Origin of the sequence: Pseudomonas sp. YuFO8 (genome assembly GCF_035065025.1) — a bacterium.
GTDB classification, from domain to species: domain Bacteria; phylum Pseudomonadota; class Gammaproteobacteria; order Pseudomonadales; family Pseudomonadaceae; genus Aquipseudomonas; species Aquipseudomonas putida_AE.
Genome location: NZ_JAXDEQ010000015.1, coordinates 1 through 55,947, shown reverse-complemented (window position 1 = coordinate 55,947; position 55,947 = coordinate 1). Strand labels below are relative to the sequence as shown.

54 protein-coding genes are annotated in these 55,947 nt (G+C 62.1%); 39 read left to right on the top strand and 15 right to left on the bottom strand.

What is annotated here, in order from left to right; all coding sequences use genetic code 11:
- Positions 1-110 precede the first annotated feature (110 nt).
- A complete protein-coding gene (locus SOP95_RS15445; RefSeq protein ID WP_323607503.1) occupies positions 111-314 on the bottom strand; it encodes a hypothetical protein in 204 nt (67 codons plus the stop codon).
- 185 nt (positions 315-499) lie between these two features.
- Here SOP95_RS15445 and SOP95_RS15440 point away from each other — a divergent pair, with 185 nt between their 5' ends.
- The gene (locus SOP95_RS15440; RefSeq protein ID WP_323607502.1) at positions 500-712 is read left to right on the top strand and encodes a hypothetical protein; all 213 of its coding nucleotides are present in this window, start codon (positions 500-502) and stop codon (positions 710-712) included.
- Between the two features lie 31 nt (positions 713-743).
- Here the strand turns inward: SOP95_RS15440 and mhpT are convergent, their stop codons facing one another.
- Positions 744-1,961 (bottom strand): 3-(3-hydroxy-phenyl)propionate transporter MhpT, encoded by a 1,218-nt coding sequence (mhpT, locus tag SOP95_RS15435; protein ID WP_274077377.1) that lies wholly within the window; start codon positions 1,959-1,961, stop codon positions 744-746.
- Positions 1,962-2,291: 330 nt separating this feature from the next.
- Between mhpT and SOP95_RS15430 the strand changes: the two genes are divergently transcribed.
- On the top strand, positions 2,292-3,614 hold the full coding sequence (locus tag SOP95_RS15430; RefSeq protein WP_274077378.1) for an OprD family porin: 1,323 nt from the start codon (positions 2,292-2,294) through the stop codon (positions 3,612-3,614).
- A 44-nt stretch (positions 3,615-3,658) separates the two neighbouring features.
- On the opposite strand, the gene SOP95_RS15425 is transcribed toward SOP95_RS15430, so the two are convergent.
- Complete coding sequence (locus SOP95_RS15425) at positions 3,659-4,147, bottom strand: MarR family winged helix-turn-helix transcriptional regulator (protein ID WP_323607501.1); 489 nt, start codon at positions 4,145-4,147, stop codon at positions 3,659-3,661.
- Positions 4,148-4,356: 209 nt separating this feature from the next.
- Here SOP95_RS15425 and SOP95_RS15420 point away from each other — a divergent pair, with 209 nt between their 5' ends.
- The 5 genes from SOP95_RS15420 (at position 4,357) to SOP95_RS15400 (ending at position 11,774) form a co-directional block, all read left to right on the top strand.
- Positions 4,357-5,187: a p-hydroxycinnamoyl CoA hydratase/lyase gene (locus SOP95_RS15420; RefSeq protein ID WP_138965462.1), complete on the top strand. Its 831-nt coding sequence runs from the start codon at positions 4,357-4,359 to the stop codon at positions 5,185-5,187.
- Between the two features lie 96 nt (positions 5,188-5,283).
- A complete protein-coding gene (locus tag SOP95_RS15415) occupies positions 5,284-6,732 on the top strand; it encodes an aldehyde dehydrogenase (protein WP_323607500.1) in 1,449 nt (482 codons plus the stop codon).
- A 114-nt stretch (positions 6,733-6,846) separates the two neighbouring features.
- Positions 6,847-8,736 (top strand): feruloyl-CoA synthase, encoded by a 1,890-nt coding sequence (locus SOP95_RS15410; RefSeq protein ID WP_323607499.1) that lies wholly within the window; start codon positions 6,847-6,849, stop codon positions 8,734-8,736.
- Positions 8,733-9,974 carry a thiolase family protein gene (locus SOP95_RS15405; protein WP_323607498.1) on the top strand — a complete coding sequence of 414 codons (1,242 nt, stop codon included), beginning with the start codon at positions 8,733-8,735 and terminating at the stop codon, positions 9,972-9,974. The genes SOP95_RS15410 and SOP95_RS15405 overlap by 4 nt, the downstream gene beginning before the upstream one ends.
- A 42-nt stretch (positions 9,975-10,016) precedes the next feature.
- Complete coding sequence (locus SOP95_RS15400; protein ID WP_323607497.1) at positions 10,017-11,774, top strand: acyl-CoA dehydrogenase; 1,758 nt, start codon at positions 10,017-10,019, stop codon at positions 11,772-11,774.
- A gap of 23 nt (positions 11,775-11,797) precedes the next feature.
- Here the strand turns inward: SOP95_RS15400 and SOP95_RS15395 are convergent, their stop codons facing one another.
- The gene (locus tag SOP95_RS15395; protein WP_323607496.1) at positions 11,798-12,106 is read right to left on the bottom strand and encodes a hypothetical protein; all 309 of its coding nucleotides are present in this window, start codon (positions 12,104-12,106) and stop codon (positions 11,798-11,800) included.
- A gap of 113 nt (positions 12,107-12,219) precedes the next feature.
- Entirely contained in the window at positions 12,220-12,954 is a 735-nt protein-coding gene (locus SOP95_RS15390) for a metallophosphoesterase (protein WP_323607495.1), read from the bottom strand.
- A 135-nt stretch (positions 12,955-13,089) separates the two neighbouring features.
- On the opposite strand from SOP95_RS15390, the gene SOP95_RS15385 reads away from it, so the two are divergent.
- From SOP95_RS15385 to SOP95_RS15370, 4 genes are all read left to right on the top strand, one after another.
- Complete coding sequence (locus SOP95_RS15385; protein ID WP_274077387.1) at positions 13,090-13,551, top strand: anti-virulence regulator CigR family protein; 462 nt, start codon at positions 13,090-13,092, stop codon at positions 13,549-13,551.
- Positions 13,552-13,645: 94 nt separating this feature from the next.
- The gene (locus tag SOP95_RS15380; protein WP_323607494.1) at positions 13,646-14,158 is read left to right on the top strand and encodes a hypothetical protein; all 513 of its coding nucleotides are present in this window, start codon (positions 13,646-13,648) and stop codon (positions 14,156-14,158) included.
- Positions 14,159-14,368: 210 nt separating this feature from the next.
- The gene (locus tag SOP95_RS15375) at positions 14,369-15,043 is read left to right on the top strand and encodes an NADPH-dependent F420 reductase (protein WP_323607493.1); all 675 of its coding nucleotides are present in this window, start codon (positions 14,369-14,371) and stop codon (positions 15,041-15,043) included.
- 12 nt (positions 15,044-15,055) lie between these two features.
- Positions 15,056-15,535, top strand: coding sequence for a DUF6130 family protein (locus tag SOP95_RS15370; protein WP_323607492.1), 480 nt, complete (start codon positions 15,056-15,058; stop codon positions 15,533-15,535).
- Positions 15,536-15,557: 22 nt separating this feature from the next.
- Here SOP95_RS15370 and SOP95_RS15365 read toward each other — a convergent pair whose 3' ends face one another.
- The 3 genes from SOP95_RS15365 to SOP95_RS15355 are packed head-to-tail and all read right to left on the bottom strand — an operon-like array spanning position 15,558 to position 19,512.
- Complete coding sequence (locus tag SOP95_RS15365; RefSeq protein WP_323607491.1) at positions 15,558-17,591, bottom strand: LTA synthase family protein; 2,034 nt, start codon at positions 17,589-17,591, stop codon at positions 15,558-15,560.
- A 32-nt stretch (positions 17,592-17,623) separates the two neighbouring features.
- Positions 17,624-18,217 carry a hypothetical protein gene (locus tag SOP95_RS15360; RefSeq protein WP_274077392.1) on the bottom strand — a complete coding sequence of 198 codons (594 nt, stop codon included), beginning with the start codon at positions 18,215-18,217 and terminating at the stop codon, positions 17,624-17,626.
- Complete coding sequence (locus SOP95_RS15355; protein WP_274077393.1) at positions 18,214-19,512, bottom strand: sialidase family protein; 1,299 nt, start codon at positions 19,510-19,512, stop codon at positions 18,214-18,216. Before SOP95_RS15355 ends, SOP95_RS15360 begins: the two co-directional genes overlap by 4 nt.
- A gap of 249 nt (positions 19,513-19,761) precedes the next feature.
- Here SOP95_RS15355 and SOP95_RS15350 point away from each other — a divergent pair, with 249 nt between their 5' ends.
- Entirely contained in the window at positions 19,762-19,992 is a 231-nt protein-coding gene (locus tag SOP95_RS15350; RefSeq protein ID WP_274077394.1) for a hypothetical protein, read from the top strand.
- Positions 19,993-20,018: 26 nt separating this feature from the next.
- On the opposite strand, the gene SOP95_RS15345 is transcribed toward SOP95_RS15350, so the two are convergent.
- Positions 20,019-20,291 (bottom strand): hypothetical protein, encoded by a 273-nt coding sequence (locus SOP95_RS15345; RefSeq protein ID WP_323607490.1) that lies wholly within the window; start codon positions 20,289-20,291, stop codon positions 20,019-20,021.
- A gap of 511 nt (positions 20,292-20,802) precedes the next feature.
- Here SOP95_RS15345 and SOP95_RS15340 point away from each other — a divergent pair.
- From SOP95_RS15340 to SOP95_RS15305, 8 genes are all read left to right on the top strand, one after another.
- Positions 20,803-21,393 (top strand): amino acid synthesis family protein, encoded by a 591-nt coding sequence (locus SOP95_RS15340; protein ID WP_323607489.1) that lies wholly within the window; start codon positions 20,803-20,805, stop codon positions 21,391-21,393.
- Between the two features lie 42 nt (positions 21,394-21,435).
- Entirely contained in the window at positions 21,436-22,269 is an 834-nt protein-coding gene (locus SOP95_RS15335; protein WP_274077877.1) for an alpha/beta fold hydrolase, read from the top strand.
- Positions 22,266-23,747, top strand: a complete 1,482-nt coding sequence (locus SOP95_RS15330; RefSeq protein ID WP_323607488.1) for an aldehyde dehydrogenase — start codon at positions 22,266-22,268, stop codon at positions 23,745-23,747. Before SOP95_RS15335 ends, SOP95_RS15330 begins: the two co-directional genes overlap by 4 nt.
- Positions 23,748-23,759: 12 nt before the next feature.
- Positions 23,760-24,245 carry a flavin reductase family protein gene (locus SOP95_RS15325; RefSeq protein ID WP_046817508.1) on the top strand — a complete coding sequence of 162 codons (486 nt, stop codon included), beginning with the start codon at positions 23,760-23,762 and terminating at the stop codon, positions 24,243-24,245.
- 148 nt (positions 24,246-24,393) lie between these two features.
- Entirely contained in the window at positions 24,394-25,845 is a 1,452-nt protein-coding gene (locus tag SOP95_RS15320) for an NAD-dependent succinate-semialdehyde dehydrogenase (RefSeq protein ID WP_323607487.1), read from the top strand.
- Positions 25,846-25,943: 98 nt separating this feature from the next.
- Complete coding sequence (locus SOP95_RS15315; protein WP_008059553.1) at positions 25,944-26,333, top strand: carboxymuconolactone decarboxylase family protein; 390 nt, start codon at positions 25,944-25,946, stop codon at positions 26,331-26,333.
- A gap of 76 nt (positions 26,334-26,409) precedes the next feature.
- Positions 26,410-27,162, top strand: a complete 753-nt coding sequence (locus tag SOP95_RS15310) for a GntR family transcriptional regulator (RefSeq protein ID WP_046817510.1) — start codon at positions 26,410-26,412, stop codon at positions 27,160-27,162.
- A gap of 2 nt (positions 27,163-27,164) precedes the next feature.
- On the top strand, positions 27,165-27,728 hold the full coding sequence (locus tag SOP95_RS15305) for an NUDIX hydrolase (protein ID WP_274077873.1): 564 nt from the start codon (positions 27,165-27,167) through the stop codon (positions 27,726-27,728).
- Between the two features lie 129 nt (positions 27,729-27,857).
- Here SOP95_RS15305 and SOP95_RS15300 read toward each other — a convergent pair whose 3' ends face one another.
- Positions 27,858-28,154: a DUF1330 domain-containing protein gene (locus SOP95_RS15300; RefSeq protein WP_323607485.1), complete on the bottom strand. Its 297-nt coding sequence runs from the start codon at positions 28,152-28,154 to the stop codon at positions 27,858-27,860.
- Positions 28,155-28,225: 71 nt separating this feature from the next.
- Between SOP95_RS15300 and ribBA the strand changes: the two genes are divergently transcribed.
- The 5 genes from ribBA to SOP95_RS15275 all read left to right on the top strand — a co-directional run bounded on the left by ribBA (position 28,226) and on the right by SOP95_RS15275 (position 33,656).
- On the top strand, positions 28,226-29,335 hold the full coding sequence (gene ribBA, locus SOP95_RS15295; protein WP_323607484.1) for a bifunctional 3,4-dihydroxy-2-butanone-4-phosphate synthase/GTP cyclohydrolase II: 1,110 nt from the start codon (positions 28,226-28,228) through the stop codon (positions 29,333-29,335).
- 380 nt (positions 29,336-29,715) lie between these two features.
- On the top strand, positions 29,716-30,741 hold the full coding sequence (locus SOP95_RS15290) for an ABC transporter substrate-binding protein (RefSeq protein WP_274077870.1): 1,026 nt from the start codon (positions 29,716-29,718) through the stop codon (positions 30,739-30,741).
- Entirely contained in the window at positions 30,738-31,670 is a 933-nt protein-coding gene (locus SOP95_RS15285) for an ABC transporter permease (RefSeq protein ID WP_323607483.1), read from the top strand. Before SOP95_RS15290 ends, SOP95_RS15285 begins: the two co-directional genes overlap by 4 nt.
- Before the next feature lie 6 nt (positions 31,671-31,676).
- Positions 31,677-32,486: an ABC transporter permease gene (locus SOP95_RS15280; RefSeq protein ID WP_007976227.1), complete on the top strand. Its 810-nt coding sequence runs from the start codon at positions 31,677-31,679 to the stop codon at positions 32,484-32,486.
- A 15-nt stretch (positions 32,487-32,501) separates the two neighbouring features.
- Positions 32,502-33,656: an ABC transporter ATP-binding protein gene (locus SOP95_RS15275; protein ID WP_274077868.1), complete on the top strand. Its 1,155-nt coding sequence runs from the start codon at positions 32,502-32,504 to the stop codon at positions 33,654-33,656.
- Positions 33,657-34,512: 856 nt separating this feature from the next.
- Here SOP95_RS15275 and SOP95_RS15270 read toward each other — a convergent pair.
- Positions 34,513-35,919, bottom strand: a complete 1,407-nt coding sequence (locus tag SOP95_RS15270; protein ID WP_323607480.1) for a purine-cytosine permease family protein — start codon at positions 35,917-35,919, stop codon at positions 34,513-34,515.
- Positions 35,920-36,242: 323 nt separating this feature from the next.
- Here SOP95_RS15270 and SOP95_RS15265 point away from each other — a divergent pair, with 323 nt between their 5' ends.
- The 5 genes from SOP95_RS15265 (at position 36,243) to SOP95_RS15245 (ending at position 40,399) form a co-directional block, all read left to right on the top strand.
- Positions 36,243-36,728 (top strand): flavin reductase family protein, encoded by a 486-nt coding sequence (locus SOP95_RS15265; RefSeq protein WP_274077866.1) that lies wholly within the window; start codon positions 36,243-36,245, stop codon positions 36,726-36,728.
- A 154-nt stretch (positions 36,729-36,882) separates the two neighbouring features.
- Positions 36,883-37,926, top strand: coding sequence for an LLM class flavin-dependent oxidoreductase (locus SOP95_RS15260; RefSeq protein WP_274077865.1), 1,044 nt, complete (start codon positions 36,883-36,885; stop codon positions 37,924-37,926).
- Positions 37,927-38,092: 166 nt separating this feature from the next.
- Positions 38,093-38,245, top strand: a complete 153-nt coding sequence (locus SOP95_RS15255) for a hypothetical protein (protein WP_162837834.1) — start codon at positions 38,093-38,095, stop codon at positions 38,243-38,245.
- A gap of 109 nt (positions 38,246-38,354) precedes the next feature.
- Positions 38,355-39,032 (top strand): isochorismatase family cysteine hydrolase, encoded by a 678-nt coding sequence (locus tag SOP95_RS15250; protein ID WP_274077863.1) that lies wholly within the window; start codon positions 38,355-38,357, stop codon positions 39,030-39,032.
- Positions 39,033-39,037: 5 nt separating this feature from the next.
- On the top strand, positions 39,038-40,399 hold the full coding sequence (locus SOP95_RS15245; RefSeq protein ID WP_323607477.1) for a purine-cytosine permease family protein: 1,362 nt from the start codon (positions 39,038-39,040) through the stop codon (positions 40,397-40,399).
- A 28-nt stretch (positions 40,400-40,427) separates the two neighbouring features.
- Here SOP95_RS15245 and SOP95_RS15240 read toward each other — a convergent pair whose 3' ends face one another.
- Genes SOP95_RS15240 through SOP95_RS15230 form a run of 3 tightly spaced genes read right to left on the bottom strand, consistent with a single transcriptional unit; the run spans position 40,428 to position 42,966 of the window.
- Positions 40,428-41,177 (bottom strand): PAS domain-containing protein, encoded by a 750-nt coding sequence (locus tag SOP95_RS15240; RefSeq protein ID WP_274077861.1) that lies wholly within the window; start codon positions 41,175-41,177, stop codon positions 40,428-40,430.
- Complete coding sequence (locus SOP95_RS15235; RefSeq protein ID WP_274077860.1) at positions 41,178-41,849, bottom strand: response regulator; 672 nt, start codon at positions 41,847-41,849, stop codon at positions 41,178-41,180.
- A complete protein-coding gene (locus SOP95_RS15230) occupies positions 41,818-42,966 on the bottom strand; it encodes an ATP-binding protein (protein ID WP_323607475.1) in 1,149 nt (382 codons plus the stop codon). The genes SOP95_RS15235 and SOP95_RS15230 overlap by 32 nt, the downstream gene beginning before the upstream one ends.
- Positions 42,967-43,190: 224 nt before the next feature.
- Between SOP95_RS15230 and SOP95_RS15225 the strand changes: the two genes are divergently transcribed.
- From SOP95_RS15225 to SOP95_RS15185, 9 genes are all read left to right on the top strand, one after another.
- Positions 43,191-43,703, top strand: coding sequence for a dimethylamine monooxygenase subunit DmmA family protein (locus tag SOP95_RS15225; protein WP_274077858.1), 513 nt, complete (start codon positions 43,191-43,193; stop codon positions 43,701-43,703).
- On the top strand, positions 43,700-44,629 hold the full coding sequence (locus SOP95_RS15220; protein ID WP_323607474.1) for a PDR/VanB family oxidoreductase: 930 nt from the start codon (positions 43,700-43,702) through the stop codon (positions 44,627-44,629). Before SOP95_RS15225 ends, SOP95_RS15220 begins: the two co-directional genes overlap by 4 nt.
- Positions 44,630-44,638: 9 nt before the next feature.
- A complete protein-coding gene (locus SOP95_RS15215; RefSeq protein WP_323607473.1) occupies positions 44,639-45,655 on the top strand; it encodes a heme-dependent oxidative N-demethylase family protein in 1,017 nt (338 codons plus the stop codon).
- Between the two features lie 34 nt (positions 45,656-45,689).
- A complete protein-coding gene (locus SOP95_RS15210) occupies positions 45,690-46,820 on the top strand; it encodes an aminomethyltransferase family protein (protein WP_274077855.1) in 1,131 nt (376 codons plus the stop codon).
- A gap of 29 nt (positions 46,821-46,849) precedes the next feature.
- Entirely contained in the window at positions 46,850-47,716 is an 867-nt protein-coding gene (gene purU, locus SOP95_RS15205) for a formyltetrahydrofolate deformylase (RefSeq protein WP_323607472.1), read from the top strand.
- 43 nt (positions 47,717-47,759) lie between these two features.
- The gene (locus SOP95_RS15200) at positions 47,760-49,127 is read left to right on the top strand and encodes an NAD(P)-binding domain-containing protein (RefSeq protein WP_274077853.1); all 1,368 of its coding nucleotides are present in this window, start codon (positions 47,760-47,762) and stop codon (positions 49,125-49,127) included.
- A 14-nt stretch (positions 49,128-49,141) separates the two neighbouring features.
- Entirely contained in the window at positions 49,142-51,484 is a 2,343-nt protein-coding gene (locus tag SOP95_RS15195) for a DUF1989 domain-containing protein (protein WP_323607471.1), read from the top strand.
- Positions 51,485-51,655: 171 nt separating this feature from the next.
- Positions 51,656-53,335: an APC family permease gene (locus SOP95_RS15190; protein ID WP_274077851.1), complete on the top strand. Its 1,680-nt coding sequence runs from the start codon at positions 51,656-51,658 to the stop codon at positions 53,333-53,335.
- A gap of 87 nt (positions 53,336-53,422) precedes the next feature.
- Complete coding sequence (locus SOP95_RS15185; protein ID WP_442967741.1) at positions 53,423-54,343, top strand: bifunctional 5,10-methylenetetrahydrofolate dehydrogenase/5,10-methenyltetrahydrofolate cyclohydrolase; 921 nt, start codon at positions 53,423-53,425, stop codon at positions 54,341-54,343.
- Positions 54,344-54,476: 133 nt separating this feature from the next.
- On the opposite strand, the gene SOP95_RS15180 is transcribed toward SOP95_RS15185, so the two are convergent.
- Positions 54,477-55,802, bottom strand: a complete 1,326-nt coding sequence (locus tag SOP95_RS15180; RefSeq protein WP_274077850.1) for an ammonium transporter — start codon at positions 55,800-55,802, stop codon at positions 54,477-54,479.
- Between the last annotated feature and the right edge of the window lie 145 nt (positions 55,803-55,947).

The following is a 55,947-nucleotide window of genomic DNA, read 5'->3' as shown; positions in this document are numbered from 1 at the left end:
ATTCCCTTTGGCTGACTGCATTGTGCCGGGCAAATATGACGTTGCCGTGACGGGAGTGCGCATATCAGGTGCAGGCCAGATTTTCGACGACGCAAGGTAAACGCAGATTCTCAATGGAGAACTCGGCGACTCTCGCCAATCCTGATCCGGTCAAGCGCCCGGTTCAATGCATCCAAGGCATCAAGAAGGGCTTTCGCCTCAGCTTCCCGGCCATCTCCCCACAGTCTTTCCGCCATCTTGTTCAGGGCCTGGATAGACCTTTCAATGTCTGCAGCGGTTGCTGCGGGTGAGTCTGTCTGCCGATTCTTTGGCATTGTTAAAAGTGCTCAAGTGCTCGAGCGACAATGCCGACGATCCGGCATTGTCGGCGCTCATCTCAGTGGGAAAAATAGTGGAAACAGGATATCAAGCGACGGCCTAGTGCGTCTGAATATTGACTGAGGAGCAGGGCACGCCTATACAGGTGCCCTTTACAGTTTAGCCAACGCAGGAAATGTAAATGAGTGACGAGATCGATATTCCTGAGCCCGAGCACGACCATCTGCTCGATCATGAATTCCACGATGAAGAACCTTGGGTGGAAGAAGACGCCCAAGGCATTCTTGACGATGACGACGAGGAGCAGGATGACCTCGACTATCTTGATTCTATTGATCAAGAGGACCAGGACGACCTCCATCACCCAAAGGCTGATGAAGATCGAGGGCTCTGAGCAGAACCCTCGCTTCAAATCCCTCAACCGCTTAGTTGGCGGTCTTCAGCTGCCCTTGCGCGCTCGATCCGGTGCGCGCAATCACGGTCAGGATCGACAGGGCAGCAATCACCAACCCTGGTGAGGTCGCCAGCAGCACGCCAGTGGTGCCTGCACCGGCTGCGAGGATCTGCCCGGCGGCCAAGGGGCCTGCCACCGAGCCCAGGCGGCCGATGGCCACGGCGGCGCCGACACCGGTGGCGCGCACTGCGGTTGGGTAGGACGGTGGCGCCAGGGCGTAGAGCACCAGTTGCGCAGCCATGACGAACAACCCGGCGGCAAACCCGGCGATCGCCATCGGTACGATACCCACCGCGAGGCCGACCCCGGCCAGCGCCGTCAGCAACCCGGCATACACGAACAGCACTACCTTGACGCCGTTGCAACGGTCCAGGAGCAGGCCGCCGAGCAGCGAGCCGAGGGCGCCGCCGATGTTGAACAGCATTTGCACCATGCCCGCCTGGGGTTTGCTGAAGCCCTGTTCCAGCAGTAACGAAGGCAGCCAGTTGAGCAGCATGTACATCACGGTCAGGGTGAAGAAGTAGCTCAGCCACAAGGCCAGTGTGTTGCGTGTGCGACCTTCGCCGAACAGTGCCTGTGCGCTGGAGGGGCGCAGGTTGCCAGTGGCTGAATGTTGCTGGCGGAAGGCGCTGGATTCGGGCAGCAGCAGGGCCATCAGCGGTACGACCAACAAGGGGGCCAGACCGCCGATGATGAAGGTGGTCTGCCAGTGTTCACTGGAAAACATCGCCACCACCGCCGCGAGTGCACCGCCCAGGGGAACTCCGCAATACATGACGCTGATGGCGGTGCCGCGGTTGCGTTCGCTGACGGCTTCGGCGCACAGGGCGATCAGGTTGGGCAGGGCGGCGCCCAGGCCCAGGCCGGTCATGAAGCGCACCAGCAACAGGCTGGAGTAGCTCTCGACGTAGGCTGTGCAAAGGGAAAACACGCCAAACAGCAGCACGGCACTGACGAGGATTTTCTTGCGGCCGATGCGATCGGCGATCCAGCCGCCAAAAAATGCTCCGGGCAGCAGGCCGATGATCCCGGCGCTGAACACCCAACCCATCATCTTCGGGTCCAGGGCAAAACTCTGGCGCAGCCCGGCGGCAGCGGTGCCGGCGGCCTGCAGATCGAAACCCTCGATCAGCGCAACGATAAAGCACAAAGCGATTGTCAGCGTCGAACGACGCGATGGGCTGTCCATGGGTGAAACCTCATTGTTGTTTTTGTTGTGCAATCGTGTCGTCCATCGCACGGGGGCGCGGAAGATGACTGCCGATGAATAAGATAACAAAGATAACTAAAAAATGAACTGCCTCATGAAAATCCGAAAAATCAGCCGATAAGGCTTATAAATCAATTACTAAGATCAAGATGAAGCGGCTCACTTGAAAATAGATAATAATATTAATGTTCGATTATCGGTCATTTGCCGTTGACAGCTGTCATCGGCTGTTTCCATTCTCTGTTCGCGAAGCCGGCTGCAATGCGCTCCCCCGGCAGCACAAACAACAATAAAAAATGGAAATCGAACATGCCAAATCTCCCCACGCACGACGTTGCGACGGCGTCAGCCACCTGTGTGCCCGGTATCAACCGAGGGTTGGTCCTGGCGCTGCTCGGCTTGAGCGTCCTGCCCACCCAGCTTCGCGCCGCTGGTTTTATCGAAGACAGTCACGGCACCTTGACCCTGCGAAATTACTACCTGGACCGTCAATACAAGGACGATGGCGCCAAGACCGCCGCGCAGGAGTGGGCCCAGGGTTTCATCATGAACATGGAGTCTGGGTTTACCGAAGGGCCGCTGGGTTTCGGCCTGGACGTTCGCGGGCTGCTGGGGGTCAAGCTCGACTCCGCGCCGGATCGCAGCGGCACCGAGTTGCTGCCGGTGTCGGCCAGTGACAATCGTGCGGCGGATGAGTACTCGCGCCTGGCCCCGACCGCCAAGCTGCGTTTTGCCCAGACCACGGTGAAGTCCGGGGACGTGTCAATCTTCCTGCCGTTTGCCTTTGCCAGCCCCTCGCGATTGCTGCCACAGACCTTTCGCGGCACCACCCTCAGTTCCAGGGACTTCGATGGCCTGACGCTGAACACCGGGTACATCGATCGCATCGACAAGCGCAATTCCACCAACTATGAGGCGATGACCATCGCTTCGCCCAACCGGCGCTTCAACGCCACTGCCACGACTTCGCACATGGCCTACCTGGGGGGCGATTATCAGGTCAGCAAGACGCTGAGCCTGCGGGCCTACCACGCGGAAGTGGCCGACTTGTACCAACAGGACACCTTTGCCTTGCTGCATGACCTGCCCCTGGGCGGCGGGACATTGACCAGCGACCTGCGCAGTTTCTTCAGTCGCGAGGATGGCAGCGCCAAGGGCGGTGAAGTGGATAACCGCAACGTCTCGGGGCTGTTCAGCTACCGTTACGGCGGACACAAGTTGGGCATCGGCTATATGCATTCCAGTGGCGACTCGGCGACGCCCTACATCTCCGGGACAGAGTTGATGGGGATGAGTGAGCTGACCATGGCGTCGGACTTTCTCAACGCCAAGGAGCGCACGTGGCAGGCCATCTATGACTACGACTTCGTCGCGTCCGGAGTGCCCGGGCTGAGGGGGCGGTTGCGTTATTTGCGTGGTGACAATATCGAGCTGGCAGCCTTCAACGCCGAGGACCGCAAGGAGCGCGAGTTCCAGATGGAACTGGGTTACGTGGTGCAGAGCGGTCCGCTGAAAAACGTCGCACTGGTGGCGCGCAAGGCGATCTACCGCAACGATTTCCCGAGTGGCGCGGCATTTCGCGATGAAAACCAGACCCGCTTCCTGGTGACCTACACCTTGCCGATCTGGTAACCGCCTGCAAGCTTCTCACCGGCACGCCCCTTGGGGGGCGTGCGTCACTCCTGATAAATCTTCTTCAGCAGTCGCAGCAGCTCTTCGCGTTCCTGGGTGTCCAGCGCCGCGGTGGCGTCCAGGTCGCTTTGCGCGGCGATCTGGTTCAGTTCCTTGAGCAGGGTCTCGCCGGTCTTGCTGAGGAAGATCCCATAAGAGCGCTTGTCCGGCTTGCAGCGCACGCGCACCGCCAGCGCCCGGCTTTCCAGTTTGTTGAGCAGCGGCACCACCTGGGGCGGCTCGATGGTCAGTGCCCGGGCCAGATCGGCCTGCATCAGGCCGGGGTTCTGATTGATGATCGCCAGGGCGGAGAACTGGGCGGGTCGCAGATCGTGGGCCGAGAGGCGGCCAATCAGGTTCTGGAACAGCTTGAGTTGTGCGCGGCGCATGGCGTAGCCGATCAGGTCGTTCAAGGCCGAATCGAGTGGTGTCTGCATCTCGGCGTTGTTCGACGGTGCCTCGATCGACTCGGCGAGGGGGGAGGGCTTGGCCATTGCGGGTGAGTCCTGGGGATTTTGGGTTAACAAGACTATCTATTTTGCCGGCGTTGACCGGTGATTGCTATGGCCAAAATCGCTGGCGTTCGGACAGCAGGGCGCTGCGCAGCGGGAAACTGGTTAATTTTATTAATAGTTAATTGACATAACTAATTCGCCGGTTTAATTTCCAGTCATCTTCAAACCAAGAACAAGAGAGCATCGTCATGAGCAATTACGAAGGTCGCTGGACAACGGTCAAAGTGGAAATCGAGGAAGGCATCGCGTGGGTCATCCTCAACCGCCCGGAAAAACGCAACGCCATGAGCCCGACCCTGAATCGCGAGATGATCGATGTCCTGGAAACCCTCGAGCAGGATCCGGACGCCGGTGTCCTGGTGCTGACCGGTGCGGGCGAAGCCTGGACGGCGGGCATGGATCTCAAGGAGTACTTCCGCGAAGTGGACGCCGGCCCGGAGATCCTTCAGGAAAAAATCCGTCGCGAAGCCTCGCAATGGCAGTGGAAACTGTTGCGCATGTACGCCAAGCCGACCATTGCCATGGTCAACGGCTGGTGCTTCGGCGGCGGCTTCAGCCCCCTGGTGGCCTGTGACCTGGCGATCTGCGCCGACGAAGCGACGTTTGGCCTGTCGGAAATCAACTGGGGTATCCCGCCGGGCAACCTGGTCAGCAAGGCCATGGCCGACACCGTGGGCCATCGCCAGTCGCTGTACTACATCATGACCGGCAAGACCTTTGGCGGGCAGAAAGCCGCCGAGATGGGCCTGGTCAATGAAAGCGTCCCGTTGGCGCAACTGCGTGAAGTCACCGTGGAGCTGGCGCGTAACCTGCTGGAGAAAAACCCGGTGGTGCTGCGTGCGGCCAAGCATGGTTTCAAACGTTGCCGCGAACTGACGTGGGAGCAGAACGAGGACTACCTGTACGCCAAGCTCGATCAGTCGCGCCTGCTCGACACCGAAGGCGGCCGTGAGCAGGGCATGAAACAATTCCTCGACGACAAGAGCATCAAGCCCGGCCTGCAAGCGTACAAACGCTGAGGTTCTGCGGTAGGTAGCCGGGCGCGGTTGCGTCCCGGTACTGCGGTTACATCGTTCTTAATGTATTCCCGACAAAGACTATAAAGAGGAATCACCATGCTGGACGTGCCCCTGCTGATTGGCGGCCAGTCGTGCCCCGCCCGCGACGGTCGAACCTTCGAGCGCCGCAACCCGGTGACCGGCGAGTTGGTGTCGCGGGTTGCCGCCGCCACCCTGGAAGATGCCGACGCCGCGGTGGCCGCTGCGCAGAAGGCGTTTCCCGTCTGGGCTGCCCTGGCCCCCAATGAACGTCGCACCCGTTTGCTCAAGGCAGCCGAACAATTGCAGGCGCGCAGTGCCGAGTTCATCGAGGCGGCTGGGGAGACCGGCGCCATGGCCAACTGGTACGGGTTCAACGTGCGGCTGGCGGCCAACATGCTGCGTGAAGCGGCGTCGATGACCACGCAGATCAATGGCGAAGTCATCCCCTCGGATGTGCCTGGCAGTTTCGCCATGGCCCTGCGCCAACCCTGCGGCGTGGTGTTGGGCATCGCGCCCTGGAACGCCCCGGTGATTCTTGCCACCCGCGCTATCGCCATGCCATTGGCCTGCGGCAACACCGTGGTGCTCAAGGCCTCCGAGCTCAGTCCTGCGGTGCACCGCTTGATCGGTCAGGTGCTGCAGGACGCCGGCCTGGGCGATGGCGTGGTCAATGTCATCAGCAACGCACCTGAGGATGCCCCGGCGATTGTCGAGCGATTGATCGCCAATCCGGCGGTGCGCCGGGTCAATTTCACCGGCTCGACCCATGTCGGACGAATCGTCGGCGAGCTCTCGGCGCGCCACCTCAAGCCGGCGTTGCTGGAACTGGGCGGCAAGGCGCCGCTGCTGGTGCTCGACGATGCCGACCTGGATGCTGCGGTAGAGGCGGCCGCCTTTGGCGCCTATTTCAATCAAGGGCAGATCTGCATGTCCACCGAGCGCCTGATCGTCGATGCCAAGGTGGCCGATGCCTTTGTCGCCAAGTTGGCGGCCAAGGTCGCCACCCTGCGCGCGGGCGACCCCGCAGATGCGCAATCGGTGCTCGGTTCGCTGGTGGACGCCAGCGCCGGCACGCGCATCAAGGGCTTGATCGACGATGCATTGGCCAAGGGCGCGCGCCTGGTGGTCGGCGGGCAACTGGACGGCAGCATCTTGCAGCCGACCCTGCTCGACGGTGTCGACGCGAGCATGCGCCTGTACCGCGAGGAGTCCTTCGGGCCGGTGGCCGTGCTGCTGCGCGGCGAGGGAGATGAAGCGCTGCTGCAGCTGGCCAATGACTCCGAGTTCGGTTTGTCGGCGGCGATTTTCAGTCGCGATACCGGGCGTGCCCTGGCCCTGGCCCAACGGGTCGAGTCGGGCATCTGCCATATCAACGGCCCGACCGTGCACGACGAGGCGCAAATGCCTTTTGGCGGGGTCAAGTCCAGCGGCTACGGCAGTTTCGGCGGCAAGGCGTCCATCGAACATTTCACCCAGCTGCGTTGGGTCACCTTGCAGAACAGACCGCGGCACTACCCGATCTGAAGAGGCGGGCAAGGCCGAAATAACAATAACAAGGCTGCAGCCAACGGCTGCCACGCTATCGCTGAGTCACCTGTGGGTGACTTGGTTTAGCGTGCCTCGACGGAGTACATGCACTTGAGTTCCGAATTCAGCTTACAAGCCCAAGCCCAAGCCCAGGCCAGCGCACCGCGCTATCGCCCCGTGTCCATCGGTTGCGCGGCGGTCGAGGTGACCGAGCAGCAGGGCGAACTGCACATGCGCTCCCTGGAACCCTTGGCCGAGATGCCCAGGCGCTTGCTCGACCGTCTGGTACATTGGGCCCGGGTGCGTCCCGAGCAGACCTTTATCGCCGCCCGCCAGGACGACGGTGAATGGCGTCGGGTGAGTTACGCGCAAATGCTCGACAGCGTCCGGGCGATCGCCCAAAGCCTGCTGGGCTATGGACTGTCGGCCGACAGGCCCCTGGTGTTGCTCTCGGGCAATGACATCGAGCATTTACAAGTCGCCTTCGGCGCGCTGTATGCGGGCATTCCCTACTGCCCGGTGTCGCCGGCCTATTCGCTGCTGTCCCAGGATTTCTCCAAGCTGCGCCACGTGTGCGACCTGCTGCAACCTGGCCTGGTGTTCGTCAGTGATGCCCCGGCGTACCAGCGCGCCATTGACGCCGTGCTGCCGGCCGATACGCCACTGATTATCGTCCGTGGCCAGGTCGCGGGGCGCCGGCAGGTGAGCTTTGCCAGCCTGCTCGAACAATCGGGCGGCGCCGAGGCCGAAGCCGCTTTCGCCGCCACCGGCCCGGACAGCATCGCCAAGTTTCTGTTCACCTCCGGCTCGACCCGGCTGCCCAAGGCCGTGATCACCACCCAACGCATGCTCTGCGCCAATCAGCAGATGTTGTTGCAGACCTTTCCGGTGTTCGGTGAAGAACCTCCGGTGCTGGTGGACTGGCTGCCGTGGAACCACACGTTCGGCGGCAGCCACAACCTCGGCATCGTGCTCTACAACGGCGGCAGTTTTTACCTGGACGACGGCAAGCCGACCGCCCAGGGATTTGCCCAGACCCTGCGCAACCTCAAGGAAGTGTCGCCCACCGCCTACCTGACCGTGCCCAAGGGCTGGGAAGAACTGGTCTCGGCCCTGGAACAGGACGCGCAATTACGGGAGTGTTTTTTCAAGCGCGTCAGCCTGTTCTTCTTCGCCGCTGCCGGGCTGTCGCAAAGTGTCTGGGATCGGCTTGACCGGGTCGCCGAACAGCACTGTGGCGAACGTATCCGGATGATGGCGGGGCTGGGCATGACCGAGGCCGCGCCCTCCTGCACCTTTACCACCGGGCCCTTGTCCATGGCCGGTTACATCGGCCTGCCGGCACCGGGTTGTGAGGTCCGCTTGGTGCCCAAGGAGGGCAAGCTGGAAGGGCGCTTCCGTGGGCCGCACATCATGCCCGGTTACTGGCGCTCACCAAATCAGACCGCCGAGGTGTTCGACGAACAAGGCTATTACTGTTCCGGTGACGCGCTCAAGCTGGCTGACCCCGATGACGCGCAACTGGGGCTGATGTTCGATGGGCGCATTGCCGAAGACTTCAAGCTGTCTTCCGGGGTCTTCGTCAGTGTCGGGCCGCTGCGTAATCGTGCGGTACTGGAGGGCTCGCCCTACGTCCAGGATCTGGTCGTGACCGCGCCGGATCGTGAATGCCTGGGCGCGCTGGTGTTCCCGCGAATGTACGAATGCCGCCGCCTGGCGGGGCTCGGTGCCAGTGCCAACGATGCCCAGGTGCTGGCCAGCGCGCCGGTGCGGCAGTGGTTCGCCGACTGGTTGCAGCGGCTCAATCGCGACGCCAGCGGCAACGCCAGTCGCCTGGAATGGATCGCGTTGCTCGACGATGCCCCGTCCATCGATCGCGGTGAAATCACCGACAAAGGCTCGATCAACCAGCGTGCGGTGTTGCAATGCCGTGCGGCCCAGGTCGAGGCGTTGTATCGCGGTGAAGACCCGTCGATCCTGCGTGCAGGGCCACGGTCATGAGTGGCCCGGGGCAATACTCGTCCTTCAGCGATGTGGCGATTCTTGAAGCCGTGCGAACGCCTTGGATTGATGTCGGCGGCGCGTTGGCCCAGGTATCGCCCATTGATCTGGGCATCAAGGTCGGTCGCGAAGCGTTGGCCCGTGCCGGGCTCGATCCGCAGGCAGTTGACACGGTGCTGGCCGGCTCCATGGCCCAGGCCAGCTTCGACGCCTACATGCTGCCACGCCATATCGGTCTGTACAGCGGTGTGCCGCAACAGGTGCCGGCCTTGGCGGTGCAGCGCATTTGCGCGACCGGCTTTGAGCTGTTGCGCCAGGCCGGCGAGCAGCTTCAAGGGGGCGCACAACTGGCACTGTGCGTGGGTGCCGAATCCATGTCGCGCAACCCGATTGCCGCCTACACCCATCGGGGCGGGTTTCGCCTCGGGGCGCCGGTGGAGTTCAAGGATTTCCTTTGGGAAGCGCTGTACGACCCGGCGCCGGGCCTGGACATGATCGCCACGGCGGAAAACCTCGCCAGGCGTCACGGCCTGAGCCGCGAGGCGGTGGATGCCTATGCCTTCGACAGTCACCAAAGGGCGCTGCACGCGCAGACCAGCGGCTGGTTCAGCGATGAAATCGTCCCGGTGGATAATGAGGTGTTTGAACTGGAGGGCTATCAGCCACGGGGGATTACCCTGCCGCGTCGATGTGAAGCGGTGACCCAGGACAGCCATCCGCGGCCCACCGATTTATCCGCGCTGGCCAGGCTGCAGGCGATTCATGCTGATGGCGTGCAAACCGCCGGCAACAGCTGTGCGGTGGTGGACGGCGCAGCGGCCGCACTGGTCGGCCGAGCCTCGATGAGTGCGCGTCCGGTACTGGCGCACCTGTTGGCGACTGCGGTGGTCGGTGTGGCGCCGGAGTTCATGGGGATCGGCCCGGTGCCGGCGATCCAGTTGTTGCTGCAACGCAGCGGCCTGGCCCAGGACGATATCGCCCTGTTCGAAATCAACGAGGCGCAAGGTGCGCAGGTGCTTGCAGTGGCTCAGGCGCTGGAGCTGGATAGCCAGCGGCTTAACCGCCGTGGTGGTTCGATCGCCCTGGGGCATCCATTGGCCGCCACCGGCCTGCGTTTGGTGATGACCCTGGCGCGGCAATTGCGCGAACAACATCTGCGCTACGGAATCGCCGCTGCCTGTGTCGGCGGCGGGCAGGGCATGGCCGTGCTGATCGAGAACCCGGATTTTCGTGGCTGAACCCTGGCGGTATTTTTTCCTTTAATCGACACGAGGTTTGCCATGTGGCACTACCAGGCGCCATTGCGCGACATGCATTTCATCCTTGAACACTGGCTGCAGGCGCCCCAGGCCTGGAGCCAGATGCCCGCATTCGAGGCCCTGGACTTGCCGTTGGCACTCCAGGTGCTGGGCGAGGCCGGGCGTTTCAGCGCGGATGTACTGGCGCCGCTCAACAGCAGTGGCGATCGCCAGGGTTGCCGCTTCGACAATGGCCGGGTCAGCACCCCGGACGGTTTTGTCCAGGCTTACCGGGCATTCGCCGAAGGTGGCTGGCCGGCATTGGCCTGTGATGAAGCCTTCGGTGGCCAGGGACTGCCGCAACTGCTCGATGCCGCCTTGCAGGAAATGCTCTACGCCAGCAACCACGCCTGGGCCATGTACACGGGAATCGCCCATGGCGCCTACCTGTGCCTCAAGACCCATGCGCCGCAGTGGATCAAGGAGCGTTATCTGCCGCAGATCGTCAGTGGCGAGGCGCTGCCCACCATGTGCCTGACCGAACCCCAGGCCGGCAGCGACGTCGGCCTGCTGCGCTGCCGTGCCGAACCCCAGGGCGACGGCAGTTATCGGTTGAGCGGCAGCAAGCTGTTCATTTCCGGAGGCGAACATGACCTGACCGAAAATATCCTGCACCTGGTGCTGGCACGCTTGCCCGGGGCGCCCACTGGTAGTCGTGGTATTTCGCTGTTTTTGGTGCCCAAGCGCCTGGATGACGGCCAAACCAATGCGCTGCGCTGCGACGGTATCGAACACAAGATGGGCATCAAGGGCAGTGCCACGTGCTCGCTGGTCTTCGACGGCGCCCAGGGTTGGCTGATCGGCGAGGCGAACCGTGGTTTGGCCGCGATGTTCGTGATGATGAACTCGGCGCGACTGCATGTCGGTCTCCAGGGCTTGGGACATGCCGAGGCTGCATGGCAGAACGCCTATACGTACGCGCTGGAGCGCAGACAAATGCGTGCGCCCAAGCGTCCTGTCGGCGTTGCCGCCGAAGCGGTCGACCCGATTCATTATCATCCGGCCATGCGCCGGGTTTTGCTGGAATTACAGGCCTGCGCCGAGGGCATGCGCGCCGTTGGTTACTGGGCTGCGCATTTGCTCGATCAGGCCGAGCATGCCCCGGACCTGGCCACTCGGCAGAGTGCCTTGCAACTGGCGGAGCTTTTGACGCCGGTGATCAAGGCTTTTTTCACTGAGCAGGGTTTTCGCCTGGCCAGCAATGCCTTGCAGGTCTTCGGTGGCTACGGCTACGTCGCCGAGTTCGCCATTGAACAGACCCTGCGCGACAGCCGAATCGCGATGATTTACGAGGGCAGTAACGAAATCCAGGCCAATGACCTGCTGCTGCGCAAAGTGCTGGGCGATGAAGGTCGGGCCCTCGCTCAATTGTTGGCGGTGATGCGCGAAGAAGCCGGGCAGGATTGCGAAACAGCAGGCTGCACCGGTTTTGGCGCTGAGCTGGCGTTGCTGTGCGATAAGCTCGATAGTTTGCACCTGGATATACGTGATCAGGCCGTCGAGGACGACGAATATCCCTATCGGGCTGCAGGTGATTTTTTGCGCCTGTGTGGCGTGGCCCTCCTGGCTTTTGCCTGGACCCGGGCGGCGCGTGTCTCTCGCTTGTTACCCGACAGCGATCCTCTGCGCGCCAGTAAACTGCAAACCGCGAGCTTTTTCTTTGCCTACCTGCTGCCGGAAGCGGATCAGCGGATCGCTGCCATTCGTGCGGCCAAGGCACCGCTGCCGTTTCTCAAGTGAGTTCAGGAGGCAGGTCGCGGGCATCAGGCACCTGATTCCGGGTCGCTCGCAGGCAAGCCGCGAGCCTCCTTGTCGTTTTCGTCCTGATCGTTCATGTGCGGGGCGGCGTCGGAATCTTCGAGGCGAGCACCTTTTCCATGGTCCGGATGCTCACTCGAGACCGGGTTATTTGCCTCCACGCCTCTCATATCTTCATCGACAGGCGCTTCATCGTTCGGCGGCAATGGAACCTCAGGCGCATCCTTCATGGGGTCATGGCCGGTTTCGTTGTCCGTGGTTCGCGTCACGTCCTGCTGCGACCTGTTACCCACTGCATTCTCGTCAATGTCCATGCTGGTTCTCCGTTTTGATGCGCGCAATGTCCGCGCTTATACATGAGAGATAGCGGCGCGGCTCGAGTGCCGAGCTTTGGACGAGCGGCAAACCCGAGAGCCCTCAGGAAAGCTCAGTCCCAGTCGAAACCGAGTTCCGGATCGATCGGCGGGATGCACTGCAGGGTCGCCAGATCCAGCAGGGTGAAATAACCGTCCAGCCAGCCCGCTGTGTCGATGTGGTACACGTTGCCAAGCACTGCAGGCTGCCTGAGTGGTGTATGCCCGACCACCAGGGCACGAAGTCCCTCAATGCAGTCGGTATCGCCGTCCTGAATCCGGGTTCGCGACCACAGGCAACTGTGCTGCACAAGTTCCAGCCGCTTGGTGCTTTCAGGTGATTGCAGTTCGGTGCACAGTTGATCCCACGACGGCACCGGGCAATCGGCGTGAACGATCCCGACCAATCCGCCAGGCGTTTCGACCTCGATGGCGATCGGCAGCTCGGCGAACTGCAGCGCGAACGCTATCTGCTCGACCAGCGACAGCCCGGCGAACCATTCCCCGCCGTTGCAGATCCAGCTGTCGACGTCGCAGGTGTCGAAGTGCGCCACGTAGTCGTCATGGTTGCCGCGCACCGGGTGAAACCATGGTTTGGCAAGCCAGTCGAGCGCGTCGCGGCTCTCGGGTCCACGATCAACCAGGTCACCGACGCTGAACAGGCGGTCGACGACAGGATCGAAATCGACCGCCTCCAGCGCAGGCTGCAATCGGCTGAAGTGACCGTGAATGTCACCCACCGCAAAGTCCCGGCCGGCGGTGTTTGCGGCGAAGCGCTTGATGCGTGACGACTCGATGGTTTCGATCATGGCGCACTCCGGTACGACAGAAGGCGATCCTTTGAATATTGGCATAGCTTGGCCTTGCCCGTCCTTCACCGTCGGAACCAAAACAGTCCAGAGTGTCTACATTACAGGGAGTCTTCCCTTTCTGAGAGAACGGATATGATCAGACATCGCTCGTTGATTGCAGCTATCACATGTGTCGCATTGGTCTGCGGCCCGGCCACGGCATGGGCCGATCCAGGTAATGGCAAGGGGCAAGGAAACGCCAAGGGCAATTCGCAACACAGCCAGGAGCATGGCAACCAGGGCAATAAGGGGAATAAGTCCGGGGGCGATGATTGGGACCATGGTCCAAGCATCAATCGAGGAAGCATTATTGGCATTGTCGATGGGTATCGGGACTACTGGAGCCCCGGACCTGCCTTGCCACCCGGCATTCAAAAGAACCTCGCCCGGGGTAAACCGCTGCCACCCGGGATTGCGAAAAAGCTCGATGGTCGACTGATCGGCCATTTGCCTCGTTATGAAGGTTACGAATGGCAGCAGGCGGGCACCGACCTGATACTGGTTGCGCTTGCTACCGGCCTTATCTATGAGGTCCTCAATGGCGCTTTCGATTGACGATAGACTGATGTATCCGTCCGTCGCGGAACTTGAACTGTCGGGGATTTAACGCGTCTTAAACAACGCGCAATCAACCCTCACGGAAGCAATCATGCTTTTAAAAAACAAGAGTTTCGTTGCTGTAATGTCATTCGCCATGATGCTTGCAGCCGCTCCGTTACTGCCTGCTGACCTGTCCATCATGAACTCCGCCTATGCCAAAGAAGGTGGTGGTGGTGGTGGTGGTGGTGGTGGTGGCGGCGGCAGCGGCGGTGGTGGCGGTGGCCACGGCGGTGGAAATGGCGGCGGTAATGGTGGTGGCCATGGCGGCGGTAACGCTGGCGGTCACAGCGGTTCGGGTCACTCCGGCAGTAACGGCCGCGGTGAGGGATTGAGCAGTGATCATGCGGGCAAATCGGTTCGCGACCATGGCATCAGCGGCAACCGTTACGGCAGTGATCGCAACAGTGACAAGGGTCACGGCACCACCACTTCGGGCATCGCACAATCCAAAGATACCCGCGGCCTGACTAAAGCCTCTGCAATCTCGGCCACGACGCCGGGAGATCACAACGCCAAGGGATTGAGTAATGCCGGCTCGTCAACTTCGAAAAAGTCCGATTGAGCAGAATCGGGATGAGTTGACCGCTACAGGGTGAGCTCATCGTTATTGCGATGTGGTTCTGTGAGCAAAAAATCCCGGAGACCTTCTGTCTCCGGGATTTTTCGTTGTAAGGCCGGGGGAAATCCTGCCGTACGTCGTGATCCACCAGCTGGTTCCCTGGCTCGACTACGGTTGGATGTAAGACTGCTTTCCAACCCAGGAGCGTTAGGCATGCGCAGAATCCTCTTCCTGATGTTCGCCGCCCTGGTCATGTGCGCCAGCCAGGTCATGGCGGACACCCTCAAGATCAGCGTCATCGGCGCTGGCAACGTCGGCGGTACGCTGGGTACGCTTTGGACAAAGGCCGGGCACTCGGTGATGTTTTCGTCACGCCATCCCGAGGAGCTGGCGGACCTGGTCAAGCGCGCCGGCGCCAACGCCCGGGCGGGCTCGGTGACCGATGCCGCGGCCTGGGGCGATGTGATCGTGTTGAGCGTTCCCTACGGCGCGATGCCGGTGCTGTCCGAACAGCTGAAGGGCAAGCTCGGTGGCAAGGTGGTGTTCAGCACCAGCAACCCGTTCAGCGGCCGTGATGGAGATGTCGGGAGCAAGGCGCTGGAGATGGGAGCAGCCCTGGCGGACCAGCAATACCTGCCCGGCGTACACTTGGTGCGGGCATTCAACGCCGTAGGCTACGCTTCCATGAAGGACGAGTCTGGCAAGGGCAAGGCGATTCCCGTTTTCGCCGACGACGCCCAGGCCAAGGATGTGGGGGCGCGGCTGGTGCGCGACGCCGGATTCCTGCCCGTCATTTTCCCGCTGGCGCGAGCCAATGAAGGTTTACCCCGCGGTCCGCTCAGCGGCCTGTGGAACGAAGCCGAACTCAAGGGCAGGCTGGCTCCCTAGGAGAAAAACAGCATGGCTCCCGCAAACCTGTTGGTCCTGGCCTGGGGTGTGTTCTTCTGCACGGCAGCGTTTGGTCAAGGCGCGCCAGACACTGATCACCCACCGGCGATACTTCCACTGGAATCCGAGACGACGCCAAGCCTCATTGCCTGGCCGCCGCTCGCCGAACCGCTCGCCCGTGGGGTCGTCATCATCCAGTATCGAACAGAGCACGCCAGGATCATGCCGATCTTTGGCAAAGCGGCCGCTGATGTTTCACCACGCCTCGGTCACCTTCACGTGACCGTCGACGACTGGAAAGGTACATGGGCGCACACCAGTGAAGACCCGATCATCCTGGTCGGGCTGACCCCCGGCACGCACAAGGTTCTGCTGGAAGTGGCCGACCCGACGCACAAGATCCTCACCCGTACGACAGTGAGTTTTGTCGTTCCGCAGAAGAACCCCACGGACGCCCCGCACGTTGACGAGGGTCACGCCGCAAAACACTGACGATGAGCATCAGACAAAGCCGTTACTTGCGCACGTTCTGGTACAGCATCAACCGTGAGGTTTCATGCATGGCGCGGGTCAATTGTGACAGGCGTTTGAACTCCTCGGGATTTTGCTCGGCGACGTTGTCCAGCGGCGTCGGCGAGGCCAGGTCATGCAGGCTTGGCGAGCTGCCGTCGTGCTCCATCTGCACCATGTAGTGTTGCGTCACGCCGGCAATCAGCGGGAAGGTGCCTTCACGCAATACCAGTGGCACCACGCGTTCGCCTTCGGGGGCGGGCTGCTGGATATCACGGCCCATGCCGCCGTTGCGAAACTCAAGGCCGGCCATACCCGCCACGGTGGGCAGCAGGTCCACCAGGCCGACCGCTTCCTCGACTTTGCGGGTACCGATCATGCCGGGTGCGTGGATGATCATCGGCACCGCGTTGCTTTCCAGGCCCAGTTGCTCGTAGGCCGGCGCCAGGAACGGGATCTGCGCGATACGGGTGTTGTGGTCGCCAAACATCACGAAAATGGTGTTGTCGTACCAGCCGCCGGCCTTGGCGATTTCCATCAGGCGTCCGAGGTTGAAGTCCAGCAGGCGCACGGCGTTGTATTGCTCGACACTGCGCGAGCCGGCGGCCTGGACTTGCTCCAGGGTAGGGTGCTTGATCTCGAAGCCGTCATTGTCCTTTGGAATCGTGAAGGGCCGATGGTTGCCGGCCGTTTGCACATAGGCGAAGAACGGCTTGTCCTTGGGCAGCGCTTGCAGGATCTGGTCGGTTTCCTTGAACAGGTCCAGGTCCGAGATGCCCCAGACATCCACCACCGGGGATTTCCAGTCGCGCTCGTCGAACAGGCGCACGCCGTCGATACTTTGCCTGATCAAGGCATTCATGTTGGCCCAGCCGGAGTTGCCACCGATGGTGTAGATCTTCTCGTAGCCGGTGAAGGCATTGACGAGCGTGTTCTGCCGGGTGATCAGGGGATTGCGCGTCGCGGTTTCGTGGCGGGTGACGTCAGGCACTCCGGTGATGCTGGCCCAGACGGTTTTCGCGGTGCCCGTGACCGGCACGTAGAAGTGTTTGAAGAACCAGCTCTGGGTGGCCAGGCGATCGATATTGGGCGTCGGATCGATCGGGTTGCCATAGGCTCCGACGGCACTGGTGCCCAGCGACTCAAGCATGATGAACATCACGTTCGGTGGCCGCGAGCCTGGAATCTTGTAGGGCTGTGGCGCCTGGTGGCGGACAAAGTTGAGGGTCTGCGGGTCGGGTTGGTCGACACTCAGGTAGTGGGCCATGACCGCGTAGTGTTCGCGCACTTGGGCTTCGTCATAACGCGACTGGCCGACCTTGACCGTGTCGTAGAGGAAAATCACCGGGTTCAGGCCCAAGGCGGCGACCTGGTTGTTGCCCGAAAAGAACGCATCGCTCCAGCGCAGCGGCACGGGGTTTTCAAGGTTCAGGTTTTCGACACGACCCAAAATACCCAGCAGCACCAGTACCACCATCACCGCACCGCCCCATGTCGCGGAAAGTGGGTGAATGGTTGTGCGCGGGCGGTCCAGCGTGACCCGTTCCAGACGCACCAGGGCCAGTGTCACGAAGGCGACTGTCGCCAGCCAGCCCAGGGTAATCCAGATGACCGGGTAGGTTTGCCAGACCATGTCACGGGATATCTGCGCATCCTCGATGAAGCGCAAGACCGTGGCGTTGATCCTCACGCCAAGGTAGGCGTAATGGCCAAAATCGATGATGTAGATCAGCAGCACAGCGCTGAGGATGGCGACCAGGTACAGACGGTTGATGATGCGCAGGAGGCGGCTGCCGACAAGGTTCCAGCGCGGGATCCAGGCCAGCAACGCCACCGGCAGCATGACCAGGATGGCCAGGCGCAAGTCGAAGCGAAAGCCGATGCCCAGGGTTGTCAGGACGTCCTCGTTGCCCAGGGCTTTGGCGTCAAAACCGGAATAGCCGAAAAAGAACAGCACCCGCAGCAGTGCAAACAGCACGAACAGGATTGCTGTTGCGCCCAGCCAGTAATGCAGTCGTCTCGATTTCAGCCAGCCCATGCGTCTTTCCTTATTGAGAATTTCGTTGAATTTCAAACGCCGCGCAGGGTCATGAGCCGGCGATACGTCCAGCGCGCCGCCAGCACCAGCAGTGCCAGGCAGCAATACAGGCCCAGCAGCGGATCGACCAGGTAATCCCAATAGTTGTGGGAAGGTTTGAGCCCGGCGATGAAGGCCAGGGTCGCACAGGTCAACATCACCACGGCCAGGTAATGGCGCAGGTAAAACAGGCTGAACGTCACCAGCGCGACGAACAACAACAGGGCGCGCGGGCTGTAACCACGCCGGTACGGGTCCAGGTCACTCAAGCCCAGGGTGGCCGGGTACAGCACCAGGGCCAACGCGGCGAAGAGGATCAATACGCTCGTGTGCCCCTGCTGCGCAGGCGGCAACACATCCAGCCGACGCAAACACCCCCAGGCCATGAACACCAATGAGGTGATCGCAAGGTCGTCGATATGGCTGCGCAAGTAAGCGGCCAGCGACAACCCGCCCAGGGGTATGAAGCTGGCGGCCAGCAGTGCGAGCAGCAGCGCGATGCGCCAGACCCTGCCCAGGCCAAAAGACGGCAGTAACAGGAAGATGATCATCGCGAAGCTGACATGGGCTTGCCACAGGTTAATCATTTCAGGCGCTCGGACAGCCAGGCATCGTTGAAGGAGACGTGTTTGATGAAGGTGTTGTTCCAGGAGTAAACCAGGTGATACATCCCGTCGGGACTGCGGATGAAGTAGGGGTATTCATATTCGAATTCACAGCCCTGGCTTTTACACACACGTTTGTCGAGGTTGGCGAGGAATGCCGCCTCCAGCGCCTGGCGCAGCTTGCCACTGGAACCGCGGAACTCTTTGCCGATGATTTCCTTGTAAACCAGGGGTGAATACGGATCGCCCTCGGGATCCGGTGATTTGTCCAGGTCGTGCAACAGGCGCCAATCGTCCATTTTTGCATCGGTGATATACAGGCTCAGCTTGAAGCGCCCCTCTTGCAGGTCGTTGAGCGCTACCAGCAACCGGTGTTCGGGCGTCGCCACGGCCGCCAGCGAGGAATTGGGGTTCGAAGGCACCAGCGGAAAAGGTTCGCTCCAGCTTTGCCCGGCATCTTCCGTGCGGCTCGCCAGGACTCGGTGGTAGGTGCTGCCGGCATAACGCAACAGGGCAATGCCGCGTTGGCCATCCAGCGGAACGATCGCCGGTTGCAATGAATTGCTGCCATGGCTGATGCGGAATTTATCGATCACCTCACCGTCCGCGCTCAAGTACAGGTACTCGGCAAATTTGCCGAGGAATTCGTGATAGACCGGCAAGCCGATGGAGCCGTCGACATGAAACACCGGTGCCGAGCGGACCAGGGTGCTGATGTTCAGGAAAGGTGAAGTGATCAATTGCCGCGGCGCCGACCAATGCCCGCCAAAGTCGTCTGAAACCATCACGTTGACCGCGCTACCGGCCCAGCCGCCCATGGAGACGGAAACGTAGAACAGCCACAGGCGATTGTCCGGCGCGAGGGCGATGACCGGATTGCCCAGTTTGCGGATGTATTTGCGCGTGCTCTGCTGGGTCGAATCCCGGGTGGCCATGACCTGCTCCTCCCCCCACTCGCCGGTGCTCAGATTGAAACGGGCGGAGCGCACCTGCACATCGGCGGCGCCTTCGCGGGTGCCGGCGAACCAGACTGCCATCAGGCTACCGTCAGGCAAGGCTGTGACCGACGCGGAATGCACGAAGTCCACCAGCCCGGAGGAGGCGAAACGGCTGGTATAGATGGGTTTGGCCTCTTTATCAGCCACCGACATGAGCGGACTGATTTGGGCAAAGGACGAATGCCTGGGAGCGGGGTGGGTGATCCATGCGACTGCAAAGAGGCAGGCCAAGGCAAGGTAAATACAGAGTGCAGGAATGCCGGGAAGTTTGCTGCGCATGATTGGACCTATGGCATTTTGTGGGCCATTAGAACACTCAAGTGAAGACTTTAGTACAGGATCGCATCCCGCGAGTTTCAATTCTGCGAGCTGTTGTTTGTTCCTGGCAGTACGGACACCGCGATCATCACGCCCCGCTGGAAATCCAACGGAATCATTGAGTTACTTAATGGTCATAACCAGGGTTCAACGCCGTGCGGGTTATCCGCCGGGCAAAACCCTCACAGCCCCGACCTTCAGGATGTTTAAATGAATCGCGCAGTAATGATGACCCTGGCCATTTCCAGTTTGCTCCTGCTGGGCGGCTGCGGACCTCACTGGGAAGACGGAGAAAGGTACGGCCGCTATCACGATCATGATCATCGCCGTGGCTATGACCAGCGCGATGACGACGACCGAGGGTATGATCATCGATATGATCGGCGTGACGATGATCGCGACAACCGTCGCTATCGCGATCGTGATGACCGCGACGACTGATAATGAAAAAGAGGGGTAGGGAGTGATCAGCTTCCCGAGTCACTGCCTTTCTGATTGTCCCCGTCGTCTTCCGACGCCGCGTCTTTTTTCAACGAATGGGCATCGGCGCCGGAGTTCGAGCCTGACGCTTCCTCGCCCTTTTTATCAGCCTTTTCCTCGTTGGATTCAGCGCCCTGGTTGAGCGCGGGAGCGGAGGGTGGAATGGTTGCATCCTCGGTGGTTTTTTCGGTGGCCAGCACGCAAAGCGGAGAGGCCGACAGCAAGCCCGTGAACATGAGCGCGGCAAGGGTGGTGTTCATCGTTTGAGTCTTCCGTGCGAGGGGTGTGTACTGCATTGGAAGAGCGGCGCACAGGAAGGTGCGCAGTGGCGGACGAATGGCTGTACCCGATCTACTGTGGGAGCTGGCCTGCCGGCGATGGCGGCTTGCTGGCGATGCAATGGTGAAGCTGATGCCGCCATCGCTGGCAAGCCAGCTCCTACAGGTTTTGCGCAGGTAAGTTGAATTGGTGGCGTCACGCAAATCCGTAGGAGCCGGCTTGCTGGCGATGCGATGGTGGCCGTGATGCCGCCTTCGCTGGCAAGCCAGCTCCTACAGGTTTTGCGCAGGTAAGTTGAATTGGTGGCGTCACGCACATCCGTAGGAGCCGGCTTGCTGGCGATGCGATGGTGGCCGTGATGCCGCCTTCGCTACACCCCTCCCCTCTTTTCATCGCCTTCCGACCAGAAACTCCCATGAGGCTATTGCGCATCCGGTATTATGGTATACCATCATACGCACAGATACCTTCCACCCTGATACGGAGCAGCTCATGAGTTTCGAAATCCGCAAGATCGTCAGCTATGTCGAAGAAACCTTCATCGAAGGCGGCAAAGCCACCGACAAGCCTGTGACCATGGTCGGGCTGGCCGTGGTGATGAAGAACCCCTGGCTGGGCAACGGTTTCGTTGAAGACCTCAAGCCGCAGATCCGCGCCAACTGCTCCGACCTCGGCGCAATGATGGTCGAGCGCCTGGTGGGCATCATCGGCGGTGCCGAGAAGATCGAAGCCTATGGCAAGGCTGCCGTGGTCGGTGCCGACGGTGAAATCGAACACGCCTCCGCGGTGATCCACACCCTGCGCTTTGGCAACCATTACCGCGAAGCGGTGAAAGCCAAGAGCTACCTGAGCTTTACCAACAAGCGCGGCGGCCCGGGCACTTCGATCCAGATCCCGATGATGCACAAGGACGATGAAGGCCTGCGCTCGCACTACATCACCCTGGAAATGAAGATCGAAGACGCGCCGCGTGCCGACGAAATCGTCGTGGTCCTGGGTTGCGCCGATGGCGGCCGCCTGCACCCACGCATCGGTAACCGCTACATCGACCTTGAAGAACTGGCTGCCGAAAAAGCCCAGTAAGACGGTCGGTCACTACAACAAAAAGGTATGCAGGAGCGCTCCATGATTCGGCTCACCGCTGAACGCACCCCGGCTGGCACCAGTTACCTGGCGACCGGCCAAGGCCAGCCCGTAGTCTTGATCCACGGCGTGGGCCTGAACAAAGAAATGTGGGGCGGCCAGATCGTTGGCCTGGCCACGCAATACCGCGTCATCGCCTACGACATGCTCGGCCATGGCGCCAGCCCGCGCCCTGAAAGCGGCACGCCGCTGCTCGGTTATGCAGACCAGTTGCTCGAGCTGCTCGATCATCTGCAATTGCCCAAGGCGGCCGTGATCGGTTTCTCCATGGGTGGGCTGGTGGCGCGGGCTTTCGCCCTGCATTACCCGCAACGCCTGCAAAGCCTGGTGGTGCTCAACAGCGTGTTCAATCGCACCGCTGAGCAACGTGCCGGCGTGATCGCCCGCACCAGCCAGGCCGCCGAGCACGGTCCGGACGCCAACGCCGAAGCCGCGCTGTCACGCTGGTTCAGCCGTGAATACCAGGCGGCCAATCCGGCGCAGATCGCCGCGATTCGCCAGACGCTGGCGGGCAATGACCCCCAGGGTTACCTGACCACCTACGAATTGTTTGCCACCCAGGACATGTACCGCGCCGAGGACCTGGGCAACATCCAGGTACCGGCGTTGATCGCCACCGGCGAACTCGACCCGGGATCGACCCCGGAAATGGCCGAGCAACTGGCCCAGCGCATTCCCGGCGCGAAGGTTGCCGTGCTCGCCGAGCAGCGGCATATGATGCCCGTAGAATCGCCGCGCCTGGTCAACCAGCTGTTGCTGGAGTTTCTCGACACGGCGCACTCCCGACAAAACCAGATCAAGGGGATCGTTGCATGACACTCACACGCTTCCAGATGTGCATCGGCGGTGAATGGGTCGATGCCCTCTCCGGCAAGACTTTCGAAAGCCTCAACCCGGCCCTGGCCGAACCCTGGGCCGAACTGCCCGATGCCGACGAAGCCGACGTCGAGCGCGCCGTACAGGCTGCGCAGACCGCCTTCGACAGCCCGGCCTGGCGTGGCCTGACCGCCACCGCCCGGGGCAAGTTGCTGCGCCGCCTGGGCGACCTGATCGCCGAAAACAAGGAACAACTGGCGCAGCTGGAAAGCCGCGACAATGGCAAGCTGATCCGCGAGACCCGCGGCCAGGTCGGCTACCTGCCGGAGTTCTTCCACTACACCGCAGGCCTGGCCGACAAGCTCGAAGGCGGCACCCTGCCGCTGGACAAGCCCGACCTGTTTGCCTACACCGTGCACGAAGCCATGGGCGTGGTCGCCGCGATCATTCCGTGGAACAGCCCGCTGTACCTGACCGCGATCAAACTGGCGCCGGCCCTGGCGGCGGGCAATACCATCGTGATCAAGCCGTCCGAGCACGCCTCGGCGACCATTCTCGAACTGGCGCGTTTGGCGCTGGAAGCCGGCATCCCGCCGGGCGTGGTCAACGTCGTCACCGGTTACGGCCCGAGCACCGGTGCCGCCCTCACCCGCCATCCGCTGGTGCGCAAGATCGCCTTCACCGGTGGCGCGGCCACGGCCCGGCATGTGGTGCGCAGCAGCGCCGAGAACTTCGCGAAATTGTCCCTGGAACTGGGCGGCAAATCGCCGAACATCATCTTCGCCGACGCCGACCTCGACAGCGCGATCAACGGCGCCATCGCCGGGATCTACGCCGCCTCCGGGCAAAGCTGTGTGTCGGGTTCGCGCCTGCTGGTGCAGGACGAAATCTACGACGAATTCGTCGCTCGCCTGGTGGAACGCGCCCAGCGCATCCGCATCGGCAACCCGCAAGAAGACAGCAGCGAAATGGGCCCGATGGCCACCGCGCAGCAGCTGGCCGTGGTGGAAGGACTGGTGGCCGATGCCATTGCCGAAGGGGCAACACTGCGCCTGGGTGGCAAGCGTGCGCAGAACCTGGGCGAAGGCTGGTTCTATGAGCCGACCCTGTTCGAATGCGACCGCAATTCGATGAAGATCATGCAGGAAGAAGTGTTCGGCCCGGTGGCTTCGGTCATCCGTTTCAAGGACGAAGCCGAAGCCCTGGCGATCGCCAACGACTCGCAGTTCGGCCTCGCCGCCGGCATCTGGACCCGCGACCTGGGCCGCGCCCATCGCCTGGCCCGGGACGTGCGTTCGGGGATCATCTGGGTCAATACCTACCGCGCGGTGTCGGCCATGGCGCCGATCGGCGGTTTCAAGAACAGTGGCTATGGACGCGAAAGCGGCATCGATTCCGTGCTGGCCTACACCGAGCTGAAAACGGTGTGGATCAATCTGTCCCAAGCACCGATGCCTGATCCATTCGTGATGCGCTAGGAGTCCTGAGAAATGATCGAACCCGGCATTTACAAAGACGTCATGAGCTCGTTCCCTTCCGGAGTCACGGTGGTCACCACCCTGGACCCGGCGGGCGGCATCGTCGGCATCACCGCCAGCGCCTTCAGTGCGCTGTCGATCGATCCGGCACTGGTGCTGTTCTGCCCCAACTACGCCTCTGACACCTACCCGATCCTGCGCGACAGCAAGCAGTTCGCGATTCACCTGCTGTCCGCCGACCAGACCGCCGAAGCCTATGCGTTTGCCGGCAAAGGCAAGGACAAGGCCAACGGCATCGAGTGGCACTTGAGCGAACTGGGCAACCCGTTGCTGCGCAAGGCCACGGCGATCATCGAGTGCGAACTGTGGCGCGAATACGATGGCGGCGACCACGCCATCATCGTCGGTGCGGTGAAGAACCTGATCCTGCCCGAGCAACCGGTGACGCCGATGATCTACCACAAAGGCAAGCTGGGCCCCCTGCCCACCCTGGCCTGATCGGTTCCACACACACCCCTGTAGGAGCGAGCTTGCTCGCGAAAAACGTCCAGACAACGCGGGCACTCAGACAGCCCGCGTCATCGTTAACGTCCATCGCGAGCAAGCTCGCTCCTACAGGTCATCACCCTCTTCTCCAGGAGCCGGCATGAGCCCAGCAGCCTCGTTACTGTTCCGCCAGCAGGCCTACATCAACGGCCAATGGCTGGGTGCGCCCGACGGTGCGCAACAGGACATCTTCAACCCGGCCACCGGCGAGTTGATCGGCCAAGTGCCGAACCTCGGCGCTGAACACGCACGCCAGGCCATCGACGCCGCCAACAAGGCCTGGCCGGCCTGGCGCGCACTCACCGCCAAGGAACGCAGCAACACGCTAAAGCGCTGGCACGCGCTGATGCTGGAAAACGCCGATGCCCTGGCCGAAATCCTCACCCTCGAACAAGGCAAGCCGTTGGCCGAAGCCAAGGGTGAAATCCTCTACGCCGCCAGCTTCATCGAGTGGTTCGCCGAAGAAGCCAAGCGCATCTACGGCGACACCATTCCCAGCCACAAGGGCGATGCGCGCATTGTCGTGAGCAAGGAGCCGATCGGTGTCGTCGCGGCGATCACCCCCTGGAACTTCCCCGCGGCGATGATCACCCGCAAGGCCGGCCCGGCACTGGCCGCCGGTTGCCCGTGTATCGTCAAGCCGGCGCCGGAGACGCCGTTCTCGGCTCTGGCCATGGCCGCGCTGGCCGAGCAGGCCGGCATTCCCGCCGGTATTTTCAACGTGATCACCGGCGATGCCATCGCCATCGGCGCCGAACTGACCGCTAGTCCGCTGGTGCGCAAACTGTCGTTCACCGGCTCCACGGCCATTGGCAAGTTGCTGATGGCGCAGTGCGCGCCGACGCTGAAAAAGGTGTCGCTGGAACTGGGCGGCAACGCGCCGTTTATCGTCTTCAATGACGCCGATCTGGAACGTGCAGTGGAAGGCGCGCTGATCGCCAAGTTCCGCAACGCCGGCCAGACCTGTGTCTGTGTCAATCGCTTCCTGGTGCAGGACGGTATTCACGACGCTTTCGTCGCGCGGTTGGCCGAACGGGTCTCGCAACTCAAGGTTGGCAGCGGTTTCGCCGACGGCGTCACCCAGGGTCCGCTGATCAACGAGCGCGCCGTGGCCAAGGTTGAAGACCATGTGCAGGATGCACTGGCGCAAGGTGCACAGCTGTTGTGCGGCGGCGAACGCCACGCCCTGGGCCATGGCTTCTTCCAGCCCACGGTATTGGCCGGCATCACCACGCAGATGAAAGTCGCTCGGGAAGAAACCTTCGGCCCGCTCGCCGCGGTGTTCCGCTTCGCCAGCGAATCCGAGGCCGTGCAGATGGCCAACGACACCGAATTCGGCCTGGCTGCCTATTGCTACACCCGCGACCTGGGCCGCGCCTGGCGCATGAGCGAAGCGCTGGAATACGGCATGGTCGGGATCAACGAAGGTTTGATCTCCACCGAAGTCGCGCCGTTTGGCGGGATCAAATCCTCGGGGCTGGGGCGCGAAGGCTCCAAATACGGCATCGAGGATTACCTGGAACTCAAATACACCTTGATGGGTGGGCTGTGAATCAATACCTGTAGGAGCCCGGCTTGCCGGCGAAGGCGCCCTCAAGTACGCCTTCGCCGGCAAGCCGGCTCCTACAGGGGTCTAAGGAGATCATCGAAATGAGCAACGAAAAATACGAAAAAGGCCTCAAGATACGTACCCAGGTGCTGGGCGAGGCCTATGTGAATCGCTCCATCGAGAACGCCGACGACTTCACCCGTCCCCTGCAGGAGATGGTCACCGAGTACTGCTGGGGCCACGTCTGGGGCCGCGAGGGTTTGTCGCTCAAGGAGCGCAGCATGATCAACCTGGCCATGATCTCGGCCCTCAACCGCCCACACGAACTCAAGCTGCATGTGCGCGGCGCCTTGCGTAACGGCCTGAGTCGTGAGCAAATACGCGAAATTCTGCTTCAGGTCGGCATATATTGCGGTGTTCCCGCTGCCGTCGACAGTTTCCGGCTCGCCCGGGAAGCATTCGCCGAAGCCGATGCCGAGGCCTCAAGTTAACCCCTCGGCTGTTTGAACTGAACGAGCACGGACGGTGCCCGTTTTGCATGGACAGCCACATTCTAGAGCGGACCCCATGAAACGCCTGCCACTCGACGACAGCTTCAAGGTCAATCGCAACCCCGTTACCCTGCGCGAAATCGTGCTGGATAAACTGCGAAGCGCCATCATGAACTTCCAGCTCCTGCCGGGAGATCGACTGGTCGAACGCGATCTGTGCGATCGCCTGGGCGTGAGCCGCACCTCGGTGCGCGAAGCCTTGCGTCACCTGGAATCCGAAGGCCTGGTGGAGTTCGCCGACGCCAAGGGCCCGCGGGTGGCGATCATCACCCTGGCCGATGCCGTCGATATCTATGAGCTGCGTTGCGTACTCGAGGGCCTGATCGTCCAGCTGTTCACCCTGCGGGCCAAGGCCAAGGACATCAAGGCCCTGGAAAAGGCCCTGGAAGAAAACCGCCAAGCCTTGAAGGAAGGTGAACTGCAGCAGGTCATCGACTCCGTCCAGGGCTTCTACGACGTACTGCTCGAAGGCTCCGGCAACCATGTCGCCGCGACACAGTTGCGTCAGTTGCAGGCGCGCATCAGCTATCTGCGGGCGACTTCGGTGTCGCAGCAGAACCGTCGCGGCGCCAGCAACCAGGAAATGGAACGCATGGTCGAGGCGATCAAGAGCGGTGATCCCCTGGCCGCTCACCAGGCGTGCGTCGACCACGTGCGCGCCGCCGCCACCGTCGCCCTTGATTACCTCAAGCGCAAGCAGGAAGAGACCGGGGCGATCCCCGAGATCACCCAGCCCATCGCACTCAAAGAACCTCGCATAGGTCGTTGATCATGTTCAGCCCGAGCTATTGTCCAAAGTGCGGCAGCAATGACCTCAAGTCACAACTGCCCCCGGGCGATACGCACGAGCGCCTGATGTGCCGCGTCTGCGGCTATATCCACTACGTTAATCCGAAAATCATCGCCGGCTGCATCATCGAACAGGACGGCAAGTACCTGCTGTGCCAACGCGCCATCCCCCCGCGCCCCGGCACCTGGACCTTGCCGGCGGGCTTCATGGAAGGTGGCGAAACCACCGAGCAGGCGGCGCTGCGCGAAGTCTGGGAAGAGAGCGGCGTGCGCGCGGAGATCCTCTCGCCCTACTCGATCTTCAGCGTGCCTACAATCTGCGAGGTGTACATCATCTTCCGCGCCATCGCGCTGGAGATCACCGGGCAATACGGGCCGGAAACCCTCGACTACAAATTCTTCGCGCCTGAGGACATTCCCTGGGACAGCATCTATTACCCGGCGATCCGGCAGATCCTCGAACGTTATATCGAGGAGCGCCAGGCCGGGGTCTACGGCATCTACATCGGTAACGACGACACCGGCAAGATCCATTTCATCCGCTAGCGAAACCCTCCAATATTCCGCCATCCCTTGTAGGAGCCGGCTTGCCGGCGAAGGCGTCCTTGAGTATTGCGCAGGCCTCGCGGACGCCTTCGCTGGCAAGCCAGCTCCTACAGGGTGATGTGGTGTTTGTCAGGTTGGTGACACACCTTCGACGATGATCACCTCGGCCCGCGCCACGCCTTCGCGGTGCCCTTTCGCCTCCTGATACAGCTCGGATCGATAACAGGCCAACGCCTGCTCGTACGAGTCAAACTCGATCACCACGCTGCGTTGCGGCGTCGGCCGACCTTCCATCGCTTCGCTGCGTCCGCCGCGCGCCAATATCCGACCCCCGTATTCGGCAAACGCCTTCGGTGCCCGCTGGGTGTATTGGCTGTATTGATCGGGGTCGTTGATATCCACGTGAGCAATCCAGTACGCCTTCATAGTGACCTCTGTGGTTGTTGTGTATTATGGTATACCACAATATATCTCCATCAAACACCGAGAATCCTTACATGGCCTTCAACAGCATCGAAGAAATCATCGAAGACTACCGCCAGGGCAAGATGGTGCTCCTGGTGGACGACGAGGACCGGGAAAACGAAGGCGACCTGTTGCTGGCCGCCGACCGTTGCAGCGCCGAAGCCATCAGCTTCATGGCCCGTGAAGCGCGCGGCCTGATCTGCCTGACCCTGACCGACGAGCATTGCCAGCGCCTTGGCCTTGAACAGATGGTGCCGAGCAATGGCAGCGTGTTCAGCACCGCGTTCACCGTGTCGATCGAAGCGGCGGTGGGCGTCACCACCGGCATCTCCGCTGCCGACCGGGCGCGCACCGTGGCCGCCGCCGTCGCCCAGGGTGCGAGCGCCGCCGATATCGTCCAGCCCGGGCACATCTTCCCGTTGCGCGCCCGGGAAGGCGGCGTGCTGACCCGCGCCGGCCACACCGAGGCCGGTTGCGACCTGGCTCGCCTGGCCGGCTTCACCCCCGCCTCGGTGATCGTCGAAGTGATGAACGATGACGGCACCATGGCGCGCCGCCCGGACCTGGAAGTGTTCGCGCGCAAGCACGGGATCAAGATCGGCACCATCGCCGACCTGATCCACTATCGTTTAAGTACCGAGCATACGGTGGTGCGCATCGGCGAGCGCGAGCTGCCAACGGTGCATGGCACCTTTCGTCTGATCACCTTTGAGGATCGCATCGAAGGCGGTGTCCACATGGCAATGGTCATGGGTGATCTGCGCCGCGATGAAGCGACGCTGGTGCGCGTGCACGTAATCGACCCGTTGCGCGATCTGGTGGGCGCCGAGTACAGCGGGCCTTCCAACTGGACGTTATGGGCTGCATTGCAGCGCGTGGCGCAGGAAGGTCGCGGCGTGGTGGTGGTGCTGACCAACCACGAATCCTCGCAAGCGTTGCTGGAGCGGGTGCCGCAATTGACCCAGGCGCCGCGGCAATTCAGCCGTTCGCAGTCACGGATCTATTCGGAAGTCGGTACCGGGGCACAGATCCTGCAGAACCTTGGCGTCGGCAAGCTGCGGCATCTTGGGCCACCGTTGAAATATGCAGGGCTGACCGGGTATGACCTGGAAGTCGTCGAGAGCATCCCGTTCATTGAATGAATGATGCCCCCCTGTAATTGGATGGACTCGCCCCAGCCGAGGCGTCAACGATAACCGGTGTTTTCTGGATAAACGCGGTGTATGTGAGTCCTTCGCTGGCAAGCCAGCTCCTACAGGGGGTGCGTCGTTCTACAGATTCGAGTTCTGCAATAAAAAAGCATTTTTGGCTGATAGCCGGTAAGGCAAAGTGCTTGCACAAAGTTTGGAATACCATAATATGATATTCCATAGACCGGGCGATTCAGCCAAGCGCACCCGACAGGGAAAGCACCCACAACAGCCCTTGGCCCGGTCGCCTTTCAAGGCCAGATGGACCTACTGCTCCCGATAGGCGGGCACTACCAAGCCCGCTCAAAAACACAACAAATGAGGGCGTGAAAATGGTGTTGAACAAACGTGCAACCGCAGTACTGTTCGCCGGCTTGCTGGCCACGGCCAGTCATGTGGTTATGGCGGCCGAAAGCGTCAACTTCGTCAGCTGGGGCGGTAGCACTCAGGATGCACAGAAGCAGGCCTGGGCCGATCCGTTCAGCAAGTCCACCGGTATCACCGTGGTCCAGGATGGCCCTACCGACTACGGCAAGCTCAAGGCCATGGTCGAAAGCGGCAACGTGCAGTGGGACGTGGTCGACGTCGAAGCCGACTTCGCCTTGCGCGCCGCCGCCGAAGGCCTGCTCGAACCCCTCGATTTCAAAGTCATCGATCGCGCCAAGATCGACCCGCGGTTCGTTTCCGACCACGGCGTCGGCTCGTTCTTCTTCTCCTTCGTGCTCGGCTACAACGAAGGCAAGCTGGGTGCCAACAAACCCCAGGACTGGTCCTCGCTGTTCGATACCAAGACCTTCCCCGGCAAACGCGCCCTCTACAAATGGCCAAGCCCTGGCGTGCTCGAACTGGCGCTGCTGGCCGATGGCGTCGCCGCCGACAAGCTCTACCCGCTGGACCTGGACCGCGCCTTCAAGAAACTCGACACCATCAAGAAAGACATTGTCTGGTGGGGCGGCGGCGCGCAGTCGCAACAGCTGTTGGCCTCCGGTGAAGCGAGCATGGGCCAGTTCTGGAACGGTCGCATTCATGCCCTGCAGGAAGACGGTGCACCGGTAGGCGTGAGCTGGAAACAGAACCTGGTCATGGCCGACATCCTGGTCATTCCAAAAGGTTCGAAGAACAAGGACGCGGCGATGAAGTTCCTGGCCAATGCCAGCAGTGCCAAGGGCCAGGCCGACTTCTCCAACCTGACCGCCTACGCTCCGGTCAACGTCGACAGCGTGGCGCGCCTGGACTCGGAACTGGCCCCGAACCTGCCGACGGCCTACGCCAAGGATCAAATCACTCTTGATTTCGCCTACTGGGCCAAGAACGGTCCTGCTATCGCGACACGGTGGAACGAATGGCTGGTCAAATGAAAATGACGGCAACTGCGTCCCGTCCATCCTCGCCCGTCGGGAGCGCCCTTGGCGCTGCCGGCAAGGCCGCTGCGATGACGCAAACCCCGACCCTGGCGCAACGCTGGCGCGGATCGAGCAACCTGATCCCCGCCCTGCTGTTCCTCGGCCTGTTCTTCCTGGCACCCCTGATCGGCCTGCTGCTGCGCGGCGTGCTGGAGCCTGTGCCTGGGCTGGGCAACTACGAGCAACTGTTCGCCAACTCGGCCTATGCCCGGGTCTTGCTCAACACCTTCTCGGTGGCCGGCCTGGTGACGCTGTTCAGCCTGCTGCTGGGTTTCCCGCTGGCCTGGGCGATCACCCTGGTGCCCCGCGGCTGGGGTCGCTGGATCCTCAACATCGTGCTGTTGTCGATGTGGACCAGCCTCCTCGCCCGCACCTATTCCTGGCTGGTGTTGCTGCAAGCCTCCGGGGTGATCAACAAGGCGCTGATGGCCATGGGCATCATCGATCAACCCCTGGAGATGGTGCATAACCTCACCGGCGTGGTGATCGGCATGAGCTACATCATGATCCCGTTCATCGTGCTGCCGCTGCAGGCGACCATGCAGGCCATCGACCCGATGATCCTGCAGGCCGGCTCGATCTGCGGCGCGAGTCCCTGGACCAACTTTTTCCGGGTGTTCCTGCCGCTGTGTCGGCCGGGGCTGTTCTCCGGTGGCTTGATGGTGTTCGTGATGTCCCTTGGTTACTACGTGACGCCAGCGTTGCTGGGCGGTGCGCAGAACATGATGCTGCCCGAGTTCATCATCCAGCAGGTGCAGTCGTTCCTCAATTGGGGCCTGGCCAGCGCCGGTGCCGCGTTGCTGATCGTGATCACGCTGGTGCTGTTCTACTTCTACCTGAAGCTTCAGCCGGAATCCCCGGTTGGCGCCAGCAACGCGAGGTAAGCCGTCATGCTCCTGACCCCCAATGCCATGAGCCGCCGGATGCGCTTTGGCCTGTATGCCACCACCGGGCTGATCGGTCTGTTCCTGTTGTTGCCGATCGTGTTCATCGTCCTGCTGTCGTTCGGCTCGTCGCAATGGCTGGTGTTCCCGCCACCGGGCTGGACGCTGAAATGGTACGGCCAGTTTTTCTCCAACGCCGACTGGATGAACGCGGCCATGGCCAGCCTCAAGGTCGCGGTACTGACCACGTTCTTTGCCGTTGCCCTGGGCCTGCCGACCGCCTTCGCCCTGGTGCGCGGGCGCTTCCCGGGCCGGGAAATGCTCTACGGCCTGTTCACCCTGCCGATGATCGTGCCGCTGGTGATCATTGCCGTGGCGGTGTACGCGCTGTTCCTGAAACTGGGCTACACCGGGACCATGTTCGCGTTCGTGGTCAGCCACGTGATCGTCGCGTTGCCGTTCACCATCATTTCGATCATCAACTCGCTGAAGCTGTTCGACCAGTCGATCGAAGATGCCGCGGTGATCTGCGGTGCCTCGCGCCTGCAGGCGGTGTTCAAGGTGACCTTTCCGGCGATCCGTCCGGGCATGGTAGCCGGCGCCCTCTTCGCCTTCCTCGTCTCGTGGGATGAAGTGGTGCTGAGCGTGATGATGGCCAGCCCGACCCTGCAAACCCTTCCCGTGAAAATGTGGACCACCCTGCGCCAGGACCTGACGCCCGTGATCGCCGTCGCCTCGACGCTGCTGATCGGCCTCTCGGTATTGGTCATGGTGATCGCCGCCGCACTGCGCCGGCGCAACGAAATCAGCGCCTAAGCGCAGGAGTACGACATGAGTGCAGTGATCAAAGATTCCGCGCAGCAAAATGACAAGCCCCTGGTGAGCCTGCGCAACCTGAACAAATACTACGGCGACTTTGCCGCCGTGGACGACATCTCGCTGGACATCAAGGACGGTGAATTCCTCACCTTCCTCGGCTCCAGCGGCTCGGGCAAAAGTACCACCCTGTCGATGCTCGCCGGTTTTGAAACCCCGAGCAGCGGCGAGATCCTGGTCAATGGCCAGTCGCTGGTGAACGTGCCGCCGCACAAGCGTGACATCGGCATGGTGTTCCAGCGCTACTCGCTGTTCCCGCACCTGTCGGTGCGCGACAACATCGCCTTCCCGTTGGCGATCCGCAAACTGGCCACCGCCGAGCGTGAACGTCGGGTCGATGCCATGCTCAAGCTGGTGCAGCTCGAGCAATTCGCCCATCGCCGCCCTTCGCAACTCTCCGGCGGCCAGCAGCAACGTGTCGCCATCGCCCGGGCGCTGGTCTACGAACCACGCATCCTGCTGATGGATGAACCGCTGGGCGCACTGGACAAGAAACTGCGTGAAGACTTGCAGGACGAACTGCGCCAGCTGCATCGGCGCCTGGGCATCACCATCGTCTACGTGACCCACGACCAGGAAGAAGCCATGCGCCTGTCCCAGCGCATCGCCATCTTCAGCCACGGCAAGATCGTCGGCCTGGGCAGCGGTTATGACCTGTACCAGAACCCGCCGAACGCCTTTGTCGCCTCGTTCCTCGGCAACTCGAACTTCCTCAAGCTCAAGGCCCAGGGCAACGCGGTGGCTTCGTTCGAAGGGCAGCCGCTGTCGATCCGCCTGACGGCCGGGCTGCAAACCGATCAGGATGTGTTGCTGATGGTGCGGCCGGAAAAGGCCTTGGCCTTGAGTATCGAACAAGCCGCCCAGGAACCGCTGGCCGCGGGCTGGAATGAAGTGACGGCCAAGGTGGTGGAGGTGTTGTTCCTGGGTGAAAGCCAGACGTGCAGCGTGGTGACTTCGGGCGGTACCTCGATGACCGTCAAGGCGCTTTCCGCAGCGGGCATGCCGATGCAGGCGGGGGATCCGGTGCGGGTGCGTTGGGCGACTGCGGATGCTTGTGTTTATACCGAGTGGGCGGAGAGTGATTTGAACAAGGCTGCAGGGGCGCATTGATGCCTTGAGGTTCCCCTGGGCCGTTAATTGAGTATCACCCTCGGGTCGCCGCAACGTCGGGTTGCGGTGGCCCTTTTTTTTGGCGTACATATCCATTGCTGCAGTACCGCAAAACCTTGTGTGAGCCGGCCTGCCAGCGATGGCGTCCTGACAGCCACCCCATCTCTCGCGGCCGTACCCGATCTATTGTAGGAGCTGGCCTGCCGGCGATGGCGGCCTGACAGCCACCCCCATCTCTCGCGGCCGTACCCGATCTACTGTGGGAGCTGGCCTGCCGGCGATGGCGGCCTGACAGCCGACCTGATCTCAAGTGAACGCCCCTGTAGGAGCTGGCTTGTCGGTCGCCGCAGCGCAGCGATGGTCGTCAACGATGACGCGAGCTGTCTGTGGGACCGCGTATTTCGGACGTTTTTCGCGAGCAAGCTCGCTCCTACAGGTAGGAGGTGCGCCATAGGTGGCCGTTACCGCAGGAATGGATATGTACTCCAACACCAAACAATAGGTCGGCTGTCAGGCCGCCATCGCCGGCAGGCCAGCTCCCACAGTAGATCGGGTAGGGCCGCGAGAGATGGGTCGGTTGTGAGGCCGCCTTCGCTGGCAAGCCAGCTCCTACAGTAGATTGGGGACGGCCGCGAGAGATGGGTCGGTTGTGAGGCCGCCTTCGCTGGCAAGCCAGCTCCTACAGTAGATTGGGGACGGCCGTGGGAGATGGGTCGGTTGTCAGGCCGCCATCGCCGGCAAGCCGGCTCCTACAGTAGATCGTGTATAGCCGCGATCAGGTAGCAATCCGGATATGTTTACGAGCAAAACAAAAATGCCCGGCCAAAAGCCGGGCATTCCAGACAAACAAAAACCATCAATCGGTATAACCCAACTTAGAAGCCCGACTCCGCTCAGCCCGCCCACGGGTAGCCAGGCAATAGTAGAGCGGACAAGTCACCACCAACCCCACCAGCCACGACAAGTCCGCCCCTTCCACCAGATTGGCATAAGGCCCGACATACAACGAAGTATTGGCAAACGGTAGCTGCACAATGATCCCGATGAAATACGCGACGATCGCATGCAGATTGTAGCGCCCATAAATCCCGCCATCCGCACGGAAGATCGAGGTTATGTCATAGGACCCGCGCTTGATCACATAGAAGTCGATCAGGTTGATCGAAGCCCAGGGCACCAGCACCAGCAGCAACGCCAGGATCAGCCCGATGAACTGCGAGATGAAGTCCGCCGAAGCGCCCAGCGCCACCACACAGCAGCCCACCAGCACCACGGTCGACAACACCACACGCACCTTGATGCTCGGCGTCCACTGACTGGCGAAGGTCTGGATCGAGGTGATGATCGACAGCACCGCGCCATACAGATTCAAGGCGTTGTGGCTGATGATGTTGAGCAGGAACAGCACCATCAGGATCGGCCCCAGCCAGCCGGTGGATTGCTTCACCGCAGCCATTGCTTCGGTGCCTTCCGGGGTCGCCAGTACAGCCACCGCGCCGAAGGTGAAGGACAGGATCGTGCCCAGGGTTGCCCCCAGGTAGGTGGCCCAGAACGGCTTGGCGATGCCGATGTCGGCCGGCAGGTAGCGCGAGTAGTCCGACACGTAGGGCGAAAAGCTGATCTGCCAGATGATCCCCAGGGACACCGTGGCCAACCAGCCGGACAAGTTGAAACCGCCGCGGGTGAAAAAGTCCGCCGGCAGGTCATGGGCGAAGATGTAGAGGAAGCCGGCGAGCAAGGCGCTGCCCATGACCCAGGTGCCGATGCGGTTGAGTGAGTGGATGAAGCGGTAACCGATCACACCGATCGCCGTGGCGCTCAGGGCGCCGATCAGGATGCTCGCCGGCACTGGCACCGACGGTGCGATGCCGACAATCGACTTGCCCGCCAGCACGATGTTGGAGATGAAGAAACCGACGTAGATCAGTGCGGCGAAGAACACGATCAGCAAAGCGCCATAGCGCCCAAACTGACCCCGGCTCTGGACCATTTGCGGAATACCCATGCGCGGCCCCTGGGCCGATGCCAGGGCAATCACCAGCCCGCCGACCATATGCCCGAGGGCAATCGCCAGCAACCCCCAGAACAGGTCGAGGTGGAACACCTGGACCACCATGGCACCCGTCACGATGGGCAGCGGCGCGATGTTGGTGCTGAACCATAGAGTGAAAAGATCGCGGGCCTTCCCGTGGCGCTCTGCGAGTGGAACGTAATCGACCGTGTGATTCTCGATCAACGGGTCTTGCCGGGACATCTGGGACATATGCATGAACTCGAGTTTGTCTGTTCTTATCTTTGTATGAAGCCAAACCGGGGGGACTCTGTGGTCGCCCCTCAGATGCGCACCATATTATGGTATTCCAACATTTTCACAAGACTGATCCGGTCTTCGAATGCCCATCTGATCCGCCATCCTGCCCGCCAGTCAGCGTTCATGACCCGCTTGAAGCCCCGTAAACATTGAGGTTCCGACGACGACCCTACGTTTATCGGTTCACCGAAAAAGACCTTGCAAACGATGTATTACGGTATACCATCAGACCTACAAACTCATAAAAACCACGCTTCACTCCCGAGGACAGTCCAATGATCGATGCCGCCATCTACAAACAAGTCATGGGCTCGTTCCCGTCCGGCGTTTGCGTGATCACCACACTCGATGACGACGGCCAGATCGTCGGCCTGACCGCCAGCGCCTTCAGCTCGCTGTCGATGGACCCGGCCCTGGTGTTGTTCTGCCCCAACTACAGCTCCGACTCCTACCCTGTCCTGATCAGGAACAAGCGCTTTGCCATTCACGTACTGTCCGGCGGCCAGCAGAGCGAAGCCTATGCCTTCGCCCGCAAGGGCAAGGACAAGGCGCAGGGCATCGAGTGGACGTTGAGCGAGCTGGGCAACCCGATCCTGGCCAACGCCACGGCGGTCATCGAATGCGAGTTGTGGCGCGAATATGAAGGGGGCGATCACGCGATCATGGTCGGCGCGGTGAAGAACCTGATCGTGCCCCGGCAGAACGCCGGGCCGCTGGTGTATTGCCACGGCAAGATGGGTGCCTTGCCCGTTCTGGCCTGACACTTACAGGCAAAAGATCACCGCCTGTGTAGGAGCTGCCGCAGGCTGCGATCTTCTGATCTTAAAATTGTTGCATCAATATCGTATTATGGTATACCAATAATCAACAGCCCCGCAGTCGACGGGTCGACCACAAGAGATTCGAGGTAGCGTCATGAAATTTTCCCTGTTCGTACACATGGAACGTTGGGACGAAAGCGTCAGCCACCGCCAGTTGTTCGAAGACTTGACCGAACTGACGCTGATGGCCGAGGCCGGTGGTTTCAGCACCGTATGGATCGGTGAACACCACGCCATGGAATACACCATTTCGCCAAGCCCGATGCCGCTGCTGGCCTACCTGGCCGGCAAGACCACCACCATTCACCTGGGCGCCGGCACCATCATCGCGCCGTTCTGGCACCCGATCCGGGTCGCCGGTGAATGCGCGCTGCTGGACGTCATCAGCAACGGGCGCATGGAAGTGGGCCTGGCCCGTGGCGCTTACCAGGTTGAATTCGACCGCATGGCCGGCGGCATGCCCGCCTCCTCTGGCGGCCAGGCATTGCGGGAAATGGTTCCGGTGGTGCGTGCCCTGTGGCAAGGCGACTACGCCCATGACGGCGACATCTGGAAATTCCCGACGTCCACCAGCGTGCCCAAGCCGATCCAGAAGCCGAACCCGCCGATGTGGATCGCCGCCCGTGACCCGGACTCGCACAACTTCGCCGTCGCCAATGGCTGCAACGTGATGGTCACGCCGCTGATGAAAGGCGACGAAGAAGTCCTCGACCTGAAGAACAAATTCCAGGCCGCCCTGGACAACAACCCGGACGTGCCGCGCCCGCAATTGATGGTGCTGCGTCATACCCACGTGCACTCGGCCGACAATCCCGAAGGCTGGAAAGTCGGGGCCAAGGCCATCGCCAGGTTCTACCGCACTTTCGATGCCTGGTTCGGCAACAAGGTAACCCCGGTCAACGGCTTCCTGGAGCCCAGCCCGGAAGAGAAATTCGCCGGCCGCCCGGAGTTCGAACTGGAGAGCCTGCACAAGACCGCCATGATCGGCACCCCGGAAGAAATCATCCCGCGCATCAAGTACTATCAGGAACTGGGCGTCGACGAGTTCAGTTTCTGGTGCGACAACAGCCTGCCGCACGCCGAGAAGAAAAAGTCCCTGGAGCTGTTTATCAAGCACGTGGTTCCGGCGTTCCGGTAGGAGCAAGCTTGCTCGCGTTGGACGCCAACGATAACGCGCGCCATCTGAATGACCGCGTTGTCCTGTGGGAGCGGGCTTGCTCGCGAAAGCGTCAGGTCCGTCGCCATCGATGTTGAATGAGCTGCCCTCTTCGCGAGCAAGCTCGCTCCTACAAGGGTCGATTCCCATGTCCAATGGTCGTCTCCAATCACTCGCCCTTCCCTCCAGCGCCGCGCGGGCTTACCTGCGCGGTGGCTGGACGTCTTCGCACCTGCATTTCAAGCGCCTGCGCGCCAGCGTTACCGCCAAGCAGAACGGCTTCTGGCAAATAGTTCACTGAGCCCACCCGAACAGGAATCCACGTAGCCGAACGTCAGGCGATAGCCTCGCGCTTGCGCTGCATTGTGCTTCGGGACGCTACCGCGTCCGGCCATGATCAGGTTTGCTCCATGAACAATAAAAACGCACTGTTGATCATCGACATGCAACAGGAGGACGGCTTCGTCCTCGAACACTTCGACTCGGTGGTGGCCAACACGGCCTTCCTTCTCGAAACCGCCCGCCAGCAGCGGGTCCCGATCCTCTATACCCGTCATGTCAATCCAGCCGATGGCAGCGACCTGCCGCCCGGCGAACCCCGCGCGCCCGACGGCGGCCCCAGCGGTTATCGCGCCGGCACCCGCCAGGTGGAGATCATCGAGAGCCTGGCCCCGCAGCCCGCTGAAACGGTGATCGATAAAGGCCGCTACAGCGCCTTCCACCGTACCGACCTGGATGCCCGGCTCAAGGCGCTGGACGTTCACACGCTGACCATCTGCGGCGTACTCACCGATGTCTGCGTGCTGACCACGGTGTTCGACGCCTTCGCCCTGGGTTACCACATTCGCCTGGTCAGCGACGCCTGCACCACGACCACCCTCGCCGGCCACTACTCGGCCCTGTTGATCATGGCCAACTGGGTCTACTCCCTGGAAATCCTCACCCGCAGCGAATGCCAACGCGCCCTGGAAAACCGCGACTACCTGAGCCTCAATCCCGAGCACCCGGACCTGTTCGCCCACCAGCCCCATGAGCTGCCAGGCACCATCGCCCGTTTGCACGCCCACCTCGCCCGGACTCAGGAGTAATCGCCATGCAAGTCGAAAAAAGAAGCATCGATTTCATCCCCGAAGGCGAACGCCATGGCCGGCCGGGGTCGCTGTTCTTCATCTGGTTCGGCGCCAACATGAACATCACCACCATCGCCTCCGGTGTGCTGCCGGTGGTGATGGGGCTCAACCTGTTCTGGAGCGCCCTGGCAATCGTCGTCGGCTCGTTGCTGGGGGCGATTTTCATGGCCTCCCATTCCGCCCAGGGGCCCAAATTGGGCATTCCGCAGATGATCCAGAGCCGCGCGCAATTCGGCGTGCTCGGGGCGGTGTTGCCGCTGCTGTTCGTAATGCTGATCTACCTCGGGTTCTTCGTCAGCAATACCCTGCTGGCGGCCCAGGCGCTGGAGTCGGTCAGCCCGCTGCCGGCCAGCGGCAACATCTACCTGATCGGCGCCCTGTGCTTCGTGGTAGCGCTGTTTGGCTACCGGCTGATTCACCGCTTGCAGAAGCTGCTGTCGATCCTCTCCCTGCTGGTCTTCGCCGCCGCCACGCTGTTCGCCCTGCAGCTGTCGATCCCGGCCGAGCAATGGCTGCCGACGGGGTTCTCGCTGTCGAAGTTCCTGGTGGCGGTGAGCATCGCCGTGACCTGGCAGCTGTCCTATGCGCCCTATGTCGCCGACTATTCGCGTTATCTGCCGAGCAATACCTCGAGCGCCCAAGTGTTCTGGTACAGCTACGCCGGCACGGTCAGCGGCGGTGCCTGGATGATGATCCTAGGGGCGATCCTGAGCGTCGGCATCGGCGACTTTTCCAGCAACGTCGGCGGCCATGTCGCCGGGCTGTTCGGCAGCGGCGCGATCCTGCTGTTCGCGTTCATCGTCTATGGCCAGGTGTCGATCAACGTGTTCAACCTGTACGGTGCGTTCATGTCGACCATCACCGTGATCGAACCCTTCGCAAGATTGAAAGTGACGCCGCGGGTGCGCGGCCTGTTCATGCTGGTGATCAGCGTGGTGGCGACCGGCCTGTGCACCATCAGTCAGGACGATTTCATCACCTTCTTCCTCAACTTCATTTTCTTCATGAGCTACTTCCTGATCCCCTGGACGGCGATCAACCTGGTGGACTTCTATTGCCTGCGCAAAGGTGAATACCGGATCGACGACATCTTCGACCTCAACGGGATTTACGGGCGGGTCAACTGGATCGCCTGCGGCAGTTTTGTCCTGGCGATTGCCCTGGAGATTCCGTTCATGAATACCACGCTCTATGTCGGTCCAGTGGCCACGGCGCTCGATGGCGTCGACCTGGCCTGGCTGGTCGGCTTGCTGGTGCCGGCCTTGAGTTATTACTGGCTGATGAAGCTCGGCAAGCGCGGCGAACGCATCGCTGAACTGTCCTGATCCATCCCTCAAGAACACAACGCCGGACTCAGTGCCCGGCGTTGCGCTCGAAAATGGCCCCTTCGATACCCAGCACTTCTCGGGTATCGGCGTAGATCCCCACCCCCTTCTCCCAGACGTGCTTGATCGATTGATCGGCGCAGCGAATCCGGTAGTTGAGTTCGAACGGCTCGCGCCGTGACAGGGCATATTGCACTTCGCGCCAGACATAATCGGCGTCCTGCGCCAGGATCAGGCTGTTGTAGGTGAATTCGTGATTGTCCACCAGCCGCTCCGCGGGATAGCCGGTCAGTTGCAGGCACCCGGCACTGACGAACTCCATGGTCCAGTCCCGGTTGTTGCGGCCGCGGTAGATCAGCCCCGGCATGCTGTCGAGCAAACTCATGCAACTGCGCTGGCTGGCCAGCAAGGCAATCTCGCGCCGCTTGTGCACGGTGATATCCCCCGCTACCAGATAGAACCCCTGGTCACCGCGCTTGAGACTGACCTCGAACCAGCGCAACTCCCCCGAGGGGTGCACGAAACGCAGACGCTGGTTGAACGAAGTCTCGGGCCGCCGCCGCAATTCATGCAGCGCCTGGCGCCACATCGATCGGTCTTCGTGGTGCACATGGTCAATCAGGTAACGCTCGCCCTGGGGTCGATCCATCAGCTCGACCCACGCCAGGTTGAAGTGGACGATGCGACCGTCATCGGCCAGTTCAAGCAACGCCGCCGGGAAGTGATCCATCCGCTGCACAGGCGCTGTTGGGACGATTGCCTCGGGGTGATCGATCATCTAATGGCGCTCCTCATGTCTCACCGATGCGCCGTTATGCACCCAGGCCGCCAGCTCCAGGCGCGAGTGCAGACTGAGCTTCTGCAAGAGATTCTTCACATAGATCTTCACCGTGCCGTCGCTGATCCCCAGTTCCCGGCCGATCTGCTTATTGCTCATGCCAGCGGCGATCAAGGCCAGCGTCTGGCCTTCGCGCTCGGTCAGGTTATGGGTATCGGCGTGCTCAAGATCGTGCCCGGGCCGGGGCGTCGGCGCGTCCTGGTCGGCCAGCAGGGCAATCAGGGTCGAATCCAGGACGATCGCGCCCCGGTTGCAATTGCGCATGTAGTCCAGCAGTGCATCGGGCTCGGTTTCCTTGAGCACATAACCACTGGCCCCCAGGCGCAGGGCCATCAGCAGTTCGGCGCGATCCATCGACGCGGTGAGCACCACCACCTGACAGTCGAGGCGCAACTGGCGCAGCTCATCGAGGACCTGCAAGCCGCTCAAGCCGGGCATGTGCAGGTCAAGCAGGACCTGTTGCGGCGCCAGGCTCACGGCCAGATTGATGCCTTCGCGGCCACTGGCGGCCTGGCCCACCACTTCAAAGTCGTCGCTGGCACCGAACAGCTGGGCCAGGCCCTTGCGAAACAACGGGTGATCATCGATCAGTAACAAGGTCGTGCAGTCCATCGAAACTCCCCTCAGGCAAATCCTGGTGACGGCAAAGGCCAAGGTGTACGCGTACCCCGTGCGGGCGGATGGCCTCGATGGCCAGGCGCGCACCAATGCTCGCGGCCCGCTCGCGGATGATCGCCAGGCCGAAATGGTTGTCCTCCCCGGACGCCGGGCTCAAGCCGATGCCGTCATCCTCCACCGACACCGACACAGCGCCGTCCTGGTCTTGCCGCAACTCGATGCGCACATGGCGTGCATGGGAATGGCGTACAGCGTTGGCCAGCGCCTCGCGGATGATCTGCAGTACCTGCAATTCGGTTTCCGCGCCCAAGGCATCGTCGGCCAGGCGGTTGTCCAGTTCGAACACGATGATGCAGCGCCGCGAGAACTCCGCGACCGAGTCGGCCAGGGCCTGGCGCAGGGAACGCCCGTCCATGGTCAGGCGGGCGCTGGTGATCAATTCACGTACCTGGCGCTGCAACTGGCTCAAGCCGCCGCGCAGCTCCTGCAACACCGCAGCCGCCTGCGCAGGCGCGCCCAGCTGCGACTGCAGCAGACTCGCCTGGAACGACAGATAACCCAGCTGCTGCGCCACCGAATCGTGCAGTTCACGGGCCAGTGCACCGTGCCGGAAAGTCGCCTGCCGACGCTGCTGTTCACGGCTGTGACAGAGCAGACGCACGCTGACGTCCACGGCCTGCGCGGCCTCCTCCAGCAACTGGCGCCAGCTCGCGCCGGCCGCGCGCGGCGTATCGAGCAGCAACCAGCCGCTGCTGCCGGGTTGGTCGCCGTTGGGTACGGAACACAGCAGGCGATGCACGCCCCGTTGCCGACAAGGGCCGCAGGCCTGGGCGGATTCACTCGCTGCCGAGGCACGCCGTGGGCAGTCCAGCACGCCCTGGCAACCCTCGATCACGCCGCGCCGAGCCGGCGTCGGCTCGACACCGGCCAGGACCAGATTCAGCTGGCAAGCGGGCAACAGTGCTTCGAAACGGTCCAGAAAAACCGCCAGGGCACCGTCAGCGTGCACCTGGCTCAAGGGCAACCCGGCCAACAGCTGGCGCACGCTGCGCGCCTGTTCGGGACGGATACGCCCCAACCAGAGCGGCCACCACTGCACTCGTGTTCGCACTCTCGATCACTCCCCGTCCGCTTGCTCGGCTGTGAACAAGGACGAGCAACTTCCATGCCCTGAATGGCCGCCGTGCTCGACCTACCCCCAAAGAGATAGCGCTTTTTCTGGATTGAGAGATTTTTCCCCGTAGGAAATTATCTTCCTCAGCAGGAAACAACACGCCCTGTGCAACGCCACCTTTCCCGCCCCGCAAACAGGGGCGGATCAACAGGAAAGCCAGCATGACGGATAGACACAGCGCCGCTCCGGATCGACTTCACAGCCTGCCGCGCTATCGCCAGCCCCAGCCTCGTGAAGCCGCCACCCGCCATATCGTGGTCATGCAATCGGCGGCCGCCTGCGCGTCCTTTGTCGGCGACTTGCAACAGCCCCTGGTGCTGAACCAGCAGAACAGCGACTTCCAAGCGCGCCTGCAGCAGGTACTGGGCAGCGCCACCGTGGGCAGTCACCTGTACATCATGGGCGACGAGGCATTCGTCTGGCGCATCCATGCCCAGGCTCGCGCCGCCGGGCTGGAAGACGACGAGATCGACATCACCCACGCCACCGTCGGCCCGCGCCAGGTGTATTGCGTGCATTGCGGACTGACCCAGGCGTGCGGGCCGCAGCCAGCGATGACCTGCGAGCGCTGTGAAGTCGGGCTGGAGGTGCGCCAGCACTTTTCCCAACGCCTGGGGGCTTACCTCGGCGTCTGCAGCGATCCCGACCAGCCCTACGCCGGAGTCCAGCCATGAGCGCCTCGCTGAAGGTCCGGGTCAGCACGGCCGACATGCTCACCCCCGTGGTGCGCGAACTCACCCTGGAGCCCTGCAGCGGCACCCTGCCGGGATTCTCCGCCGGCAGTCATGTGCAGGTGCACCTGCCACTGGGCAGCGGCCAGGTGCGCAATGCCTATTCGTTGACCAGCGACCCGGCGGACCACCAGCACTACCGCATCGCCGTACGCCTGCAGGAAGCCTCCCGCGGCGGCTCACAGTACCTGCATCGACACGTCCAGGTGGGTGACACCCTGCAGATATCGCCGCCGGCCAACCTGTTCGCCCTGCACGCCCCCGCCCGCCTGCACATCCTCATCGCCGGCGGCATCGGCATCACGCCGTTCATGGCGCACATCGCCGAGCTGGAGCGACGCCAGGCCGATTTCGAACTGCATTACCTGTATCGCCCTGGCCTGAGCGATGCCTATCTCGAGCCCTTGCAACAACGGCTGGGCTCGCGACTGCACACCTACAGCGCCCGCCCGGACCTGGACACCATCTTGCGCGACCGCCCGCTGGGCAGCCATGTCTATACCTGTGGCCCGCAACCCTTGCTCGATGCAGTCCGGCAACAGGCCAAGGCCCTGGGCTGGCCTTCGATGCGGGTGCACTGGGAGGCCTTCAAGGCCGCAGAACCTGGGCAAGCCTTTGACCTGGAACTGCTGCGCAGCGGGCAGCGCCTGCGGGTCGGCGCTGAACAGAGTCTGCTCGAAGCGCTGGAGTCCGCCGGCCTGCAGGTGCCCAACCTGTGTCGCGGCGGGGTCTGCGGCCAATGCATGACCCGCCATGTGCGCGGCGACATCGAACACCGCGACAGCTTCCTCAGCCCCGCCGAGCAGGGCGAATTTCTCATGCCCTGCGTCTCTCGCGGCCGCGGCCCCTGCGTTTCGCTAGACCTCTAGGAGTCGACCATGACCATTCCATCCAGCCCGGTGCTGAGCTACCGCAACGACTTCAGTTTTCGCAACAGCCCCGCCGCCATCCGCCGCTTTCCCTTCCCGTTCACCGAGGACAGCTACCTGTATTCGGTGAACATCGAACCGGCCACGTCCCGGGACCCTGGTTCGATTTACCAGCACGGCTTCGACATCGACGAACACTACCGTTCGGAAATGGCCGAACGCGCCCTGGTACTGGACAAGGACCCGCGCCGCTACCTGGTGATGCCGCACATGCAAGTGGCAGCGTGGGATGCCCTGCAGATGCTCATGGAGCAGCTCGCCGCCGATTATCCGCAGTGGTTTGTGCTGGAGCGTCAGGGCGAGCACTGGCATTGGCGCAATCAGCTGCTGGACATCGACCAGCACTTTGTCTTCGGCGATGCCGCGAGCCTGCCCTGCGAGCCGCTGGAGTTCATCACCCGCCAGGTCCAGGGGGATTTCGCCCTGCTCGACCAGCGCGACGGTGATCTGTACATGGACGCCGGCATGGTCACGAGCCCAGCCGACTGGTCCCTGGCATTCGACGCCGGCATGAGTTTCAAGCAGTGGCATTCGCCCGTGCCCATGGCCCATCAGATGGGCGTGTTCGACCGCGCACTCAAGTACCTGCTGGCCTTGCAGGTCGGGAAGCCGGTTCGCCGCCTGAACTGGACGCTGACCATCAATCCGCGCCTCGACTCCTCACCCGAGACGTTCCATGAATGGGGCGCCGACCGTGGGCGCATTACGGCTGGCAACGTCGGGCAGCAAGTGCATCTGCGGGTCGAACTGCAAGTGATGGCCCGCTTGCCCCGCAGCAACGCGGTGATGTTCAGCATCCGCACCTACCTGATCAGCATGGATGAGCTGGTCACTCAGCCCGGCTGGGGCTGCCGCCTGCACCGCGTCCTGCGCGACCTGCCCGAGCCGATCGCCGACTACAAGGGCATGAGCCGCTACCGACAGACTCTGGTCCAGTGGCTGAGCCGCTTCGACCCGCAAGCCTGACCCCTTACCACTTTCTTCCGACAAGGATCCTCACATGGCTCACTCATGGCGTATTTCTGCACTGGCCGAACGGCACCGCGCACTCGGCTCGAACCTGGAAGACTGGAACGGCATGGGCACTGCCTGGACCTACAGCAGTGAACTGGCCGATCATCATCAGGCGATCCGCACCCGGGCCGGGTTGATGGATGTGTCCGGGTTGAAGAAAGTCCACTACGTCGGTCCCCACGCCGAAAGCCTGTTGCAGTGGGCTACTACCCGCGACATCGCCAAGCTCTACCCGGGCAAATCGGTGTACGCCTCGATGCTCGACGAGGACGGCAAGTTCGTCGATGACTGCATCGTCTACCGCACCGGACCCAACGCGTTCATGGTGGTGCATGGCGCCGGCAGCGGCCACGAAATGCTGGTGCGCTCATCCCAGGGCCGGCAAGTGGCGGTGTTGTTCGACGACGACTTGCACGACCTCTCGCTGCAAGGGCCATTGGCAGTGGACTTTCTCGCCGAGCACGTCCCCGGTATTCGTCAGCTGCCCTACTTCCATCACTTGCAGACCCGCCTGTTCGACCGCCCGGTAATGATCTCCCGGACCGGCTACACCGGCGAGCGAGGCTACGAGATCTTTTGCAAGGCGGCCGATGCCCCGGCGCTGTGGGACTCGATTCTCGAACAGGGCGCGGGCCTGGGCATCATCCCCTGCGCCTTCACCGCGCTGGACTGGTTGCGGGTGGAAAGCTCGTTGATGTTCTTTCCCTACGACAACTCGCAGATGTACCCCTTCGCCGACCAGAAGGCGGGCGACACCCTGTGGGAAATGGGTCTGGACTTCACCGTCTCCCCGGACAAACGCGATTTCCGCGGTGCCGAAGAACACTTTCGACTGCGCGGCCAGGAGCGTTTCAAGATCACCGGCGTACTGCTCGAAGGCGTCCGCCCTGCCGAGGCCGGCGACACCCTCTGGCAAGGCGACAAACAAGTCGGGGTGATCACCTGTGGCATGTATTCACGCCTGAGCAAGCGCTCCATGGCCATCGCCCGCATGAACGTTGCCTGCTCCGTTCCAGGTATTGCCCTGCAGGTTCGCGGCAGCCAGGACAGCGCGGCGGTAACCCATGCCCTGCCCTTCGACGACCCGGAAAAAACCAAGCGCACGGCCAAGGGCTGAGCCGTCATTTTCATTTCATCAAGGAGCCCATGATGGATACCCCCGAACACTACATTCTCAAGATCAGTTGCCCGGCAGCCTCCGGCATCGTCGCCGCCATCACCACCTGCCTGGCGGCGCAACACTGCTACATCAGCGAGCTCGCACAATTCGACGACGAATTCACCGGGCAGTTTTTCATGCGCGCGGTGTTTCGCTTCAACGCCGGCATCACCGGCGATGTCGGTGCCCTGCGCGAAGACCTGGGCGACATGGCCAGCGGCTTCGACATGCAGTGGCAACTCTTCTGCACCAGCCAGCCGACCCGGGTGTTGCTGATGGTCAGCAAATTCGACCATTGCCTGACCGACCTGCTGTATCGCCACCGCAAAGGCGAAATGGACATGACCATCACGGCAGTGGTCTCCAACCACCTCGACCTGCGGGCCATGGCCGAACGCGAAGGCATTCGTTTCATCTACCTGCCCATCACCAAGGACAGCAAGGCCAGTCAAGAAGCCGAGTTGATGCGCATCGTCGAGGATACCCGCACCGACCTGGTGGTCCTTGCCCGCTACATGCAGATCCTCTCCGATGGACTGTGCCAACAGCTGTCCGGTCGCGCCATCAATATCCATCACTCGTTCCTGCCGGGCTTCAAGGGGGCCAAGCCGTATCACCAGGCCTACGACCGAGGCGTGAAGCTGATCGGGGCCACGGCGCACTACGTCACCAGCGACCTCGACGAGGGACCGATCATCGAGCAGGAAATCCAGCGGGTCGATCACACCCATCTGCCCGACTCCCTGGTCGCCATCGGCCGCGATACCGAAACCGTGGCCCTGTCCAAAGCCCTCAAATACCACCTGGAACACCGGGTGTTCATCAACCAGGACAAGACAGTGATCTTTCGCTGAGCGCGCCTGCCCTTTATCCCAAGAGCCATTACGAGGCACGATCATGACTTTACGCGTGGCAATCATCGGCGCCGGACCTTGCGGCCTGGCGCAACTTCGCGCTTTCCAGTCGGCCCGCGACAAGGGCGCCGACATCCCCGAACTGGTCTGCTTCGAAAAGCAGAGCGACTGGGGCGGCATGTGGAACTACACCTGGCGAACCGGCCTGGACGAGAACGGTGAACCGGTGCACGGCAGCATGTACCGCTACCTGTGGTCGAACGGCCCCAAGGAATGCCTGGAGTTCGCCGACTACACCTTCGAAGAGCATTTCGGCCGCGCCATCGGCTCCTACCCGCCGCGCGAAGTGCTGTGGGACTACATCAAGGGCCGGGTGGAAAAGGCTGGCGTACGTGACTACATCCGCTTCAACAATGTGGTGCGCCAGGTCACGTTCGATGAGCAAAGCCAGCGTTTCACCCTGCACGCCCACGACTACAACAGCGATACGCTGACCTGCGAACAGTTCGACTACGTGATCAACGCCTGTGGCCACTTCTCTACACCCAAGGTGCCGTACTTCGAAGGCTTCGAACAGTTCGCCGGGCGCATCCTGCACGCCCACGATTTCCGTGAGGCACTGGAATTCAAGGGCAAGGACCTGTTGATCGTCGGCAGCAGCTATTCCGCCGAAGACATCGGTTCGCAATGCTACAAGTACGGCGCCCGCAGCATCACCAGCTGCTACCGCACCGCGCCCATGGGCTATAACTGGCCGGACAACTGGGAAGAGAAACCGCTGCTGCAACGCCTGGAAAACAACCGAGCCTGGTTCATCGATGGCAGCAGCAAGCATATCGATGCGGTCATTCTCTGCACCGGTTACAAGCATCACTTCCCGTTCCTGCCAGACGAATTGAGCCTCAAGACCGACAACCGCCTGTGGCCCATGAACCTCTACAAAGGCGTGTTCTGGGAAGCCAACCCGCGGCTGATCTACCTCGGCATGCAGGATCAGTGGTACTCCTTCAACATGTTCGATGCCCAGGCCTGGTACGCCCGCGATGTCATCCTGGGGCGCATCGAACTGCCAGGCCAGGCCGAAATGATCGCCGACAGCCGGCAATGGCATGAACGGGAACAGACGCTGCAAACCAACCAGCAGATGTTCGAGTACCAGGGCGCCTACATCCAGCACCTGGTGGATGCCACCGACTACCCCGACTTCGACATCGCCGCGGTCAACCAGACCTTCCTGCACTGGAAGCATGACAAGGCGCAAAACATCATGGGTTATCGCGACAAGTCCTACCGCTCGCTGATGACCGGCACCCAGTCGCCGCCCCACCACACCCCGTGGTTGCAGGCCCTGGACGACTCCATGGCGGCGTACCTCGGTGAACCGCCCGCCGCCATCAAGTCGGTCGGCTGACCCTGGAGCCTGTCATGCAAGCACCTCGTTTTTCGCGACCCCGGGAGCCCGGGCTCTTTGCCCGCGCCCCTGACCTTGAGCGCTACCGGGTGGCGGCCGGTGGCCTGACCCTGGTCGCCCTGCAGCCCGGCGACAGCCTGCAAGTGATCGACCTCGAAGGCCAACAGCCCTGCGAGTTGCTGGCGTTGACCATCAACGGCCGCAGCGCGCTCGGCGATTGGGCGCTGAGCGGTTCGCCAAGCTGCCGGTTCATCGCTTCACGCCTGGTCGACGGGAGCGCGCAGGCTCGTCGGGTGAAACAGGCGCTGGTGCGGCGCGGTGTCGACCCACAACAGCTGCCTGCCGCCGCCTCCCTGTGGGACGACGACAGCCCCGCCGGCCACAGCCGGCATTTCGTGGCCTGCGCTGAGGTGCTGGTGATCGTCGCCGCCCCCGCCGGGCCGACCTCGGTCGACCGGCAATACCGGCCCAGCGAACTGAGATTGTGGGTGACCCGGGCCAATCCCTCGTCCCTGTTGCTGCCCGCCCTCCCGGAACCCCTGGGTGAACTGCTGGACGAGTTCACCCTGAGCCCCGGCACTGCTCACAGCTACAGGGTCGGCAAGGGCCAGTACGTGCAAGTGCTGGATGTCGCCGGACGCCAGTGCTCGGACTTCGTCGCCCTGGATCGGCGCGCGCTGGATCGCGGTGAGGAACTGGACCTGGACCAGACCGTTACCCGCACCTTGAACGGCAGCGCTTATCCGGCACCGGGGCTGTTTTCGAAGTTTTTCGACCAGCGAATGCAGCCGATGCTCGAGGTGGTGCACGACACCGTCGGCCGCCACGACTCCTTCGCCCTGGCCTGCGCCGCTCGCTACTACGAGAGCCACGGCTATTTCGGGCACGACAACTGCAGCGACAACCTCAGCCGGGTGATGGCGCCCCACGGTGTCAAGCCGCGCAACGGCTGGCCGGCGATCAACTTTTTCTTCAATACCGGGATCGACGCGCACCAGCAGATGACGCTCGACGAACCCTGGTCACGCCCCGGCGACTATGTGCTGCTGCGGGCCATGACCGATCTGTTGTGCGGCAGTACTTCGTGCCCGGATGACATCGACCCGGCCAATGGCTGGAACCCGACCGATATCCATGTCCGTATCTACAGCGAAAAGGAGCGTTTTTCCATCGCCATGAGCACTCGAACCACGGCCGATGCCGACCCGATCCTCACCCGTAAATCGGGCTTCCATTCACGAACCAGCGCCCTGACCCGCAGCTTCGTCGACTACCGCAACTGGTGGCTGCCCCTGCGTTATGACGGCTATGGCGCCATCGAGGAATACCTGGGTTGCCGCGAACGGGTGGCGGTGATGGACCTGACCGCCCTGCGCAAGTTCGAGATCATCGGCCCCGACGCCGAAGCCTTGTTGCAGTACTGCCTGACCCGCGACGTGCGGCGCCTGGCGGTGGGGCAAGTGGTGTACTCGGCGATGTGTCACGAGCATGGCGGCATGCTCGACGACGGCACCCTGCTGCGCCTGGGCCCGGATAACTTCCGCTGGATCTGCGGCGAGGACTACGCCGGAGTCTGGCTGCGCGAGCAGGCGCAGAAGCTGGGCATGAAGGTCTGGATCAAATCCGCCAGTGAGCAGATTCATAACCTGGCCGTGCAAGGCCCGATGAGCCGCGATCTGCTCAAACAAATGGTCTGGACTGCGCCGACCCAGCCGAGCCTGGAAACCCTGGGCTGGTTCCGTTTCCTGGTCGGCCGGCTGGACGATTACGACGGCTGCCCACTGATGATTTCGCGCACCGGCTACACCGGCGAACTGGGTTATGAAGTCTGGTGCCACCCCAATGATGCCGAAAAGGTCTGGGACCGGATCTGGGCGCTCGGCCAACCCTTGGGCATGGTGCCGCTGGGCCTGGAAGCGCTGGACATGCTGCGCATTGAAGCCGGGCTGGTGTTTGCCGGCTACGAGTTCAGCGACCAGACCGATCCATTCGAAGCGGGTATCGGTTTTTGCGTACCGCTGAAAAGCAAGACCGATGACTTCATCGGACGCGACGCCCTGCTGCGCCGCAGCGCCCATCCCGCCCACAAGCTGGTGGGCCTGCAATTGAACGGTAACGAAGCGGCCCACCACGGCGACCCGGTCTACCGCGGCCGGGCCCGGGTCGGCGTCATCACCAGTGCCTGCCGTTCGCCGTTGCTGGCCAGCAACATCGCCTTGTGCCGGGTCGATGTGGCCTGTGCCGACGCGGGCACGGAACTGGAAATCGGCAAAGTCGATGGCCTGCAGAAGCGCATCAGCGCCACGGTCAGCGCAGCGATTTTCTACGACCCGGACAAGAGCCGGGTACGCAGTTGATCGACTTCACATTCATTGTTTGCTGCCCATACCCGCACCTGTAGGTGCGAGCTCGCTCGCGATGGTCGTTAACGATAACGCGTGTTTACTGGTTTAACGCGGCGTTCTCAAGTCCATCGCGAGCAAGCTCGCTCCTACGGGCCGCTCTACTCAAGACATGGGAATACGAAGATGGAAGCGACTACGTTCGAGGCCGTACCGCAGGCCGCCGGTTCGGTGGGCAGCCTGCACCGCAAGATCGATTGGCGCGGGGCTTTCTGGGTCGCCAGTGGCGTGCCCGCCCTGGTGCTGTTCTCTATCGGCGCCATCGCCGCCACGGTCGGCAAACCGGCCTGGATCGTCTGGATCGTGTCAATTGTGTTCGGCTTCATCCAGGCCTTCACCTATGCCGAAATTGCCGGGCTGTTCCCGCACAAGTCCGGGGGCGCCTCGGTCTACGGTGCTGTGGCCTGGGTGCGCTACAGCAAGCTGATCGCGCCGGTGTCGGTCTGGTGCAACTGGCTGGCCTGGTCGCCGGTGCTGTCGATCGGTTCCGGGCTGGCGGCCGGCTACATCCTCACCGCGCTGTTTCCCGCCGATGCATTGATCAATACCTGGCAACTGACCTTGCTCGACCTGGGCTGGATCAAGAGCGGCCTGTCGCTACGGGTCAATGCGACCTTCGCCATCGGCCTGTTGATCCTGCTGACGGTGTTTGCCGTGCAGCATGGCGGCATCCTGCGCTCGGCACGCCTGACCCTGGTGCTCGGTGTGACGTCGCTGATTCCGTTGCTGCTGGTGGGCGTCGTGCCGTTGTTCACCGGGGACGCGGCCCAGGCCAACTTCCTGCCGCTGTACCCCCTGGCCCATGATGCGGCCGGCCAGGTCATCGACGGGCCCTGGGATATGTCCGGTTGGTCGCTGATGGCCGGCGGGTTGTTCATGGCCGCGTGGTCGACCTACGGTTTCGAAACGGCGGTGTGTTATACGCGCGAATTCAAGGATCCCAAACGCGACACCTTCAAGGCGATCTTCTATGCCGGCCTGCTGTGCATCCTGGTATTCACCCTCGTGCCCCTGGCGTTTCAAGGCAGCCTGGGTCTAGGTCAGTTGGTGACACCGGCGGTGCTCGATAGCAGCGGCGCGGTGATCACACCCGCGGTCTACAGCGGTCTGTTGTCGCCGGCGATTTACAGTGGCATGGGCGTTGGCCAGGTCATGGCGGACAGCATCGGCGGTGGCAAGGTGGTGGCCAACATCGTGTTGATCATGCTGGTCCTTGCCACCTTGCTGGCGATCATGACTTCGATGTCCGGGTCCTCGCGCACCCTGTACCAGGCGTCGGTGGATGGCTGGCTGCCGAAATACCTGGGCCGCACCAACGAACATGGTGCACCCACCGCCGCCATGTGGACCGACCTGTCGTTCAACCTGTTGCTGTTGCTGATGTCCGACTATGTCTTCGTGCTCGCGGCGTCGAACGTCAGCTACATCATCTTCAACTTCCTCAACCTCAACGCAGGCTGGATCCATCGCCTGGATCGCCCGGATTGGGTCCGCCCCTACAAGGCGCCCACCGTGCTGCTGGCGGCCGGTGGTGTACTGAGTTTCGTCAACTTGGCCTGCATGGGCCTGGGCGCCGATATCTGGGGTGCCGGAACCCTGGTGACGGGCCTGCTGCTGGCGCTATTGATCCTGCCGGTGTTCTGCTATCGCCACTACGTGCAGGACAAGGGGCGCTTCCCGCAAGCCATGCTCAACGAGCTGCACGTACAGGCCGATGCCGGCCTGAAACGCGCCGGCTGGTTGCCCTATGCCACGCTAATCGCGGGCGTGCTGGTGGTGTATGGCTGCCATCAACTGGTAGCCTGAGCGTCCTTGCCCGCAGGTCTCTGATCCATCATCGGGGCGCAACGGCGCCTCGGTGATCGCTTCATCTCCCACTCAATCCAGACAACGGTGACTATTTTGCTCAACGCCACCCCCGCACCTGCCCGCGATATCGACGGCAAAGCCATCTCGGCCCTGGTTCTCGACGAGGTTCGAGAAGAAGTTGAGGTCCTGTCCCGACAACAGATCTTCCCGGCCCTGGCCGTGCTGCTGGTGGGTGCAGACCCGGCCAGTGAAGTGTATGTGCGCAACAAGCTGCTGCGGGCCAGGGAGGTCGGCATCCGTTCACTGGAGTACCGCCTGGCGGAAAACGCCAGTCAGGCCGAGGTGCTGGACCTGATCGCGCAACTGAACGCCGACGTCACCGTGAACGGGATCCTGGTGCAATTGCCGTTGCCGGCCCACATCGATGAAGCGGCGGTGATCCATGCCATCGATCCGATCAAGGACGTGGACGGGTTTCATCGGGAAAACGTCGGTGGCCTGGTCCAGGGCATCGAAGTGCTGACACCCTGCACTCCAAGCGGCTGCATGCGCCTGCTGCACGAAACCTGCGGCGACTTGAGTGGCAAGCACGCCGTGGTCATCGGTCGTTCGAACATTGTCGGCAAGCCCATGGCGACGCTGTTGTTGCAGGCCGACTGCTCGGTCAGTGTGGTGCACTCGCGCAGCGTCGATGCGCCGGCCTTGTGCAGGCTGGCGGACATAGTGGTGGCGGCGGTGGGTCGTCCAGGGCTGATCGATGCCAGCTGGCTCAAGCCCGGGGCGGTGGTGATCGATGTGGGGATCAATCGCATCAGCAGCGAGTCGGGCAATCGACTGGTCGGCGATGTCGACTACGCCAGTGCGCGCACGGTCGCCAGCGCCATCACACCGGTGCCCGGTGGGGTCGGGCCGATGACCATTGCCTATCTGCTGAAGAACACCCTGATCGCCAGCCAGTTGCAGCGTGCGGTGGGAATTCGTCAGGCGGAACCAGCCTTCGTCTGATGTACGTGTACATGTAGGAGCGAGCTTGCTCGCGATGGTCGTTAACGAAGACGCGTGTTTTCAGGTTACACGCGGCGCCTTTGAGACCATCGCGAGCAAGCTCGCTCCTACAGGGTTACAGGGTTCTCGTCGATCAGTGGTTGTAGGCACGCTCGTTGTGCTCGGCCAGATCCAGGCCCATCTCCTCCACCGAGTCATCGGCGCGCAAGCCGATCACCGCGTTGATCACCTTGAGAATGATCCAGCTGATGGCGAAGCAATAGACCGTGGTCATCAACACACCCTTCACTTGCGCCAGCACCTGACCGCCCATGGTCACGCCTTCTACCAGCCCGCCCAGGGACGGTACGCAGAACACCCCGGTCAAAACCGCGCCGATCATCCCGCCGATGCCGTGAAGCCCGAATACATCCAGGCTGTCGTCATAACCGAAGCGACGCTTGAGCACGGTGACGCTCAGGTAGCAGAACACCCCGCACAACAGACCGATGGCCAGCGCACCGCCCACGCCCACATAGGCGCACGCCGGCGTAATCCCCACCAGACCGGCCAGGGCGCCGCTGGCCAGGCCCAGCGCACTTGGTTTGCCGACCTTGAACCACTCGGTGAACATCCAGCCCAGGATCCCGGCGCATGCGCCCAGTTGGGTGTTGAGCATGACCACGCCGGACGTGCCGCTGAGGCCGCCACCGGAACCGATGTTGAAACCGAACCAGCCGACCCAGAGCATGGCGGCACCGGCCATGGTCAGGCTCAGGTTGTGCGCCGGCATAGGCGTATTTTCATAGCCCTTGCGCTTGCCCAGGATCAGGCAGGCGGCCAGCGCGGCGACACCGGCATTGATGTGCACGGCGGTGCCACCGGCGAAATCGAGGACACCCCAGTTATGCATCAAGGCCCCCGCACCACCCCAGACCATGTGCGCCACCGGGGCGTACACCAGGGTGAACCACAGCGCCATGAACAACAGCGCCGCGGAGAATTTCATGCGTTCGGCGAAGGCACCGGCGATCAGCGCCGGGGTGATGATGGCGAAGGTCATCTGGAAGGTCACGAACACCCCTTCCGGGATCTCGCCGACCAGGCTTTCCGGGGTCATTCCGGCGAGAAACGCCCGGCTCAGGCCGCCGACAAAACTGTTGAAGCTCACCTCGCCCTCGACCATGCCCGTGGAGTCGACCACCATGCTGTAGCCGTAGATCACCCACAGGACGCCCACCAACCCTGCGATGCCGAAACACTGGGTGAACAACGACAACATGTTTTTCGCCCGCACCAGGCCGCCATAAAACAGGGCGAGACCGGGCAGGCACATGAACAGCACCAAGACCGTGGCGGTGACCATCCAGGCGGTGCTGCCGGTGTTCAATGTTGGTGCATCGGCGGCCTGCGCCAGGGGCACCAGCGCACCGGCCGCCACCAGGCCCAGAAGGGATTTGCCGAGAAGACGATTGACCATGTTCGAAGCTCCTGCAATGGAAATCGGAAGTGTCGGGCAGCGAGCAAGTAGCAAAACAATGGGCCTTGATGGCCTCTTCGAATATCTGATGCGTATACGTCCTTGTAGGAGCCCGGCTTGCCGGCGAAGGCGATCTCTCGGACGC

Bases quoted from the DNA above. Each gene is read 5' to 3' on its own strand.
- SOP95_RS15445 (WP_323607503.1), bottom strand. From the start codon at position 314: ATGCCAAAGAATCGGCAGACAGACTCACCCGCAGCAACCGCTGCAGAC.
- SOP95_RS15440 (WP_323607502.1), top strand. From the start codon at position 500: ATGAGTGACGAGATCGATATTCCTGAGCCCGAGCACGACCATCTGCTC.
- mhpT (WP_274077377.1), bottom strand. From the start codon at position 1,961: ATGGACAGCCCATCGCGTCGTTCGACGCTGACAATCGCTTTGTGCTTT.
- SOP95_RS15430 (WP_274077378.1), top strand. From the start codon at position 2,292: ATGCCAAATCTCCCCACGCACGACGTTGCGACGGCGTCAGCCACCTGT.
- SOP95_RS15425 (WP_323607501.1), bottom strand. From the start codon at position 4,147: ATGGCCAAGCCCTCCCCCCTCGCCGAGTCGATCGAGGCACCGTCGAAC.
- SOP95_RS15420 (WP_138965462.1), top strand. From the start codon at position 4,357: ATGAGCAATTACGAAGGTCGCTGGACAACGGTCAAAGTGGAAATCGAG.
- SOP95_RS15415 (WP_323607500.1), top strand. From the start codon at position 5,284: ATGCTGGACGTGCCCCTGCTGATTGGCGGCCAGTCGTGCCCCGCCCGC.
- SOP95_RS15405 (WP_323607498.1), top strand. From the start codon at position 8,733: ATGAGTGGCCCGGGGCAATACTCGTCCTTCAGCGATGTGGCGATTCTT.
- SOP95_RS15400 (WP_323607497.1), top strand. From the start codon at position 10,017: ATGTGGCACTACCAGGCGCCATTGCGCGACATGCATTTCATCCTTGAA.
- SOP95_RS15395 (WP_323607496.1), bottom strand. From the start codon at position 12,106: ATGGACATTGACGAGAATGCAGTGGGTAACAGGTCGCAGCAGGACGTG.
- SOP95_RS15390 (WP_323607495.1), bottom strand. From the start codon at position 12,954: ATGATCGAAACCATCGAGTCGTCACGCATCAAGCGCTTCGCCGCAAAC.
- SOP95_RS15385 (WP_274077387.1), top strand. From the start codon at position 13,090: ATGATCAGACATCGCTCGTTGATTGCAGCTATCACATGTGTCGCATTG.
- SOP95_RS15380 (WP_323607494.1), top strand. From the start codon at position 13,646: ATGCTTTTAAAAAACAAGAGTTTCGTTGCTGTAATGTCATTCGCCATG.
- SOP95_RS15375 (WP_323607493.1), top strand. From the start codon at position 14,369: ATGCGCAGAATCCTCTTCCTGATGTTCGCCGCCCTGGTCATGTGCGCC.
- SOP95_RS15370 (WP_323607492.1), top strand. From the start codon at position 15,056: ATGGCTCCCGCAAACCTGTTGGTCCTGGCCTGGGGTGTGTTCTTCTGC.
- SOP95_RS15365 (WP_323607491.1), bottom strand. From the start codon at position 17,591: ATGGGCTGGCTGAAATCGAGACGACTGCATTACTGGCTGGGCGCAACA.
- SOP95_RS15360 (WP_274077392.1), bottom strand. From the start codon at position 18,217: ATGATTAACCTGTGGCAAGCCCATGTCAGCTTCGCGATGATCATCTTC.
- SOP95_RS15355 (WP_274077393.1), bottom strand. From the start codon at position 19,512: ATGCGCAGCAAACTTCCCGGCATTCCTGCACTCTGTATTTACCTTGCC.
- SOP95_RS15350 (WP_274077394.1), top strand. From the start codon at position 19,762: ATGAATCGCGCAGTAATGATGACCCTGGCCATTTCCAGTTTGCTCCTG.
- SOP95_RS15345 (WP_323607490.1), bottom strand. From the start codon at position 20,291: ATGAACACCACCCTTGCCGCGCTCATGTTCACGGGCTTGCTGTCGGCC.
- SOP95_RS15340 (WP_323607489.1), top strand. From the start codon at position 20,803: ATGAGTTTCGAAATCCGCAAGATCGTCAGCTATGTCGAAGAAACCTTC.
- SOP95_RS15335 (WP_274077877.1), top strand. From the start codon at position 21,436: ATGATTCGGCTCACCGCTGAACGCACCCCGGCTGGCACCAGTTACCTG.
- SOP95_RS15330 (WP_323607488.1), top strand. From the start codon at position 22,266: ATGACACTCACACGCTTCCAGATGTGCATCGGCGGTGAATGGGTCGAT.
- SOP95_RS15325 (WP_046817508.1), top strand. From the start codon at position 23,760: ATGATCGAACCCGGCATTTACAAAGACGTCATGAGCTCGTTCCCTTCC.
- SOP95_RS15320 (WP_323607487.1), top strand. From the start codon at position 24,394: ATGAGCCCAGCAGCCTCGTTACTGTTCCGCCAGCAGGCCTACATCAAC.
- SOP95_RS15315 (WP_008059553.1), top strand. From the start codon at position 25,944: ATGAGCAACGAAAAATACGAAAAAGGCCTCAAGATACGTACCCAGGTG.
- SOP95_RS15310 (WP_046817510.1), top strand. From the start codon at position 26,410: ATGAAACGCCTGCCACTCGACGACAGCTTCAAGGTCAATCGCAACCCC.
- SOP95_RS15305 (WP_274077873.1), top strand. From the start codon at position 27,165: ATGTTCAGCCCGAGCTATTGTCCAAAGTGCGGCAGCAATGACCTCAAG.
- SOP95_RS15300 (WP_323607485.1), bottom strand. From the start codon at position 28,154: ATGAAGGCGTACTGGATTGCTCACGTGGATATCAACGACCCCGATCAA.
- ribBA (WP_323607484.1), top strand. From the start codon at position 28,226: ATGGCCTTCAACAGCATCGAAGAAATCATCGAAGACTACCGCCAGGGC.
- SOP95_RS15290 (WP_274077870.1), top strand. From the start codon at position 29,716: ATGGTGTTGAACAAACGTGCAACCGCAGTACTGTTCGCCGGCTTGCTG.
- SOP95_RS15285 (WP_323607483.1), top strand. From the start codon at position 30,738: ATGAAAATGACGGCAACTGCGTCCCGTCCATCCTCGCCCGTCGGGAGC.
- SOP95_RS15280 (WP_007976227.1), top strand. From the start codon at position 31,677: ATGCTCCTGACCCCCAATGCCATGAGCCGCCGGATGCGCTTTGGCCTG.
- SOP95_RS15275 (WP_274077868.1), top strand. From the start codon at position 32,502: ATGAGTGCAGTGATCAAAGATTCCGCGCAGCAAAATGACAAGCCCCTG.
- SOP95_RS15270 (WP_323607480.1), bottom strand. From the start codon at position 35,919: ATGTCCCAGATGTCCCGGCAAGACCCGTTGATCGAGAATCACACGGTC.
- SOP95_RS15265 (WP_274077866.1), top strand. From the start codon at position 36,243: ATGATCGATGCCGCCATCTACAAACAAGTCATGGGCTCGTTCCCGTCC.
- SOP95_RS15260 (WP_274077865.1), top strand. From the start codon at position 36,883: ATGAAATTTTCCCTGTTCGTACACATGGAACGTTGGGACGAAAGCGTC.
- SOP95_RS15255 (WP_162837834.1), top strand. From the start codon at position 38,093: ATGTCCAATGGTCGTCTCCAATCACTCGCCCTTCCCTCCAGCGCCGCG.
- SOP95_RS15250 (WP_274077863.1), top strand. From the start codon at position 38,355: ATGAACAATAAAAACGCACTGTTGATCATCGACATGCAACAGGAGGAC.
- SOP95_RS15245 (WP_323607477.1), top strand. From the start codon at position 39,038: ATGCAAGTCGAAAAAAGAAGCATCGATTTCATCCCCGAAGGCGAACGC.
- SOP95_RS15240 (WP_274077861.1), bottom strand. From the start codon at position 41,177: ATGATCGATCACCCCGAGGCAATCGTCCCAACAGCGCCTGTGCAGCGG.
- SOP95_RS15235 (WP_274077860.1), bottom strand. From the start codon at position 41,849: ATGGACTGCACGACCTTGTTACTGATCGATGATCACCCGTTGTTTCGC.
- SOP95_RS15225 (WP_274077858.1), top strand. From the start codon at position 43,191: ATGACGGATAGACACAGCGCCGCTCCGGATCGACTTCACAGCCTGCCG.
- SOP95_RS15220 (WP_323607474.1), top strand. From the start codon at position 43,700: ATGAGCGCCTCGCTGAAGGTCCGGGTCAGCACGGCCGACATGCTCACC.
- SOP95_RS15215 (WP_323607473.1), top strand. From the start codon at position 44,639: ATGACCATTCCATCCAGCCCGGTGCTGAGCTACCGCAACGACTTCAGT.
- SOP95_RS15210 (WP_274077855.1), top strand. From the start codon at position 45,690: ATGGCTCACTCATGGCGTATTTCTGCACTGGCCGAACGGCACCGCGCA.
- purU (WP_323607472.1), top strand. From the start codon at position 46,850: ATGATGGATACCCCCGAACACTACATTCTCAAGATCAGTTGCCCGGCA.
- SOP95_RS15200 (WP_274077853.1), top strand. From the start codon at position 47,760: ATGACTTTACGCGTGGCAATCATCGGCGCCGGACCTTGCGGCCTGGCG.
- SOP95_RS15195 (WP_323607471.1), top strand. From the start codon at position 49,142: ATGCAAGCACCTCGTTTTTCGCGACCCCGGGAGCCCGGGCTCTTTGCC.
- SOP95_RS15190 (WP_274077851.1), top strand. From the start codon at position 51,656: ATGGAAGCGACTACGTTCGAGGCCGTACCGCAGGCCGCCGGTTCGGTG.
- SOP95_RS15180 (WP_274077850.1), bottom strand. From the start codon at position 55,802: ATGGTCAATCGTCTTCTCGGCAAATCCCTTCTGGGCCTGGTGGCGGCC.